This window comes from Oceanitalea stevensii (genome assembly GCF_014837105.1).
GTDB lineage: Bacteria > Actinomycetota > Actinomycetes > Actinomycetales > Actinomycetaceae > Oceanitalea > Oceanitalea stevensii.
Genome location: NZ_JACSPO010000007.1, coordinates 83,356 through 134,908, shown reverse-complemented (window position 1 = coordinate 134,908; position 51,553 = coordinate 83,356). Strand labels below are relative to the sequence as shown.

38 protein-coding genes are annotated in these 51,553 nt (G+C 73.9%); 29 read left to right on the top strand and 9 right to left on the bottom strand.

The window, feature by feature from the left end; translation table 11 throughout:
• The first annotated feature begins 115 nt into the window (after positions 1-115).
• Positions 116-775 carry a 3-keto-disaccharide hydrolase gene (locus H9624_RS12520; RefSeq protein WP_251840225.1) on the top strand — a complete coding sequence of 220 codons (660 nt, stop codon included), beginning with the start codon at positions 116-118 and terminating at the stop codon, positions 773-775.
• Positions 776-779: 4 nt separating this feature from the next.
• Here H9624_RS12520 and H9624_RS12515 read toward each other — a convergent pair whose 3' ends face one another.
• Positions 780-1,994 carry an ROK family transcriptional regulator gene (locus tag H9624_RS12515; RefSeq protein WP_251840224.1) on the bottom strand — a complete coding sequence of 405 codons (1,215 nt, stop codon included), beginning with the start codon at positions 1,992-1,994 and terminating at the stop codon, positions 780-782.
• A 107-nt stretch (positions 1,995-2,101) separates the two neighbouring features.
• Here H9624_RS12515 and H9624_RS12510 point away from each other — a divergent pair, with 107 nt between their 5' ends.
• The 9 genes from H9624_RS12510 (at position 2,102) to H9624_RS12470 (ending at position 13,864) form a co-directional block, all read left to right on the top strand.
• Positions 2,102-3,622, top strand: coding sequence for a sugar ABC transporter ATP-binding protein (locus tag H9624_RS12510; RefSeq protein WP_251840223.1), 1,521 nt, complete (start codon positions 2,102-2,104; stop codon positions 3,620-3,622).
• On the top strand, positions 3,619-4,689 hold the full coding sequence (locus tag H9624_RS12505; protein ID WP_251840222.1) for an ABC transporter permease: 1,071 nt from the start codon (positions 3,619-3,621) through the stop codon (positions 4,687-4,689). Before H9624_RS12510 ends, H9624_RS12505 begins: the two co-directional genes overlap by 4 nt.
• Before the next feature lie 54 nt (positions 4,690-4,743).
• Complete coding sequence (locus tag H9624_RS12500) at positions 4,744-5,805, top strand: substrate-binding domain-containing protein (protein ID WP_251840221.1); 1,062 nt, start codon at positions 4,744-4,746, stop codon at positions 5,803-5,805.
• A 65-nt stretch (positions 5,806-5,870) separates the two neighbouring features.
• The gene (locus H9624_RS12495) at positions 5,871-7,049 is read left to right on the top strand and encodes a Gfo/Idh/MocA family protein (RefSeq protein ID WP_372435140.1); all 1,179 of its coding nucleotides are present in this window, start codon (positions 5,871-5,873) and stop codon (positions 7,047-7,049) included.
• A 1-nt stretch (position 7,050) separates the two neighbouring features.
• On the top strand, positions 7,051-8,052 hold the full coding sequence (locus tag H9624_RS12490; protein ID WP_251840219.1) for a sugar phosphate isomerase/epimerase family protein: 1,002 nt from the start codon (positions 7,051-7,053) through the stop codon (positions 8,050-8,052).
• A gap of 138 nt (positions 8,053-8,190) precedes the next feature.
• On the top strand, positions 8,191-9,396 hold the full coding sequence (locus H9624_RS12485) for a CAP domain-containing protein (RefSeq protein WP_251840218.1): 1,206 nt from the start codon (positions 8,191-8,193) through the stop codon (positions 9,394-9,396).
• Positions 9,397-9,437: 41 nt separating this feature from the next.
• Positions 9,438-10,625 carry a glycosyltransferase family 4 protein gene (locus H9624_RS12480; RefSeq protein ID WP_251840217.1) on the top strand — a complete coding sequence of 396 codons (1,188 nt, stop codon included), beginning with the start codon at positions 9,438-9,440 and terminating at the stop codon, positions 10,623-10,625.
• The gene (locus H9624_RS12475) at positions 10,622-12,043 is read left to right on the top strand and encodes a glycosyltransferase (protein WP_251840216.1); all 1,422 of its coding nucleotides are present in this window, start codon (positions 10,622-10,624) and stop codon (positions 12,041-12,043) included. The genes H9624_RS12480 and H9624_RS12475 overlap by 4 nt, the downstream gene beginning before the upstream one ends.
• A gap of 33 nt (positions 12,044-12,076) precedes the next feature.
• Complete coding sequence (locus H9624_RS12470) at positions 12,077-13,864, top strand: ABC transporter ATP-binding protein (protein WP_251840215.1); 1,788 nt, start codon at positions 12,077-12,079, stop codon at positions 13,862-13,864.
• A gap of 95 nt (positions 13,865-13,959) precedes the next feature.
• Here H9624_RS12470 and H9624_RS12465 read toward each other — a convergent pair whose 3' ends face one another.
• Entirely contained in the window at positions 13,960-14,499 is a 540-nt protein-coding gene (locus H9624_RS12465; RefSeq protein WP_251840214.1) for a hypothetical protein, read from the bottom strand.
• A gap of 69 nt (positions 14,500-14,568) precedes the next feature.
• Positions 14,569-15,711, bottom strand: a complete 1,143-nt coding sequence (locus H9624_RS12460) for a glycosyltransferase family protein (protein WP_251840213.1) — start codon at positions 15,709-15,711, stop codon at positions 14,569-14,571.
• Between the two features lie 55 nt (positions 15,712-15,766).
• On the opposite strand from H9624_RS12460, the gene H9624_RS12455 reads away from it, so the two are divergent.
• Positions 15,767-16,183 (top strand): VOC family protein, encoded by a 417-nt coding sequence (locus tag H9624_RS12455; protein ID WP_251840212.1) that lies wholly within the window; start codon positions 15,767-15,769, stop codon positions 16,181-16,183.
• Between the two features lie 13 nt (positions 16,184-16,196).
• On the opposite strand, the gene H9624_RS12450 is transcribed toward H9624_RS12455, so the two are convergent.
• Complete coding sequence (locus H9624_RS12450; RefSeq protein ID WP_251840211.1) at positions 16,197-18,296, bottom strand: acyltransferase family protein; 2,100 nt, start codon at positions 18,294-18,296, stop codon at positions 16,197-16,199.
• Between the two features lie 178 nt (positions 18,297-18,474).
• Here H9624_RS12450 and H9624_RS12445 point away from each other — a divergent pair, with 178 nt between their 5' ends.
• The 5 genes from H9624_RS12445 (at position 18,475) to H9624_RS12425 (ending at position 26,159) form a co-directional block, all read left to right on the top strand.
• Positions 18,475-19,770, top strand: a complete 1,296-nt coding sequence (locus tag H9624_RS12445; protein ID WP_251840210.1) for a nucleotide sugar dehydrogenase — start codon at positions 18,475-18,477, stop codon at positions 19,768-19,770.
• 7 nt (positions 19,771-19,777) lie between these two features.
• A complete protein-coding gene (locus tag H9624_RS12440; RefSeq protein WP_251840209.1) occupies positions 19,778-21,751 on the top strand; it encodes a DUF6541 family protein in 1,974 nt (657 codons plus the stop codon).
• 117 nt (positions 21,752-21,868) lie between these two features.
• Positions 21,869-24,085, top strand: coding sequence for a glycosyltransferase (locus tag H9624_RS12435; RefSeq protein WP_251840208.1), 2,217 nt, complete (start codon positions 21,869-21,871; stop codon positions 24,083-24,085).
• A complete protein-coding gene (locus H9624_RS12430) occupies positions 24,082-24,645 on the top strand; it encodes a hypothetical protein (protein WP_251840207.1) in 564 nt (187 codons plus the stop codon). The genes H9624_RS12435 and H9624_RS12430 overlap by 4 nt, the downstream gene beginning before the upstream one ends.
• A complete protein-coding gene (locus tag H9624_RS12425; RefSeq protein ID WP_251840206.1) occupies positions 24,642-26,159 on the top strand; it encodes a hypothetical protein in 1,518 nt (505 codons plus the stop codon). Before H9624_RS12430 ends, H9624_RS12425 begins: the two co-directional genes overlap by 4 nt.
• A 10-nt stretch (positions 26,160-26,169) precedes the next feature.
• Here H9624_RS12425 and H9624_RS12420 read toward each other — a convergent pair whose 3' ends face one another.
• Positions 26,170-28,056: a glycosyltransferase gene (locus H9624_RS12420; protein ID WP_251840205.1), complete on the bottom strand. Its 1,887-nt coding sequence runs from the start codon at positions 28,054-28,056 to the stop codon at positions 26,170-26,172.
• A 110-nt stretch (positions 28,057-28,166) separates the two neighbouring features.
• On the opposite strand from H9624_RS12420, the gene H9624_RS12415 reads away from it, so the two are divergent.
• Both H9624_RS12415 and H9624_RS12410 read left to right on the top strand, forming a co-directional pair.
• Complete coding sequence (locus tag H9624_RS12415) at positions 28,167-28,565, top strand: hypothetical protein (protein WP_251840204.1); 399 nt, start codon at positions 28,167-28,169, stop codon at positions 28,563-28,565.
• A complete protein-coding gene (locus H9624_RS12410) occupies positions 28,558-31,461 on the top strand; it encodes a glycosyltransferase (protein WP_251840203.1) in 2,904 nt (967 codons plus the stop codon). Before H9624_RS12415 ends, H9624_RS12410 begins: the two co-directional genes overlap by 8 nt.
• Before the next feature lie 21 nt (positions 31,462-31,482).
• Here the strand turns inward: H9624_RS12410 and H9624_RS12405 are convergent, their stop codons facing one another.
• Together H9624_RS12405 and H9624_RS12400 are read right to left on the bottom strand one after the other, a co-directional pair.
• On the bottom strand, positions 31,483-32,544 hold the full coding sequence (locus tag H9624_RS12405) for an ATP-grasp fold amidoligase family protein (RefSeq protein ID WP_251840202.1): 1,062 nt from the start codon (positions 32,542-32,544) through the stop codon (positions 31,483-31,485).
• 12 nt (positions 32,545-32,556) lie between these two features.
• Entirely contained in the window at positions 32,557-33,558 is a 1,002-nt protein-coding gene (locus H9624_RS12400; protein WP_251840201.1) for a class I SAM-dependent methyltransferase, read from the bottom strand.
• Between the two features lie 106 nt (positions 33,559-33,664).
• Between H9624_RS12400 and H9624_RS16955 the strand changes: the two genes are divergently transcribed.
• The 3 genes from H9624_RS16955 to H9624_RS12385 are packed head-to-tail and all read left to right on the top strand — an operon-like array spanning position 33,665 to position 37,795.
• Positions 33,665-34,060 (top strand): hypothetical protein, encoded by a 396-nt coding sequence (locus tag H9624_RS16955; protein ID WP_251840200.1) that lies wholly within the window; start codon positions 33,665-33,667, stop codon positions 34,058-34,060.
• A 4-nt stretch (positions 34,061-34,064) separates the two neighbouring features.
• Positions 34,065-36,275, top strand: a complete 2,211-nt coding sequence (locus H9624_RS12390; protein WP_251840199.1) for a glycosyltransferase family 2 protein — start codon at positions 34,065-34,067, stop codon at positions 36,273-36,275.
• Entirely contained in the window at positions 36,275-37,795 is a 1,521-nt protein-coding gene (locus tag H9624_RS12385) for a DUF4832 domain-containing protein (RefSeq protein WP_251840198.1), read from the top strand. The genes H9624_RS12390 and H9624_RS12385 overlap by 1 nt, the downstream gene beginning before the upstream one ends.
• Here the strand turns inward: H9624_RS12385 and H9624_RS12380 are convergent.
• Both H9624_RS12380 and H9624_RS12375 read right to left on the bottom strand, forming a co-directional pair.
• A complete protein-coding gene (locus H9624_RS12380) occupies positions 37,767-39,239 on the bottom strand; it encodes a glycosyltransferase family A protein (protein ID WP_251840197.1) in 1,473 nt (490 codons plus the stop codon). The two genes, H9624_RS12385 and H9624_RS12380, sit on opposite strands and share 29 nt — an antisense overlap.
• A complete protein-coding gene (locus H9624_RS12375) occupies positions 39,236-42,385 on the bottom strand; it encodes a glycosyltransferase (RefSeq protein WP_251840196.1) in 3,150 nt (1,049 codons plus the stop codon). The genes H9624_RS12380 and H9624_RS12375 overlap by 4 nt, the downstream gene beginning before the upstream one ends.
• Positions 42,386-42,667: 282 nt before the next feature.
• Here H9624_RS12375 and H9624_RS12370 point away from each other — a divergent pair, with 282 nt between their 5' ends.
• The 8 genes from H9624_RS12370 (at position 42,668) to H9624_RS12335 (ending at position 51,523) form a co-directional block, all read left to right on the top strand.
• A complete protein-coding gene (locus H9624_RS12370; RefSeq protein ID WP_251840195.1) occupies positions 42,668-43,474 on the top strand; it encodes an ABC transporter permease in 807 nt (268 codons plus the stop codon).
• A gap of 1 nt (position 43,475) precedes the next feature.
• Positions 43,476-44,549: a taurine ABC transporter substrate-binding protein gene (locus tag H9624_RS12365; protein ID WP_251840194.1), complete on the top strand. Its 1,074-nt coding sequence runs from the start codon at positions 43,476-43,478 to the stop codon at positions 44,547-44,549.
• Positions 44,546-45,313, top strand: a complete 768-nt coding sequence (locus H9624_RS12360; protein ID WP_251840193.1) for an ABC transporter ATP-binding protein — start codon at positions 44,546-44,548, stop codon at positions 45,311-45,313. The genes H9624_RS12365 and H9624_RS12360 overlap by 4 nt, the downstream gene beginning before the upstream one ends.
• 174 nt (positions 45,314-45,487) lie before the next feature.
• Positions 45,488-46,750 carry a nucleotide sugar dehydrogenase gene (locus H9624_RS12355; RefSeq protein WP_251840192.1) on the top strand — a complete coding sequence of 421 codons (1,263 nt, stop codon included), beginning with the start codon at positions 45,488-45,490 and terminating at the stop codon, positions 46,748-46,750.
• Positions 46,747-47,640 carry an ABC transporter permease gene (locus H9624_RS12350; protein ID WP_251840191.1) on the top strand — a complete coding sequence of 298 codons (894 nt, stop codon included), beginning with the start codon at positions 46,747-46,749 and terminating at the stop codon, positions 47,638-47,640. Before H9624_RS12355 ends, H9624_RS12350 begins: the two co-directional genes overlap by 4 nt.
• Positions 47,627-48,658, top strand: a complete 1,032-nt coding sequence (locus tag H9624_RS12345) for an ABC transporter ATP-binding protein (protein WP_251840190.1) — start codon at positions 47,627-47,629, stop codon at positions 48,656-48,658. The genes H9624_RS12350 and H9624_RS12345 overlap by 14 nt, the downstream gene beginning before the upstream one ends.
• Positions 48,655-49,779: a glycosyltransferase gene (locus H9624_RS12340; RefSeq protein WP_251840189.1), complete on the top strand. Its 1,125-nt coding sequence runs from the start codon at positions 48,655-48,657 to the stop codon at positions 49,777-49,779. Before H9624_RS12345 ends, H9624_RS12340 begins: the two co-directional genes overlap by 4 nt.
• A gap of 145 nt (positions 49,780-49,924) precedes the next feature.
• Positions 49,925-51,523 (top strand): ThuA domain-containing protein, encoded by a 1,599-nt coding sequence (locus H9624_RS12335; protein WP_251840188.1) that lies wholly within the window; start codon positions 49,925-49,927, stop codon positions 51,521-51,523.
• Positions 51,524-51,553 lie beyond the last annotated feature (30 nt).

Genomic DNA, 51,553 nt, shown 5'->3' with positions numbered 1-51,553 from the left:
GCGATGACCAGCGCCTGACCCTCACCCCTCTCGGGCTGAGGACAGCAGCGAGGGCCCCGGCGGCCCCCCCCGGCGCCCCGGCCACCGGTACCGGACGGGGAGGTGTGGACCGCAGATGTCGTCTCGCACGTGCACGGCCGCCGTCGTCGGCGCTCTCGCACTGGCGGCGGGCTGCACCTCCCCGGACCCGCCTGACCGGCCGTGCCCGCCGTCCCAGGACGGCGACCGGGTCCTGTTCGACGGCACCCGGGAGAGCCTGGACAGGTGGCGCATGGCAGGCCCCGGCAGCTTCGAGCTGCAGGAGGACTGCTCCCTCCGCACCGTCGGTGGGATGGGCCTGCTGTGGTTCCCCGAGGAGCTCGAGGACTACCGGCTCAGGCTCGACTGGAAGATGGCCGGGGACGACAACTCCGGGGTCTTCATCGGCTTCCCCGAGCCGGGCGACGACCCCTGGGTGGCGGTGGACGAGGGGTACGAGATCCAGATCGACGCCACGGACGCCCCCGACCGCACGACCGGCGCGGTCTACCTCCACCAGGGCGCTGACGGCGCGGCCGTCGCACGGGCGCTCGAACCACCGGGGGAGTGGAACACCTACGAGATCACCGTCGAGGGACGGACCGTCACGGTCCACCTCAACGGCGTGCTCGTCAACAGCTTTGACTCAGACCGCTCCGACGGCGACCTGTCCGGTCACGTCGGCCTCCAGAACCACGGTGAGGACGATGATGTGTACTTCCGCGACATCTACGTCGCCGAGCTCGTGGACGGCTGAGGCTTCAGGACTTCATGAGCAGCTGGTCGATCGCCGGTGCCGAGAGCACCTGCTGCGACACCATCTGCGAGGCCCCCAGGACGCCGGCGCGCCCCTCGGTCTGCGAGGCGACGATGCGCAGGTGCTGGGTGGCCAGCGGCAGCGACCGGCTGTAGACGACCTCGCGGATGCCGGCGAGCAGGTGCTCGCCCACCTCCGACACGATGCCGCCGATGACGATGACCGACGGGTTGAGGAGGTTGACGCAGCCGGCGACGACGTCACCGATGTCCCGTCCCGCCTGGCGCACCGTCTGGCTCGCGGTGATGTTCCCCGAGCGCACGAGGTCGACGATCTGCGCGGTGCGCTGGATGTCCACGCCCTGTGCGCGCAGGGACTCCACCACGGCAAGCCCGCTCGCCAGCGCCTCGAGGCACCCCACGTTGCCGCAGCGGCAGGGGATCTGGCGGCCGCGCGGCACGGCGATGTGGCCGAGGTCGCCGGCGGCGCCCAGGGCACCACGCCGCAGCTCGCCGTCGGAGATGATCCCCGCGCCGATGCCCGTGGCGATCTTGATGAAGACGAGGTCCTTGACGTCCTGCCACCGCGCCGCGTGCTCGCCGAGCGCCATGATGTTGACGTCGTTGTCGACGAGCACCGGCGTGGGCAGTGTCTTCGCCACGTGGCCGGGGACGTCGAAGCCGTCCCAGCCCGGCATGATCGGCGGGCTGATGGCGCGACCGAGACGGTGCTCGACCGGCCCCGGAAGGCCGATGCCCACGCCGGCGACGTCGGACACCGGACGCCCGAGGTCCTCGACCATCTCGCACAGCGCCGTCGTCACGGCGTCCAGGACCACCTGCGGTCCGTCGGCGATGGCGATCTCCAGCGACCGCTCGCTCAGGACTGCCGACGCGAGGTCGGTGATCGCCAGACGGCCGTGGCTCACGCCGAGGTCGGCGGCCAGGATGATGCGCGCGCCCGGGTTGAACGCGAAGGTGGCGGGCGGGCGACCGCCCGTCGAGGACGCCTCGCCCGCGGGGACGATGAGGCCGGAGCTGAGCAGCTCGTCGATGCGCGCGGCCACCGTTGGGCGCGCGAAGCCGGTGACGGCCGCGAGGTCCGCTCGGGTCCTGGGCCGCCCGTCGCGGATCAGCTGGAACAGCGTCCCGGCCGACCTGGGGTCGGCCTCTCGCCGGACGTCACCTCGCTCCTCGAGGCCTGTCGGAAGTGTGACCATGCACCGAGTAAACCACCGATGCTTCGACAGGTCACGCTCACGTAACTATCTTCCCTCTGCCCGACTTTTGATTGACGGACATCAGAATGCCCCCATACAGTGTCGCCATGGTCACAGCAGACCCCACACCTCCGCTCCTGCACATCACGGACATCGTCAAGCACTTCCCGGGCGCCAAGGCTCTCGACGGCGTGGACCTCGAGGTCCGCGCCGGTGAGGTCCACTGCCTCCTGGGCCAGAACGGTGCCGGCAAGTCGACCCTCATCAAGGTTCTCGCCGGTGCCCACCAGCCGAACTCCGGAGAGATCCGGTGGAACGGCGAGGTCGTCACGATCGGCTCGCCGACCGCGGCGATCGAGCTCGGCATCGCCACGATGTACCAGGAGCTCGACGTCGTCGACGGCCTGAGCGTGGCCGAGAACATCTTCCTCGGGCACGAGCTGTCCCGAGGCGGCCTGCTCAAGCAGTCCGAGGCGCACCGGCGCACGCGGGAGCTGCTCACGCGTCTCGGGCACGGGGACATCTCCCCGAGTCGCGAGGTCGGGCGCCTGTCCGCCGCGGGCAAGCAGGTCGTGTCCATGGCCAGGGCGCTGTCGCACAACGCGCGCGTCATCGTCATGGACGAGCCCTCCGCCGTCCTGGACCCCGAGGAGGTGGAGAACCTCTTCCGCGTCGTTCGCGCGCTCCAGGCCGACGGCGTCGCGGTCATCTACATCTCCCACCGCCTCGAGGAGATCCGCCAGATCGGGGACCGCATCACCGTCCTCAAGGACGGGCGCACCGTCGCCGAGAACCTCGCTGTCGCCGACACCCCCACCGCGGACCTCATCAGGCTCATGACGGGGCGCACCGTCACCGGGGACTTCGGTGGCGGACCGGGCACCCACGAGCGCGGCGACGCCCTGCTCGAGGTGGAGAACCTGGCCCTCGCCGGAGTCTTCGAGGACGTGAGCTTCACGGTCAAGGCCGGCCAGATCGTCGGGCTCGCCGGGCTCGTCGGCGCCGGTCGCTCGGAGATCATCGAGACCGTGTACGGCGCGCGCAAGGCCACGGGCGGCACCGTCCGGGTCAAGGGCAAGAAGCTCAAGCCAGGGTCCGTGACCGCTGCAGTCGACGCCGGCATCGGGCTCGCGCCCGAGGAGCGCAAGAGCCAGGGCCTCCTGCTCGACGAGCCGGTCTACCGCAACATCACCCTGTCCACCTTCGCGCGCTTCGCCCGCACGGGCTTCCTCAACGAGCGCGCCGAGCGTCGCGCGGCCGAGGAGCAGATCAAGGACCTCCAGGTCGCGCCCGCGGACGGGGAGCGCCGGATCCGCACGCTGTCCGGCGGCAACCAGCAGAAGGCCATGCTCGCGCGCTGGCTCGTCCACGGCTGCGACGTCCTCGTCCTCGACGAGCCCACCCGCGGCGTCGACGTCGGGGCACGCGCAGAGATCTACTCCCTCATCCGACGCCTCGCCGCCCAGGGGGCTGCGGTGCTCATGGTCTCCAGTGAGATCGAGGAGGTCCTCGGCCTGGCCGACGACGTCCTCGTGGTCGCCGAAGGCCGCGTGGTCCACCAGGGCCCCGCTGACCAGATCGACGAGCACGGCGTGCTCGACCTCGTCATGGAAGGAACTCACGCATGAGTGAGAACACTGCGGCAGGCACCTCCGCCGCTGCGGGCAGCTCCGCAGCCCTGCCGCCCACCAACCGCGACCTCGTCCCGGACGACGGCGCCGCAAAGCCCACCGCCCGGCGAGGGCGCGGCTCCGGGGTGGCTCGGAACCTCGGCCTGGTCGTCGCGCTCGCACTCCTGTGCGTCGCCGGTTTCGCCACCGCGGGGGAGCGCTTCCTCAGCACGTCCAACATCGCGACGATCCTCGCGCTGGCCGCCACGATCGGCGTGCTGAGCATCGGCATGACCTTCGTCATCACCGGTGGCGGCATCGACCTGTCCGTCGGCTCCGTGCTGGGCCTGGCCACGGTGTGGGCGACCACGCTCGCCACGCAGACGATGGCGGAGGACACGCACTGGCTGATCATCGCCCTCACGGCCATGCTCGTCGGTACTGCCGCCGGACTGATCAACGGCATCGTCGTCGCCTACGGCAAGGTCGTGTCCTTCATCGCGACCCTCGCCATGCTCGTCGCCGCCCGCGGTCTCGCCGAGATCATCTCCGACCGGAAGACCCAGATCCTCGACGTCCAGTCGTTCAAGGACTTCTTCGGCGGCAGCTTCCTCGGCCTGCGCGTCACGGTGTGGATGTTCGTCCTCGTCGCGGTCCTCGGCTGGATCGTCCTCAACCGGACGACCTTCGGCCGGCGCACCATCGCCGTCGGCGGCAACCCCGAGGCGGCCCGCCTGGCCGGCATCAACGTCCAGCGTCACACGATGTACCTCTTCGCCATCGCCGGTCTCACCGCCGGTATCGCGGCGATCACCATGCTCGGACGGACCGGCGCCGGCACGTCGACGCACGGCGTGCTCATGGAGCTCGACGTCATCGCCGCGGTGGTCGTCGGTGGCACGCTCCTCATCGGTGGTCGCGGCACGATCGTCGGCACCGTCCTCGGCGTGCTCATCTTCTCCACCCTCACCAACGTCTTCATCCTCAACAACCTGTCCACGTCGGTCCAGCAGGTCGCCAAGGGCGCCATCATCGTCGGTGCCGTCCTGCTCCAGCAGCGTCTCGCCACCCGCGGGACCAAATAACCCCCGAACCCCATCCATCCCTGTCAGCAGTACCCGTTCAAGGAGGAACCACCCATGTCCGCACGTACCACGCGCCGCCGCTTCGCGGTCGCCGCAGGCGTCTCCGCCGCCCTGCTCCTCGCCGGCTGCACCGGCAACACCGAGGAGCCGGAGGAGACCGACAACGGTGGCTCGACCACCGACGCCGGCTCCAACGCCAGCTCGAGCAACGACGACCCCGGTGAGACCGTCACCATCGGCTTCTCCGCTCCCGCCGCCGACCACGGCTGGATGGGCGCCATCACGTCCCAGGCCGTCGAGGAGGCCGAGAAGTACGAGGACGTCGAGCTGCGCCTCGCCGAGGGCACCAACGACGTCTCGCTCCAGATCAGCCAGATGGAGACCTTCATCAACGACGGCGTCGACGCCATCGTGCTCCTGCCGTTCGACGGTGCCGCCCTCACCGACATCGCCCTCGAGGCGATGGCCGCGGGGATCCCGGTCATCAACGTCGACCGTGAGTTCTCCGACCCCAACGCCGCGCGCGTCACCGTTCTCGGTGACAACTACGGCATGGGCGTGAGCGCCGGCGAGTACGTCTGCGAGCAGCTCGGCGACCAGCCGGACGCCGTTGTCGCCGAGATCGCCGGTATCGACAACCTGCCGCTCACCCAGGAGCGCAGCCAGGGCTTCGCGGACTCGCTCGCCGAGTGCGGCCTCGAGGTCTCCAACCGCGTCGCCGCCGACTTCACGGTCCAGGGTGGAGAGTCCGCCACGGCGAACCTCCTCCAGGCCGCGCCGCAGATCGACGCCATCTGGAACCACGACGACGACCAGGGTGTCGGCGTCATGGCCGCCATCGAGAACGCCGGTCGCGACGAGTTCTTCGTCGTCGGTGGCGCCGGCTCGGCGAACATGATGCGCGAGATCGAGGCCGGCGACTCCGTCGTCCAGGCCACGGTCATCTACCCGGCCAGCCAGGCCGCGGACGGCATCCGCCTCGCCCGTCTGCTCGCCCAGCAGAAGGGCATGAGCGACCTCGTGCAGATCGAGGTCCCGCGTCTCGTCCAGCTCTTCGCGCCCGTCGTGACCTCGGAGAACGTCGACCAGTACATCGACTCGGCCTTCGAGTCCTGAGTCACCCGCGGATCCGGGGGCGCCGGCTGGTCCGGCGCCCCCGGTCCCACATCTGAAGGAGCATGATGAGCGAGGACAAGCCACGGATCGGTGTGGCGATGATCGGGTACGCCTTCATGGGGCGCGCCCACTCCCAGGCGTGGCGCAACGCGCACCGCTTCTTCGACCTGCCGCTCGAGCCGCACATGGCGGTCCTCGTGGGGCGGGACGAGCAGCGCGCGACGAGCGCCGCCCGCCAGCTCGGGTGGGACGCCGTGGAGACCGACTGGCGCCGGGCGATCGAACGTGACGACGTCGACATCGTCGACATCTGCACGCCGGGAGACACACACGCCGAGATCGCGGTGGCCGCGCTCGAGGCCGGCAAGCACGTGCTGGTCGAGAAGCCCATGGCCAACACCGTCGCCGAGGCCGAGACCATGGCCGCCGCGGCGAGTGCCGCCCGTGGCCGCGGTGTCCGCTCGATGGTGGGCTTCACCTACCGGCGCGTGCCGGCCGTCCGGCTCGCGCAGCAGATGGTCGCCGAGGGGCGCATCGGTGAGGTGCGCCAGGTCCGCGCCCAGTACCTCCAGGACTGGCTCGCCGACGCCGACGCGCCGCTGTCCTGGCGCCTCGACAAGGAGAAGGCCGGTTCCGGGGCGCTCGGCGACATCGGCGCCCACATCATCGACCTCACCCAGTTCGTCACCGGGCAGCGGATCGCCGGGGTGGCGGGCATGCTCGACACCTTCGTCACCGAGCGTCCGGTCGCCGAGAGCTTCAGCGGGCTGCACGGCACCGGTGGCACCGAGCGTGGCCCGGTCACCGTCGACGACGCCGCGATGTTCCTCGGACGGCTCTCGAGCGGTGCGCCCGCGGTCTTCGAGGCGACCCGCTTCGCCTGGGGCCGCAAGAACGCCATCCGCATCGAGGTCAACGGCTCGACCGGCTCCCTCGCCTTCGACTTCGAGGACATGAACGTCCTCCACTACTACGACGCCACCGAGCCGGCCGGGACCGCCGGCTTCCGGCGGATCATCGTCACCGAGCCGGAGCACCCCTACATCGAGGCCTGGTGGCCCGCCGGCCACGGCCTCGGTTACGAGCACGGCTTCGTCCACCAGGCCGTGGACCTCGTCCGGGCCCTCGGGGCCGGCGAGGACCCGACGCCCTCGTTCGAGGACGGTCTGCACGTCCAGCGTGTGCTCGACGCGATCGAGCGGTCCAGCGCGGAGCACAGCACCTACACGGAGATTGGAGACTGACATGGCACGACCGATCACTCTCTTCACCGGCCAGTGGGCCGACCTGCCCTTCGAGGAGGTGGCCCGGCTCGCCGGCGAGTGGGGCTACGACGGCCTGGAGATCGCCTCGTGGGGCGACCACCTCGACCCGTGGAAGGCCGCCGAGGACGACGCCTACGTCCAGAACCGGCTCGACATCCTGGAGAAGAACGGCCTCAAGGTCTACGCGATCTCCAACCACCTCAAGGGCCAGGCGGTCTGCGACGACCCGATCGACCAGCGCCACCGCGACATCCTCCCGGACCGGATCTGGGGCGACGGCGAGCCCGAGGGTGTGCGCCAGCGCGCCGCCGAGGAGCTCAAGGTGACGGCCCGCGCGGCCGCCCGCCTGGGCGTCAAGACGGTCACCGGCTTCACCGGCTCGTCCATCTGGAAGTACGTCGCGATGTTCCCGCCCGCCTCGGAGGAGATGGTCGAGGCCGGCTACCGCGACTTCGCCGACCGCTGGAACCCGATCCTCGACGTCTTCGACGAGGTCGGCGTGCGCTTCGCGCTCGAGCCGCACCCCTCGGAGATCGCCTACGACTACTGGACCACCCAGCGCACCCTCGAGGCCATCGGCCACCGGGACGCCTTCGGGCTCAACTGGGACCCCAGCCACTTCACGTGGCAGGACCTGGACCCGGTCGCCTTCCTCCTCGACTTCCGGGACAAGATCTTCCACGTCCACTGCAAGGACTCCAAGCGCCGGCTCAACGGCCGCAACGGCCGCCTGGGCTCCCACCTGCCGTGGGCCGACCCGCGCCGTGGCTGGGACTTCATCAGCACCGGCCGTGGTGACGTGCCGTGGGAGGACGCCTTCCGGATGCTCAACCACATCGGCTACGAGGGCCCGCTCTCGGTCGAGTGGGAGGACGCCGGGATGGACCGCCTCCTCGGTGCGCCCGAGGCGCTGGAGTTCGTGCGCAAGCTCTCCTTCAAGCCGTCCGAGGCCGCCTTCGACGCCGCCTTCTCCACGCGCTGACCGTCGGGACAGCCCGCGCCGAGCCGATCGGCGCGGGCTGTCCTGTGCCCACGTCCCGCTGTGGTCTACGTCTAATTGTCACGCTCCGGTCACGGCCGTACCGTAGACAGCCGACGACGAACCTCCAGGGGGAACGACATGGCGACACGACGCCGCACCGCAGTCGCTGCCGGCCTCGCGCTGGCCCTGCTCACGACGGCCGCACCCGCCGCCGGCAAGGGCGCCGAGATCGAGGGCGAGGGCGACCGCTACCACGTGACCAACGGCTGGGCGGGGGTCACCCACCTGTCCTTCGTCTACGGCCGCGACGACGACCGCGTCTACGTCGGCAACTGGAACGGACGCGGCACCGACACCCTCGCGGTGCGCCGCGGGGCGACCTACCACTTCCGCAACAGCCTCTCCGGCGGCCAGGCCGACGCCGTCGTCACCTACGGCCGGACGGGCGACGACGTCCTCATGGGCGACTGGGACGGCGACGGCGTCGACACCCCCGTCGTGCGCCGCGGCAACGTCTACCACGTGAAGAACAGCCTCCGCGGCGGGGACGCCGACGAGGTCATCACCTACGGCCGCCGCGACGACGACGTCCTCATCGGTGACTGGGACGGTGACGGTGTCGACACCCTCGGGGTGCGCCGCGGCAACGTCTACCACCTGAAGAACACGATCAGCGGCGGGGACGCGGACTCCGTCGTCACCTACGGCCGCGCCGAGGACGAGGTCCTCGTCGGTGACTGGGACGGCAGGCGGGGCGACACGCTGGGCATCCGCCGCGGCGACGTCTTCCACATCAAGAACGCCATCCGCGGGGGCGACGCGGACACCGTCATGGCCTTCGGCCGCGAGACCGACGCCGTCCTCGTCGGGGACTGGGACGGCAACGGCACCGACACGATCGGCCTGCGCAGCACCGAGGCCTACCCGAGCGCGCCGCCGGTGGGGAGCATGCAGGAGTACGACGAGCGGATGATCGAGATGATCAACGCCGAGCGCCTCTCCCGCGGCATCGGCCCCGTCCGCGCCTGGCCGCAGCTGCGGGCGGCCGCCGTGCGCCAGTCGCAGGCGATGGTGAGGCTGGGCCGCATCCAGCACGCCTCGTGGGACACCATCAGCTCCGAGGCGCGGGCGGCCGGTTGCACCCCGGCGTCGGAGCACATCGTGCGGACCTGGCAGCAGCCCGGTGAGAGCCCCGACCCGCGCGCCGCGATGGACTGGTACATGGGCTCGGAGGTCCACCGCAGCGGCATCCTCAACCCCGAGTACCGCTACGTCGCCACCGGCTCGGTGGAGTCGGGCCGCTACGCCTACAACACCCAGCGCTTCTCCCGCGCCTGCTCCTGACGCCGCGGGGGGCGCGGCCGCGCGCGGCTAGGGTGGGCACCGTGGACGGAGCGCGCGTGGACAGGTCGCTGCACGTCGTCGTCGCCACCCGGATCTTCGCCCCCGAGCCGGCCGCCGCCTCGCTGCGGCTCGGCGCCCTCGTCCGGGAGCTGGCCGCCGCCGGCCACCGGGTCACCGTCCTCACGACGACGACCCCCGACGACGCCACCTACGTGCCGCCCGCGGGCGTCCGGGTGCTGCGGCGCCCGGTGCTCCGGGACCGTGACGGGTACGTCCGCGGCTACGTCCAGTACCTCAGCTTCGACCTGCCCCTCGCGCTGCGGCTGCTGACGACCAGGCGGCCCGACGTCGTCGTCGTCGAGCCGCCGCCGACGACGGGACTCGTCTGCGCCGTCGTCTCCCGGCTGCGACGGGTGCCGGTCGTCTACTACGCGGCCGACGTGTGGTCCGACGCGGTGGTCACCGCCGGCATGCCCGGGTTCGTCGCCACCGTGCTGCGCGGGCTCGAGCGCGTCGTCCTGCGTTCCGCGCGTGCCGTCCTCGCGACGTCCACCGGCGTCGTCGAGCGGGTGCAGGCCCTCGGGGCGCAGGCAGAGGTCGTCGGCAACGGGGTGGACACCACCGTCTTCCACCCCGACGGCCCGGCCGAGGAGCGTGAGCGCCCCTACCTCGTCTACACCGGCACCGCCTCGGAGGTGCACGGCGCCGACGTCTTCACCCGCGCCATGGGGCGGGTGGTCGCCCAGCGGCCCGACGCCTCGCTCGTCTTCATCGGGCAGGGCAGCGACGTCGCGGCCATGCGCCGCCAGGCCGAGGAGCTGGCGCCCGGCGCGGTGACCTTCCTGCCGCGGATGCCGCCGGAGGAGGTCGCGCGCTGGATCCGCGGCGCACGCGCGTCCCTCGCCTCCGTGCTGGCCGGGGCCTACGCCTTCGCCTTCCCCTCCAAGCTCTACGCCGCGGCCGCCTGCGGGACGCCGGTGCTCTTCGCCGGGGTCGGGCCCGCGCGCGAGCTCGTCGCCGAGGGACGGCTCGGGCAGGTCGTCGAGCACGACGTCGAGGCCGTCGCGGCTGCCATGGTCGCCGCCCTCGACGACGCCGACGGCGACTCCGCGCCGGCGTCCCCGGAGCGCCTGCGGCGGGCCGCCTGGGCCGCCGCCCACGTCTCCGCCGCGGCCGCTGCCCGCCGCGCGGTCGACGTCGTCGAGAAGGCAGCGAGGAGACCGCGGTGACCGAGCTTCCCCGGCCCGACGGACGCGCCACCCGCGTGGCGATGCTCGTCTACAACGACGCCCACGCCGACTCGCGCGTCCTCAAGACCGCGCACTCCCTGCGGGAGGCGGGCGCGGAGGTGACGATCCTCGCCGTCGCCCGCGCCCACCTGGGCTACCCGCCCACCACCGAGCGCCTGCCCGACGGCGTCGAGCTCGTCCGCGTCCGCGAGCCCGGCTTCATCACCTGGGTCCCGCGCCTCAAGAAGGCGCTGGCCCGGGTAAGAACTCAGCTCTCGGCGCGGAGGGGCACGGCCACGACGCCCCCTCCCGGGGCGAGCGCCCCCACCCCTCCCGCCGAGAGCCGGATCTCGCCCGCCGCGTCGCCGCGGCCGGCGCTGCGGGGCGCCGTGCTCGCCAAGGCGCTCGACCCGGTGGACCGGCTCGCCCGCACCGCGATCCTCGTCCACTACTGGGCGATGGCCGTGCGCGAGGGACGGCGCCGGCGGCCCGACGTCGTCCACGCCAACGACGGCAACACCCTCGTGCCGGGCCGTCTCATCGCCCGGCGCACCGGGGCCGCCCTCGTCTACGACGCCCACGAGCTGTGGCGCCACCGCAACGTCCGAGACCGGCCGGTCGGAAAGCACGTCGAGGCCCTGACCGAGCGCGTCGTCATCCGCCGGGCCGACGGCGTCGTCACCGTCTCCCCGTCGATCGCGCGCTGGCTGCAGCGCACCTACGGGCTGCGTGAGCTGCCCACCCTGGTGCGCAACATCCCGGCCGCCGGGGAGCCGACCGACCCGGCCCGCGGCCGGCTGCGGCAGCTCGCCGGTCTCGCCCCGACCGACCAGGTCATCGCCTACGGCGGTCGCATCACGACGAGCCGCGGGCTGGAGGAGACGATCGCGGCGCTCGCGCTGCTGCCCGGCCACGTCCACCTCGTCGTCCTCGGCTACGGGGACCCCGGCTACCTCGCGCAGCTCGACCGCCGGATCGAGCAGGCCGGGGTGCGCGACCGGGTGCACCTGGTCGGCAAGGTCGCCCCGCACGAGGTCGCCGGCGCGCTCGCCGACGCCGACCTCTCCGTCGTCTTCGTCCGCCCCACCTGCCTGTCCTACGAGTACTCCCTGCCGAACAAGCTCTTCGAGGCGATCCACGCGGGCCTGCCCATCGCCGCGGCCGACCTGCCCGACACCCGCGAGGTCGTCGAGCGCTACGGCGTCGGGGAGATCTTCGGCCTCGTGCGCCCCGACGACGACGGCGAGGTCCCGCCGTCGTCCACCGACGCCGAGGCCGTCGCCATGGCCGCGACGATCACCCGGATCCTCGCCGACCCGGACGCCTACCGGCGCGCCGCCCGCGCCGCGGCGAGCGAGCTGACGTGGCAGCACGAGGAGGAGGCGCTCCTCGCCCTCTACCGGCGGGTGCTCCGGTGAGACGCCGCGACACCCGCCCGTAGACTCCCCAGGGTGAAGAACGTCCTGAGCATCGTCCGCCCGCTGCTCAGGGTGCTCCCGCCCGGGAGCCGGCGCTTCCTCCTCACCTACGGCGTCCTCACCGCGGCGCTCGCGCTGCTCGACCTCGTCGCGCTCGGCCTCGTGGCCACGATGCTCCAGACCGTCCTCGGCGACGGCGAGGTCTCCCTGCCGCTCATCGGCGACCTCACGACGACGGCCGGCAAGGTGACGGCGCTCGTCACCGTGTGCGGTGTCATCGTCCTCAAGGGCGTCTTCGCCGTCGCCCTCCTGCGCGTGGCCACGCGCCGCTTCGCCAGCCACGAGGTGGCGATCGGGGACCGGCTCTTCGCCGCCTACCTCGCCTCCCCGTGGGCCGACCGGCTCTCCAAGAACACCTCCGAGCTCGTCCGCACCGTCGACGTGGGCGTCGGCGTCACGGTGGCCGGTGTCCTCATCCCGACGATGACGCTCTTCGGCGAGGTCGGCACGATGCTCGCCGTCGTCGTGGCCATCGTCGTCTTCGACCCGCTCATCGCCGCCGTGACGATCGTCTACCTCGCGCTCGTCGCCCTGCTTCTCGCCGGGATCGTCTCCCCGCGCGCCGTCGCGGCCGGCCGGGAGAACCGGAACTGGTCCCAGCGCACCGTCCGGGTGCTGTCCGAGGCCCTCGGGGCGCTCAAGGAGGTCACCCTCGCCGGGCGCACGCCGGACGTCCAGGCCCGGGTCCACGAGACGCGCGGCCACTCCTCCCGGGCGCGGGCGGAGGCCAACTTCCTCGGTCAGGTGCCGCGCTACGTGCTGGAGACTGCGCTCATCATCGGCTTCGCCCTCATCGCCGGCGTCGGGTACCTCACGGGCGGGCCGGAGGGGGCCGTCGCGGCCATCGGCATGTTCGGGATCGCCGGCTTCCGGCTCGTCCCCTCCCTCACCCGGATGCAGACGGTCCAGTCCACGGTGAACTCCAACGCCGCCTACGCGCGCCAGGTGGTCGCCGACATCGACGGCTCCGAGGCGCTGCTCGAGCGGCGGGCCGCCGAGCGGCCGCAGCACGAGCTCACCGTCGAGCACCCCGACATCGTGCTCGACGGCGTCACCTTCACCTACCCGGGCGCCGAGACGCCCGCGCTGGACCGGGTGAGCCTGCGCATCCCCGCCGGCGCGCACGTCGCCTTCGTCGGGTCCTCCGGCGCCGGGAAGTCGACGATGGTCGACATCCTCCTCGGGCTCCTCGAGCCCACCGGCGGCCACCTCGAGGTGGGCGGGGAGCGGCTCGAGCTCGTCCTGGACTCCTGGCGGCGCCGCATCGGCTACGTCCCCCAGGACGTCTCGCTCTTCGACGCGACCGTGGCCGAGAACGTCGCCCTCACCTGGGAGCGGGAGAAGGTCGACGACGACAAGGTCCGCCGCGCCCTGCGGCGCGCCCAGCTCCTCGACACCGTCGAGGTCCGCGAGGGCGGCATCGACGCCCGCATCGGTGAGCGCGGCCTCGCCTTCTCCGGCGGGCAGCGCCAGCGCCTGGGCATCGCCCGCGGCCTGTACAACGACCCGCGCGTGCTCGTCATGGACGAGGCGACCAGCGCCCTGGACACGACGACCGAGGCCGCGGTCACCCGCGCGATCCGTGACCTCCACGGGGAGGTCACGGTCATCACCGTGGCGCACCGGCTCGCGACGATCCGCGACTCCGACATCGTCTTCTTCCTGCGCGACGGCCGGCTCGTGGCGCAGGGCAGCTTCGCCGAGGTCGTCGCCCAGGTGCCCGACTTCGCCGAGCAGGCGGCACTGGCGGGGCTCAGCTGACCCCACCTCCTCCCGCCGGGTACGCACATACGGTCAGGCTGGGGGCGGCGGCAAGCGCTTGCCCCTGACTGTCGGTGCGTACTCGGCGGAAAGGGTCAGCGCAGGCCGCGGAGCACGCCGGCGACGGGGCGCTGCTGCTCACCCTGCTGAGCCGACAGGACGACGATCGTCCCGGTCAGCGCGGGGGTCACCCACTGGACCAGCCGGAGCCGGCGCTGGGCGCGCTTGAGCTTGCGCGAGGCCCCGGGACGCGGCTCGGTGGCCCCCACCCCGCCCTCGTCGGCGTGCTTGGCGACCTTCGCGCCGAGCACGCCGCTGTAGGCGGTGCTGAGCATGGCGGCGAGCGTCACCGCGGTCTTCACGGCCGTGTTCGCCTGCACCTCGGGCTGCTTGGCGAGCCGGGCCTTGTTGCCCTCGAGCAGGATGATGCCGCCCACGGCGTGCGCGCCGATGGCGAGCGCGTTGACCGGCGCCCACCGCCCCCAGCCCGCCGAGGACAGCTCGAGCCGTTCGCGCGGGTCGCGGGCCTCGGCCGCGGCACCGTTGAGGCCGATCGCGCCCATGAGGGAGCCACCGAACCAGGCCGCGAGGCCGACGTCGTGAAGGCTGCGAGCGAGGGTGTTCCGCTGAGACATGGGTGCTCCTGAGGTCGTGTCGGGACATCAAGTGTGCGCCGCGTCACACCCTCGCGCGCGGGCAGGGACTCACCCGAGCAGACGGTCGAGGATGCCGTCGGCGACGGCGGCCTCGGTCGCGAAGCTCAGTTCCCGGCTCGCCGCGTGCGCCGCCGCCTTGAACCCGGCGACCTGCTCGCGGGAGAGCCGGGCGAGGGACGCGGCAGCCGCCTGCGCCGAGAAGTCCTCGGCCACGACACCCAGGCCGTGCTCGGTGACGACGCGTGCCATCTCCGGGCTGGGGCCCACCGCCACCGCCAGGCGCCCCTGGACGAAGTCGAAGAGCTTGTTGGGCAGCGTGCGGGCGGCGTTGGCGTTGAACGGCGGGATCCAGAAGACGCCCACGTCGTAGCGGTTGAGGGTGGCCGGCAGCGCCTCGGGGGCGACCGGGTCGTGGAAGGTCACGGCCGGCAGCCCGGCCGCCCGCTCCTGCAGGCTGCGCAGGTAGCGGCCGCCGTCGCCCCCCGGCATGAGGTACAGGTCCAGGGACCAGCCCTCACCGAGCTCGCCGACGACGTCGAGCATCGTCTCGAGGCTGCGCCCGGGGATGGCGCCCCCGGAGTGGACGAGGCGCACGGTCCCGCCGTCGACGGCGGTGGGGGACAGGTCGGCCCACGGGGCCGCGTTGCGCATCACCTGAGGACGTACGCCGTAGCGCTCGGCGTAGAGGTCGGCGATGGAGGCGGCGACCGTCGTCGTCGCCGCGCAGCGCGGCAGGTAGGTGCGGCACAGGTGGTCCATGAGCGGGGCGACGAGCAGCCGCCAGGAGGTGACGTGGCTGCGCTCCTCGGGGGCCCACTCGTGCAGGTCGGCCCACACGGGGGCGCCGGCGGCGAGGCGGTGCGCCACCGGCAGGGCGCGCGCGTCGTTGGCGACGACGGCGTCCCACCGGCCGCCCGCCGCGAGCCGCAGCGCGTGCTGGGAGGCCGGGGCGGCGAGCTCGGCGGCGCGCAGGCGCCGCGCGGCGAGCAGCGCGACGCCACGGGGCGTCTGGGGCAGGGAGGGGGCGCCGTCGGGAAGCCGGAGGTGCTCGTCCGAACCCGCCGGGCGCGGCCCGTAGCCGATCGTCGTCACGTGGGCCCGGCGGGCGACGACGGACAGCTGGCGCAGCACGCGGGCGTCGGAGTGGATCGGGGAGAAGGAGACCACGAGGACGCGGGGACGATCGGGCACCGCCTGAGGCTATCGGCTGCCACGATGGTCACGTCGTCCGGACAGGAGGGCTGTGATGGACCCACGGATCAGCGTCGTCACCCTGGCGGTGCGCGACCTCGCCGCGAGCCGCCGCTTCTACCTCGACGGCCTCGGGTGGACCGCCGTCGTCGAGGTGCCGGGCGAGGTCGTCATGGTGCAGGTCGGCGAGCACGTCGTGCTCTCGCTGTGGGACGAGGCCGCCTTCGAGGCGGAGGTGGGCCCCGTCGCCCGCGGTGACGGCGTCCCGCCGCTGACCCTGGCCCACAACGTCGCGACCGTCGCGGAGGTCGACGCCGTGCTCGCGGCCGCCCGGGCCGCCGGCGCGTCCCCGGTGGGCGAGGGCGCGCCCCGCGAGTGGGGCGGGTACTCCGGCTACTTCGCCGACCCGGACGGCTTCCGGTGGGAGGTCGCCCACAACCCCGGGCCCGTCGGGCGGCTGCTCCTGCCCTGACGTGCCGGCGGGGTCAGGCCCCGGCCAGCTCCTCGACGAGGGGCACGAGCTCGCGGGCGAGCACCGGCGTCAGCGAGCGGACGTAGGTGTCGGTGAGGTGTGAGCCCTGCCGGTAGACGAGGACGTCGCCGATGACGGGTACGCACACCTCGGCCGGGCACACGTGCTCGGTGAGGTCGACGACGCGTGCCGTGTCCACCCGCTCGGCGGCTGCACGCTGGGTGAGGGCGGCACTCTCCGCGATGCCCGTCTCCCGGTCGAACGCGCACTCCTCGAGGGACTGGAGGTTCTCGGCCACGCACTCGTAGACGTCGATGTCGGGGGAGGGGTTGTCGAGGAGGACGGCGACGGGGATGCCGAGCCCGGCCAGCTGCTCCCAGCGCTCGACGAGCCCGTCCTCCATCGCCTCGCGGGTCCGGTCCTGCAGGTCCTCGGTGCTCGCGGGTGCGGTGGGGGTGCGCTGGGAGGTGAGGAGGAGGTCGGGCTGGAGGTCCGCCACCGTCTCGAGCGCCTCCTCGTTCCACGCCACGCAGGAGTCGTTGAGGTCCTCCCCGGCCATCGGCAGCGCGGTGCTGAAGGGGCACGCGGACTTGATGACGTACACGAGCCGCCAGCCCTGCTCCTCGGCGACGGCGTCGAGCGCGGACTGCCACTGGTAGACCTTCGAGTCCCCGACGACGGCGACGGTCACCTCACCGTCGAGGTCGCCGTACTCGCACACGACGAGCTCGTCCTCCGTGACGTCGACGTCGCAGCCGTCCGCGTAGCCGGCGGGCAGGTCCTCGGGGGCGTCGACCGGGGCGGGCACGATGGCCTCGACCTCGGCGAGCGAGGCGAGCGTGCCGGGCCCCGCCGTCGTCGTCCCGGGGTCCTCGATGGCCGCCGCGCCGCTGGCCGACCCGCCCGCCGCAGGTGCACTCGGCACGGCGAGGACGAGGGCGAGCCCGGCGGCCACGCCGACGAGGGAGAAGTTCGCACCGATCGACAGGGCGAGGCCCTCGGAGCGTGCGACGCCGCCGGAGAAGCGGATCGGGTTCTCGACGAACCGGTGGCTGAGGTAGGCGGGCACGACGGCCACCGCCATGACGAGGAGCCCACGCTTGCCGCCGAGCTCGCCCCACAGGGCGGTGGCCGCGACGATGAGCGGCCAGTGCCACAGGTAGAGGGAGTAGGACAGGGCGCCGACCCACACGGCGGGCCTCCACGCGAGCAGCCGCGCCGGCCCGCGGTTGCCGTGGACGAAGCCCGCGACGATGACGGCGGCCGTGCCGAGCGTGGGCAGGAGGGCGGCCGATCCGGGCCAGGTGACCTCGGAGGTGAGGAGGAAGCCGCTGAGGACGACCGCCGCCAGTCCGGCCCAGCCGAGCACGGTGGCCAGGGCGCGGGGCAGCCGGCCCCACTGCGTGGCACCGATGGCGACGAAGGCCCCGATGCCCAGCTCCCACAGGCGCGTGGTCGTGACGAAGAAGGCGGCGTCGGGGCTCGCCGCGGAGTAGTGGACCGACCAGAAGAAGGACGGCACGGCGATGAGGAGGATCCCGGCCACCATGACGGGGCGGACCCGCAGCCGCCGGCTGCGCCGCACCAGCCAGCCGACGAGCACGAGCAACAGCGGCCAGACGATGTAGAACTGCTCCTCGACCGCGAGGGACCAGAAGTGCTGGACCGGGGAGGCGCCGACGTCCTCGGCGAGGTAGTCGACCGAGCGGCCGGCCAGCACCCAGTTGACGACGTACAGCGCGGCTCCGACGACGTCCCAGCCGAAGGCGCGCCAGTCCACGACCGGCAGGGTCCAGAAGGTGAGCGCGGACGTGACGACGAGGACGAGCCCAGCCGCGGGCAGCAGCCGCTTGGCGCGGCGGGCGTAGAAGCGGCGCAGCGACACCCGCCCGTCCCGCTCGAGCTCGCGGATGAGCAGGCCGGTGATGAGGAAGCCGGAGATGACGAAGAAGACGTCCACCCCGACGAAGCCTCCGGGCAGCTGACGCACCCCGGCGTGGTAGACGAGCACAAGCCCGATGGCGACGGCGCGCAGGCCCTCGATGTCGGGGCGGAAGGCGGCGGAGCGGCCCGTCGGTGCCGGCCGTGCCATCTGCGTGTCGGTGCTCGTCACCCGGGCTCCTTCTCGCACCCGCGCGGGGCTGAGGGGGTGGGAGAGCGCGCGACGTGCCGGGTGAGCGTAGCCGCGCGGCCGGCGCCGGCTCAACAGCCACCCTGACCCTGCAGGTCGCGCTCCGCCGATATCGTGACACCCGGGTCCGGACCGGCCGGGCCGGGAGGTGAGGGACGCCATGCGGATCGCCGTGGTCGCACTGGGCAAGATCGGGCTGCCGCTGGCGGTGCAGTTCGCCGACGCGGGTCACGAGGTCGTGGGCGTGGACGTCCAGCAGTCGGTGGTGGACCTCGTCAACGCCGGCACCGAGCCCTTCCCGGGTGAGGCGCACCTGCAGGAGAAGCTCGCCGAGCTGGTGCCGGCGGGACGCTTGCGGGCGACGACGGACTACGGGCAGGCGGTGCCGGGCGCGGACGCGGTCGTGCTCGTGGTGCCGCTGTTCGTGGACGAGGGGAGCGGGCAGCCGGACTTCGGGTGGATGGACGCGGCGACGCGGTCGCTGGCCGAGCACCTGACGCCCGGGACGCTGGTGTCGTACGAGACGACGCTGCCGGTGGGCACGACCCGGGGCCGGTGGAAGCCGATGCTCGAGGAGGTCTCGGGCCTGAGGGAGGGGGAGGACTTCCACCTCGTGTTCTCCCCGGAGCGGGTGCTGACCGGCCGGGTGTTCGCCGACCTGCGCCGCTACCCCAAGCTCGTGGGCGGGCTGAGCGAGGCCGGTGCCGCCCGCGCCACGGAGTTCTACGAGGCGGTCCTGTCCTTCGACGAGCGCCCCGACCTGCGGCGCCCCAACGGGGTGTGGGACATGGGCAGCGCGGAGGCGGCGGAGATGGCCAAGCTGGCCGAGACGACCTACCGGGACGTCAACATCGGGCTGGCCAACCAGTTCGCGGTCTTCGCCGACAAGGCCGGCATCGACGTGTACGCGGTCATCGAGGCGTGCAACTCCCAGCCCTACTCCCACATCCACCGCCCGGGGATCGCGGTGGGTGGGCACTGCATCCCGGTCTACCCGCGCCTGTACCTGTCCACCGACCCGGACGCGACGATCGTGCGGACGGCGCGGGAGCACAACGCCGGCATGCCGGCGTACGCGGTGGAGCGGGCGGCGGAGCTGCTGGGGGACCTGTCGGGCCTGCGGGCGGTGGTGCTGGGCGCCGCCTACCGCGGCGGGGTCAAGGAGACGGCGTTCTCCGGGGTCTTCGCCACGGTCGCGGCGCTGCGTGAGCGTGGGGCGGCGGTGTCGGTGCACGACCCGATGTACACCGACGCCGAGCTCACCGCGCTGGGCTGGGAGCCCCACCACCTGGGTGAGCCGGCCGACGTCGCGATCCTCCAGGCCGACCATGCCGAGTACCGCGGCCTCACCCCGGCCGACCTGCCCGGGGTGCGGCTGCTCGTGGACGGGCGCCAGCTCACCGACCCCGCCGCCTGGGCCGGTACCCCCCGTATCGCCATCGGCGCCGGCCGCTGAGCACCGCATGAGCTGGTGGGCCCTGGTGCCGGACGCGCTCGCCCTGGCACTGCTCGCCGTCGTGCCGGGCGCGCTCGCGCTCCGGGTCCTCGGCGTCCGCGGCCTGGCCGGGCTGGCCGCTGCGCCGCCGGTGACGGTCGCGGCGCTGGGCGTGCTCAGCGTGCTGCTCGCCCGCTTCGGCGTCGCGTGGCGGCTGCCGGCGGTGCTCGCCTGCCTCGCCCTCGTGCTCGCCGTCGTCGGCGGCCTCGCGTGGCTCGTCACCCGCCGTCGTGCCACCACCGACGACGGCGCGTGGCGCCCCGGTCCGCTCGGCACCCGGCGCGCGCTCGCGGTGGCGGCCGGGACGGTGGCCGGCGTGGTGCTGCTGGCCGGCCCCTTCGTCGCCACCCTGCCCACCCCCGACGCGCCGCTCCAGCAGTGGGACGCGGTCTTCCACCTCAACGCTGTCGTCGCGGCCCGCGAGACGGGGGTCGTCACCCCGCTCGGGGGCCTGGCCCCGCTCTACGGCGACGGCACCCTCGCCCCGTACTACCCGACCGGGTGGCACGCCCTCGTCGCCCTCGCGCCGGGCGCCTCGGTCCCGGCGGCCACCAACGCCGGGGTGCTCGTCCTCGGCACCGGGGCCTGGGTGCTCGGGCTCGCCGGCCTGGCCCGCGAGGTCTTCCGTCGCCGCACCCTGCCCGCCGTCCTGGCCCCGCTGCTCGCCGCCGGCTTCGTCGCCTACCCGGTCGTCCAGCTCACCGTGCTCGCCCAGCTCGCCAACGGCCTGTCCACCGCCCTGCTGCCCGGCGCCGTGCTCCTCGTCCTCCGCGCGGTCCGCGCCGTCCAGGCCCGGGCCGGGGGGCCGGCCGTCGCCGGGACGGTGGTCGCCGCGGCGGCCGGGGTGGGCGGCGTCGTCGTCGCGCACGCGAGCGGCCTGTTCTCCCTCGCGCTCGTGGCGGGCCCGCTCGTCGTCGGGGCGCTCGGCGGACAGGCCGTGCGGCTCGTCCGTGCCGGGCGGCGGGCCGCCGGTGGTGCGCTGCTCGCCGCGGTGACCGCCGCCGTCGTCGCGGTCCCCGTGGTCCTGGCGAACCTCGACGCCCTGTCCTCCGTCGTGGGCTTCGAGCGCGCCAGCGGGCGCAGCCACACCGCCGCGCTGCGCGAGGTCCTCCTCGACCAGACCCTCGCCCACGGCTACCCGGGTGACGGCCGCGCGCACCTCGCCGTCACGGCGGCCACGCTCGTCGGCGCCCTGCTCGTCGTCCTGCACCGGCGTCACCGGTGGCTCGCCGCGGCCCTCGTGCTGACCGTCGCGCTCGCGGTGCTGGCCGCCGGGCCCGCCGACCACCCGCTGCGCTGGCTCGCGTCCTTCTGGTACACCCAGGCCGGCCGCATCGCCCCGGTCGCGGTCGTCCCCGCCGTCCTCCTCGCCGCCTACGCCCTCACGACGGCGGTCGACGCCGTCCGCCGCCGCGTCCCTGCCCGCGCGGCCGGGCACGCCGCCCTCGCCGTCGTGCTCGCCCTCGCCGTGGGGACGGCGGTGGCGCGCCTGCCGCTGCAGGCCCGGGTGGTTGCCAGCGCCTACGTCCCCGGTGAGCTGGCTTGGGGCACGATGGCGACGGCGGAGGAGCTGACGATGATGCGCGAGCTCGACCTGCCGGCCGGCGCGGTCGTCGTCGGGGACCCCTTCAACGGCTCCGCCCTGCTGCCCGCGGTCGCGGGGGTCGGCGTCGTCTTCCCCCAGCTGGGCGCGAGCGGGATGTCCCCGGCCCAGCGCGTGCTCCAGGAGGGGCTCGCCGACATCCACGACGACCCGGCCGTGTGCGCGGCGCTCGCGGACGCCGGGGCCACCCACCTGTACCAGGACACCGCGACGGCCGAGGCCGGCGCCAAGCTCGACGACCGCACCGCCGCGATGCGTGGCGTCGACGTGAGCGAGGGCTTCACCGAGGTCGCGAGGGCCGGCACCGCGGCGGTGCACCGCATCGACACCTGCCCCTGACGGTCTTCCCCCCTCCTTCGCGCATATGCGGGAAAGCTGCGGCCTGTGCGCCCGCCGCACCGTCACGATCGCGCATATGCGGAGGTGGGGGAGGGGTGGTGGCAGGATGTGGGGACCATGAGCACCACCAGCCGAGCGGTCGACGTCCTCATCATCTCCGACCTCCGTTTCCCCGGTGGGACCTCCCACAGCATCGCCACGGAGATCGAGGCCCAGCACGCCGCCGGGTACACCACCGGGCTGCTCCAGCTCAACGGCCCGCTCGTGCGCAAGGTCCGCGGGGTCAACCCCGCCATCGCCGCGCTCGTGCGCCAGGGGAAGGCGAGGCTCCTCGTCGGGCCGCGCCCCGTCACCGCGCGACTCGTCGTCGTCCGCCACCCCGGAGTGCTCCAGGCGGGGGCCGCCCAGCTCCCGCCCGTCACCGCCGAGCACGTCGTCATGCTCGCCAACGCCGGCCCCCGGGACACCGACGGCACGGTCGTCTACGACGTCGCCGCCGCGGACCGGGCGGCGCGGGAGCGGCTGGGCCGCGAGCCGCTGTGGGCACCCATCGGCCCGCTCGTAGGCGAGGAGATCCGGGCGGAGGTGCCCGCGGACCGGCTCATGGAGCAGGACTGGGTCAACGTCATCGACGTCGACTCCTGGGCCCGGCCCCGCACCGGCTGGGCCGCGGACCGCCCGGTCGTAGGACGCCACAGTCGGCCGTCGGCGCAGAAGTGGCCGCGCGACGCCGAGACCCTCAAGGCCGTCTACCCGGTCGACGGCTCGTGGACCGTGCGGGTGCTCGGCGGGGCCGACCCGGTCGAGCGGGTCCTCGGGCGGGTCCCGCGCTCGTGGGAGGTGCTGCCCTTCGGGGCGATGAGCCCCCAGGACTTCCTCGCCGGCCTCGACTTCTTCGTCTACTACCACGACCCCCGGTGGGTGGAGGCCTTCGGCCGCACCATCCTCGAGGCGCTCGCCAGCGGCGTGCCGGCCGTCCTGCCCCCGCACTTCCGCGCCCTGTTCGGGGACGCGGCGATCTACGCCGAGCCCGGCGAGGTCCGCGGCGTCGTCGAGCGGCTGCGCGCGGACCGGCCCGCCTACGAGGAGCACGCCCGCCGCGCCGGGGAGGCGGCCCGCGAGCGCTTCAGCTACCAGACCCACGTCCGGCGCGTGGCAGCCCTCGTCGGCCCCCCTGCGGCTCCGGAGGAGCACCCGGTGCCCGCCCCCGCGGCGCCCGCCCCGGCGGCGGGGACTCCGCTCGTCCACACCGACGCCGCCGACGACGCCCCCCGGGTCCTGCTCATGTCGAGCAACGGCGCCGGGATGGGGCACCTCACGCGCCTCTTCTCCTACGCCCGCCGCCTCGACGGCGACGCCCGCACCTACCTCCTGTCGATGTCCCAGGCCGTGCCCGTCGCCGCACGGCTCGGCCACCCCTTCGAGTACCTGCCCTCGGCCAAGGCGCTGGGCATGCCGCCGGGCCGGTGGCGCGGGATGTTCGTCGACCGGGTGAGCGAGACGATCCGGCGGGTGCGTCCCGACGTCGTCGTCTTCGACGGCACGTGGCCCTACCAGGGTGTCGACGAGATCCGTGAGAAGAACCCCGACGCGCGCTGGGTGTGGTCCCGGCGCGGGATGTGGCGCGCGGGCCTCAACACCGAGCAGCTCGCCAAGGCGGAGTGGTTCGACCGGGTGCTCGAGCCGGGCGACCTCGCCGCGGAGTACGACGCCGGAGCGACCGTCGGTGAGCCCGCCCACCGGGTCGGGCCGGTCACCCTCCTCGACGTCGCCGACCTCGAGAGCCGCGAGGAGGCCCGCGCCGCCCTCGGCCTGCCGCAGGACGGGCCGCTCGCGCTCGTCTCGCTCGGGGCCGGGAACATCAACGACACCTCCGGAGACCTCGGGGCGGCCGCCGCCGCCCTGGCGGCGCTCGGCGTCGGGGTGTGCGTGACGGTGCCGGAGATCGCGGCGACCGGCGGCCCCGCGGGCGGGGACGTCCACCTCGTGCGCGACTACCCGCTCTCCCGGCGCTACCGGGCCTTCGACCTCGTCATCAGCGCGTCGGGGTACAACTCCTTCCACGAGCTGCTCCGGCTGGGCGTGCCCACCCTCTTCGTCCCCAACACGGCCACGTCCCTGGACGACCAGGAGGGCCGCGCGCGGTACGCCGCCGACCACGGCTGGGCGCACACGCTCCCGGCGCTCAGCGTCGGTGAGGCGCAGCCGCTCCTGGCGGACCTGCTGGCCGACGGCGCGGCGATGGCGGCCCGCGCCCAGGCCGCCGACCCCGGGAACGGGGCGCCCGAGGCGGCCCGGCTCCTGCTCGACCTCGCGACGGGAGAGACCCGATGAGCGCGTCCCCCGCGAGCCGTGCGGCTCGCCTCGCCCAGAACGTCGTCCGCCGGGTGCGGGCCAACCCCACAGCGGAGCGGGTGGGGGGCCGCGTCGCCGGGCGGGTGCGCGACAGCCGAACCGCCCGCGAGGTCGTCTCCCGCGTCTTCGACCTCGACCTCACCGTGGGCGGCTCGGTCTTCCTCTCCGCCGGCCGCCTCCTCGGGGGACAGGGCCTGGACAACCTGCCCGTCGTCCTCGTCCTCCTCGTCGGGGCCGCCGACGACGACGTCCCCGAGCTGCTCGAGAAGGTCGCCCAGGAGCAGGTGCTCACCGGCGGCTTCCGCCCCGTCGTCGTCCTCGACTCCGACCACTTCGGCGCCGTCCGCCAGTACGGGTGGCCGGTGGACTTCGTCGTGCCGCAGAGCGCCTGGACGGACCCCGAGGTGGCGTGGCGCGACTACCTGCGCGAGCGCCTGCGCGCCATGCGCCGCGGGTACGGGGCCGTGGCGCTCGTCGAGCTCGGCGCCCCGGACGGCCTGGGGCTGGACGTCCTGGCGAGCATGGGAGCCGGTGGGTGACCGCCACGTCCGAGGACCTCGAGCCGCTCGTCCGGGACGCCGCCTTCGCGCACGGCTACGCCGTCGTCGCGGGGGCGTCGCTGCCGCCGGAGGTGGCGCACTGGCCTCGTGTGGACGTCGGGCGGTTCACCTACGCCACGCACCCTCGCGCCGTCGTCACGAGGACCGCCGCCGAGCCCGGGCGTCCGTGGCGCCGCCGGGCGCGCGCCGAGGTCGTGCTTCTCGGCCACCCCGTCGACGTCGCCACCGCCACCCACGACCCGGCCGTCATCGCCCGGTCCGTCCTTGCGGCGCTCGGCGAGAGCGTCGAGAGCGCCGTTCGTGAGGTCGCGTACCTCGGAGGCCGCTTCACCGCCTTCCTCCACCACGAGGACGGCATGACGGTCGTCCCCGACACGCACGCGACGCAGCCGGTGTTCTGGTCGGTCGAGGGCGACGGCGTCGCCGTGGCCTCGCACTCGGTCCTCGTGGCGCGTGCCCTCGGGCGCGGGCCCGACGCCCGCGCCCTCGGGCTGTACGACGGGATCAGGGCGGTCCGTCCCAAGGGCACGATCTTCATGCCCGGCATGACGACGCCGTGGGACGGCGTCCGGCCGCTCATCCCCAACTGCCGGCTCGACGTCCGCCTCGGGCGGGCCGCACCGTCCGCGCGGCTCCAGCGCTTCTGGCCCTTCGAGGACCGCGTGGAGGACGCCGACGTCGACCGCGTCTACGACCGCTTCCGCGAGCAGCTCCTCGGGCACCTGCGGCTGCTCGGGAGCTTCGGCACGGTGGGGCTCAGCCTCACGGCCGGGCTCGACAGCCGGGTGACCCTCGCCGGTCTGCTGCTCGACGGGCAGCGGGACGCCTTCGCCTTCACCTACGCCAGCCCCCGGGCGGTCGGCCGGGACGCCGCCGTCACGCGCGACGTCTTCGGCGCCAGCGAGCTCGCCTTCCGGGCGGGCCTGCCGCACCGGCTGGTGCACTGGAGGACGCCGGAGGACTGCTGGCTGCCGCAGCGGGCGCAGGCCTTCCGGGAGGCCTACGACCGTTCCTGGCCCGAGAAGCAGGGGTCGGTGGGGGCCGCGTACTCGATGTACGCCGACCTGCCGCACGACTTCGTCGAGCTCCAGTCGAACCTCGCGGAGACGGGCACGACGCACACCCGCACCCGGACCGACGAGCCGATCTCCCCGCGGCGCCTGGCGGAGCTGTGGCTGGGCAAGGTCTTCGCGGACCACCCGCAGTACCACGACGACTTCGCCGTGCTCATCGACGCTGTCGACTTCTCCGCACCGGCCCTGCGCGGCCACGACCACCACGACGTCTTCTACTGGGAGCACCGGATGTCGCGCTGGGCGGCGCGGAAGTTCCAGGAGGGCGACATGTCGCACCGCGTGCTGCTGCCCTTCAACGACCGCGGCCTCATCGAGACGATGCTCAGCCTGCCGCAGCCGATGCGTGCGGCGAAGGTGCTCTACGGGCGCCTCCTCGACGAGGTCCCCCAGGTGAGGGACGTCGCGGCGGGCACCTGAGCCGGACCGGTCAGCGGACCTGCGGCAGGAGCTCCGCGAGGAGCGGGAGCGTCCAGCCGTCCTGCTCCCAGGCGTCCCGGGCCGCGTCGTCGGCCGCGCACCAGCGGGGCGCGCGGCCGAGGAGCGCGACCGCGCCGGCACGCGCCGTCGAGAGGTCGGCGACCCCCGAGACCAGGCTCGGTGGGCGCGCGACGACGACGAGCTCGTCCGTGCGCACCCGAGGCGCGGGGTCCGGGGGGAGCTCGAGCACGCCCGAGCTCAGGACGACGGTGAGGGGCGCCGCCACCTCGTCGGAGGCGCTGACCATCGCGACGGTCCCTGCGCGCGCGGCACGCAGCAGCGGGTCGACGGGGTCGGTCTGGTGGAGCCGGCCGCGGGTGGCGTCCTCCAGGTGGAGGACACCGAGCCTGAGGTCGGGCCGGGCCAGCGCCGTCGCCAGCACGGTCCCGGCGGCGGCGGCGGCGGGGTCGGAGCCGTCGAGCACGACGAGGACGTCGACGTCGGCCCGCGGGCCGGCGCCGAGCCCGCGGAGGAAGGTGGTCGGCGCCGGGAACGGACGCTGCGTGACGTCCCCGACCGCGGGAGGGAGGGGTGTGGAGTCACGGTTGAGGCTGCGGTGCCACGACCGGTAGGACGCGCGGTACAGCTGCCGGTCCGGGGTCGTCCACCGGTAGCTGAAGTCGCTGCGGGACAGGGTGCCGCTGCGCAGCCGGGTGACCGCGAGCGGGGTCCGGGTGTCGGCGACCGGCCCGACGAGGCGGCCCAGGCGCTCGTGAAACTCGGAGTCGGCGCCCTTACGGACGGCGTCGAAGGGACCGGTCCGCTCGAGGGCGGAGCGCCGGAACATGAGCGAGGAGGCGTTGCGCCGGCGGGGTGAGTAGCCGACCCACTGGTGAAGGAGGTCGTCGGTCGCGCGCATCGCGTCGCTGCGGCTGCCACCGGCGTTCGGCCGTTCGGCCAGGAGGCGGGCCTGGTCCGCGAGCCGGCTGGGGTGGGACCAGTCGTCGGCGTCCTGCACGGTGACGAGCTCGCCGCGTGCCTCGCGGAGCGCGGCGTTGCGGGCGAGGTAGGTGCCGCCGTTGCGGTCCTGCCGGATGACCCGGACCCTGCTGTCCAGCGCCGCGCACCTGTCGAAGAGCTCGGCGTGGTCCGGTCCCGACGCGTCGTCGACGAGGAGGACCTCGAGGTTGGCGTGGGACTGGGCGAGGATCGACCCGACGGAGGTGAGGAGGCCGGCGTCCGGCTGGTAGCACGGCATGATGACGCTGACGAGGGGCCCGTCGGTCTGCGCCGGTGCCGCGGCGCGCAGACCGTCGAAGGCCGTCGCCTCTCCCGGGACGGCGGAGACCGGGGCCAGTCCGGCCGTCGTGAACGGCTCCGAGAGCCCGGCGTGCCACCGGGCGACGTCCGCCCCCGGCGTGCGCTGCGGGTTGAGGAGGTCGGTGCGCAGTGCCTGTGCGACGGCGTGCGGCAGGTCGTGGAAGTCCCGCAGGGCCTCGTCGACGACGGCGTCCTCACCGAGGAGGAAGGCGACCTGCGCGTAGACCTGCCGCTGGACGGGCAGAAGCCGCAGGTGGCCGTGCTCCTGGACGACCTGCCGGAGCAGCCGGTAGCCCGCGACCGTGCCTGCGAGCCCGTCGGCCGATGCGGCCCACACCGTCGCGAGGGCCGCGGCCGCCGCCGCCGCCTCGGGGCGCACGAGAACCGTCCCGCCCTCGACGAGCGCGTCCATCAGCGCCGTCGCCGAGGTCCCGGGGACGACGTCGGCGGCAAGGACGTCACGCAGCGCCTCGCTGCGGGTGCGCAGGGCCGTGTTGACCCAGGCCTCGCTCCGTCCGCTGCGGACGTCACGGACGACGCTGGTGGCGACGAGGGGCGAGATGTCGCTCCACGCCACCACTGCCTCCCGCTGTCGCCGTATGTCCGCCGGACACCTCCCGTTAGAGTAACGGCAGAGACGTTCGCCGCCGACCTGAGGTCGGCGACCCGGTGACACGAGAGGCAGGCATGAAGTCGCGGAAAGTCATCCTCGGGCTCACGGGGATCGTGGTGCTCTCCGCGCTCTCGGTCATCGGGTCTGTCATCGGCAACGACGTCCTCGCGGAGGTCGCCCGGACCCTCCTCCTCGCGGCCGTGGGGCTGCTCGTGCTGGACGGCACAGTTGCCGTTCGTCACACCGAGCGTCAGCTGCGCCGGGTGAGGACCGCCGTGCGCAAGGCCGCGGCCGCACCGGCCGCGCGCGAGGTGGCGCCGGCACCGGAGACCGCCCCGGCGACGAGCCCGGAGGACCTGCTCGGTGCCATTCGCCTGCTCCAGGCGCAGTACGTGGGCCGGCTCGACCGCGCGCAGGCGACGCTCGAGGCCGCGGCCGAGGAGCTGTCGACCTCGACCCGTCCCGGTGACTGACCGCGTGGCGGCGGGCGACGCGCCATCGACCGGCCCTCCGCGCCCTCTCACGACGCAGACCGTCGTCGCGGACCACGCCCGGTACAACCGGACGGCCTACCGGCTGGCGCCGACCCTCCTGCGCTCCCGCTCCGTGTCGGGCAGGGCGATCCTCGCTCACGTCGCCTCGGAGGGGACGGTGAGCGTCGAGGAGCTGGAGACGCTCGCTCACCGCGAGGACCGTGAGCGCATCGTCCAGGCGCTCGAGCCACGCAGCGCGGGCGCCTACGCCCGGGTGCTCGCCCACCAGCCGGGCACCGGCGGGGAGCACGCCGCGGCGGCCGACCTGCTCGGCGCCCTCGTGACGGCGTACGGTCCCGACGCCCTCGTCCGGCGCGACCTCAACCTCTACGGGCAGCTCCTGGCCGTGCTCCGGCGGCACGACGAGCTCGACCGGCTCCTCCAGGCCGGGCGCGACCGCGCCGACGGGACCGGGATGACGCGGGACGTCGAGGCGGCGCTCGTGGCGGACCTGGCGAACCCCTTCCTCGGGCACGGCGCCGGCGGTCCGGACTTCCTCGAGCGGTTCAACGCGGCGATCGACCCCAGCGCCACGACCGGCCCCGTGGTCCTGCGACCCGACGGGCAGACCCCCTTCGACCGGCTCGCGGCCGCCACCGTCGACGACGTCACGGGACCGCTCATCACCGTCGTCACCAGCGCCTACAACCCCGACCACGCCCTCCTGGGCGCGGCCCGGTCGCTCATCTCCCAGACCTGGACGAACTGGGAGATGCTCGTCGTCGACGACGCCTCGACCGATCCCGCCGCACGCGCGCTGCTCCGCGACGTCGAGCGGATCGACCCTCGTGTCCGCGTCATCCGCAAGGCCGTCAACGGCGGCACCTACCGGGCGCGCAACACGGCGCTCATGCAGGCGCGGGGCGCCTTCATGACCTTCCTCGACTCCGACGACTGGGCCCACCCCCGTCGTCTGGAGGAGGGCGTCCGCCCCATGCTCGAGCACCCGCGGATCATGGCCACCCGGTCCCACGGCGTCCGCGTGACGGAGTCGCTGGAGCTCACCCGCCCGGGCTACCGCACCTTCTTCTCGACGGCGGCCGCGCTGATGTTCCGGCTGCCCGAGGTACCCAGCAGGGTCGGCTTCTTCGACCCGATCCGCAAGGCCGCCGACACCGAGTACAGCATGCGGATCGAGGTCGCCTTCGGGCAGCCGATCCACGAGATCACGAACCGGGCACTGACCGTCGTGCGGCGTGCCGAGGGCACCCTGTCCGCCGCGGACTTCTCCTTCGGCTGGCAGCACCAGTCGCGCTGGGCCTACAAGCAGTCCTACCGGTACACCCACCGCCAGGTCCTGGAGGAGGGGCGCGACCCCTTCACCGACCCGCACGAGCCGACCCAGCACTACGGCGCCCACCGGTGGGCGCGGCCGGGAGACCCCGAGCACCGGACGGACCGCCGCGTCGACGTCGTGCTCGCCGGGGACTGGCGCCGGCTGGGCGGGCCGCAGCTGTCCATGCTCGAGGAGATCGCGGCCCTGCGGTCGGCCGGCCTGCGCGTGGGCGTCATGCACCTGGAGGCGATGCGGTTCCGGACCGAGAAGGACGACCCGCTGTGCCCGCCGCTGCGCGCGCTGCTGCGCGCCGGTGAGGTGGAGCTCGTGTTCCACGACGACGACGTCGAGATCGACCTGCTCATCGTCCGCTACCCGCCGGTGCTCCAGTTCCCGCCGGTCGTCCACGGCGCGGTGCGCCCCCGCAAGCTCTTCGTCATGGCCAACCAGGCGCCCTGCGAGCTCGACGGCTCCGACCAGCGCTACGTCCCCGCGGACGTCCACCGGAACGCCGAGGAGCTCTTCGGGGTCGAGCCCCGCTGGATCCCGCAGAGCGTGACCATCCGGCGGCTGCTCGAGCCGCTGCTGCCGGCCGGTGCGCTCGCGGGGTGGGACAACCCGGCGGTCATCGACCCCGCCACGTGGGTCACCGACCGCCCCCGGCCTCACGCGGAGCGGCCCGTCATCGGGCGGTTCTCCCGGGACGCGTCCATCAAGTTCCCCCGCAGCGGGGAGGAGCTCCTCGCGGCCTACGGCTTCCCGGCGCCGGCCGAGGTACGCCTCCTCGGCGCCACGGACCAGGTGGCACAGCTGCTCGGTGACCACCCGGTGCCGGAGAACTGGACGGTCCTCCCGCACGGGTCGCAGGACCCCCGCGAGTTCGTGAGCGGGCTCGACGTCGTCGTCTACATGGACGACCCCCACGCCCACGAGGCCTTCGGCCGGGTCCTCCTCGAGGCAGCGGCGAGCGGTGCGCTCGTCGTCGCCTCGCCCAAGCACGAGCCGGTCTTCGGCGACGCGCTGGTCTACGCGGAGCCCGACGAGGTGCAGGACGTCGTCGCGGCGTACCTCGGTGACCCGGCGCGCTTCCGGCAGCAGGTGGCCACGAGCCTGCGCCGCGTGCGGGAACGGTGGAGCCACGAGGCGTTCCTCGGCCACGTCCGTGCCGAGCTGCACGTCCCGGCCACCGGTGACGTCGCGGCCGCGGTCCCGGCCCCCGTCGGCGAGGCGACGCTCACGCGCGTGGGACGGGCGGTCACCGTCGGGACGAGCACCGAGGAGATCGCCGTCGTCGTCCTGCACGTGCGGCGACCGGCGGACGCCGAGACCGCGGACCACCTCGTCGTGCTCCACCACCCCGACCATGCCGAGGCGGCCCTCCGCCTCGGCAACCAGGTGCGCTCGCGCCACGTGCCGGGCGAGGGCCTGCCCGCCGTCGAGCTCGTCGACGGCGTGCACGCGCTGGCGCTGTCGAGCGGCCCCGACTGGCACACCCGCGTGGCCCCGGGAGGCAGGGCCGACACCGCGGGCCGGGTGTGCCGCCTCGCCTTCGGCGGCTGACTCGTCCCGCGGTGCCGGCTCCTACCAGGAGGGGAGGTCGGCGACCGTCGTCGTCGGTGGCATGGGGGTGGTCAGCCGGCGGTCGTGCGGCCCGTGGAGGACGCGGTAGGGCCGCCCGGCCGTGAGGTCGAGCTGGAGGCGCGCCTCGGCACGGTCGTACCGGTCGCCGAGGTCGTGGTCCCAGTCCCGGGTGAAGGTCTGCGAGTCGCCGGGCAGCGGGGTGAACTCGCCCAGGGCGATCCCCTCGGGGAAGTCGTAGAGGTCCACCCGCACGAAGGGGAGCGGGACGGCCCGGGAGAGGACCGAGGCGACCTCGACCATGTGCGCGAGGTGCCGGGGCACGTCGACGGACAGGTCGTAGGTCCGGCCCTGCTGCACCTCCCCGAGGTCGCCGCCGTCCGGGCCGATCATCCGCACCCGCGCCTGGGAGGTGTCGGCGTGGACGGGCATCCGGCGCACCAGCGCGAAGGCGACGTCGCCGTAGTAGCTGTAGATCTTGATGTCGTCGGGAAGACGCTCGTGGGCGCCGGGGAGGAGCGTCTCGGCGAAGAACGGTGCCCGGGCCCCACGCGCGGTGGCGTAGTGCTCGAGGATGCTCTCCCGCGTGTACTGGCGGCTGCCGTCGATGAGCTCGAAGCCGGAGGGCGTGCGCTGGAGGGGCAGCACGCCGCGGCTGGTGGAGCCACCGTTGCTCTTGAGGACGAACTCGTCCGGCAACGCGTCGAAGTCGATCTCCGCGACGGTGGGCCACACGCCGAGCACCTGGGGGGTGCTCACGCCGTAGCTGCGGGCGATCTCGTAGTTCTGCAGCTTGAGCAGGAGGTTGCGACGAGGGTGGTCCGTGGAGCCCGGCAGCGCTCCGACGGCCTGCTGGACGCGCTGCTGCTCCATGACCCGCACGTGCCACGACGCGACCTTGGGCCGGTAGCGCGGCGGCGCGGGCGGCGGCGGGGGCGGCGGCGGCTTGGCCTTCTCGTCCGCGAGCGCGAGCTGGAGCTTGTCCACCCGCCGCTTGAGGCGGCGGATCTCCGCGTCGCGCCGGGCGAGCGGCGGCAGACGGAGGATCTGACGACGAAGGGGCATGACGCGATTGTGTCAGGCGCTGGGCGAGGTCCGGCGCAGGACCACGGCGTCCCGGCTCAGCGGGCGCTCGAGCTCGAGACCGTCGCTCAGCGACCACCGCCGCAGGGCCTCGCGCTCGTCCGGGCGGTGCGCGTCGTCCATGACGACCACCGCTCCCGGGCGCAGCCTCTCCCGGAGGAGCGGGACGGCGGGGAGCCGCGCGAGCGGTCCCGTGCTCTTCGGCGGGCCGTCGACGACGAGGAGGTCGATCGACGACACGTCCTCCAGCCGGCCGGCGTCGTACCAGCGCATGGTGGCCCCGTCGACCTCGACGTCCACGAGCGGGGCGTGGCGGACCTCGGCGACGTCGAGCAGGCCGTGCTCGCCGAGCAGGGCGTGCGTCCGCTCCGCGTAGGCGGCGTTGTGCTCGAGCGCGACGACGCGGACGCCCCCGACCGCACGGGCGGCGTAGCCCAGCCACACCGTCGAGGTGCCGCTCCCGCACTCGACGACCGTCCGCGGCCGCTCGCGCTCGACGACGTCCCAGAGGCCCAGCAGCGAGCCGGCGCTCAGCGCCCACCCACCGACGGGCGGCAGTGGGACGGCTCCCTGCACCTTGGGCAGCAGCTGGAGGAGCGCCTGGACCTCGTTGACGGGCTCGTAGTCGAGGCGGGAGAGGCGGTGGGTCGTCTCCCGGTGACGGCCGGCGGCGGCCTCGGCCTCCTCGCGGACCAGCGCCCGCAGACCGTCGTCCAGCGCCGTGAGGCCCGCGCCGTGCTGCTCCAGCAGGTGGTGGAGGCCGGCCACCGACGACACGGCCTGCTCGACGGTGCCCTCGAGGCGACGCTGGGAGCGCGCCGCCACCTGCTGGCGGTGCCGGAGGTCGAGGAGCAGGCCGGCGACGTAGCCGAGGAGCACCGCGAGCCCCGCCAGCGCCCAGCCCGTGCGACCGGTCAGGGCGGCGAGGCCCGTGAGGACGACGAGCAGCGCCACGAGCGCGGCGAGGGCCCGCTGACGCGGGGTGGCGAGGGCCATGTGGGGGTTCCCGTCTACGGTGAGGGGCAGGCACGGCGATGCTAGCGGAGCGCCGGGCGCCGGGGTGGCCTGTGTACCCTGAGGCGGTCGTCCAGAAGGGGTCATCGTGAAGAAGCTTGCTGTCGCGGGAGCGGTCGTCCTGCTCCTCGTGGCCGGCGCGGCGGTCGCGTACGACCGCGACGCCGGCGTGGTCACCGTCCTCCTCCTCGGTGCGCTCGTCGGGATGGCGGCACTCGCCGCCGTGGACACCAACCAGAAGGTCCGGTGGCAGCAGCGCCACTTCACCCGCTGGCAGAAGACCTCCGAGCAGCGGCTCACCGCGCTCGAGGACGAGCTGCTGCGCCGCGGGGCGCACGTCGAGGCCGCGACGCGCGACGACGTGCTCGGCACCGTGCAGCTCATGCAGGAGCAGTACGTCGCGCGGCTGGACCGCGCCCAGGCCGAGCTCGAGCAGGCGGCGGCAGCGCTGCGTGCCACGACCGGTCGCTCGCGCACGGAGTGAGCCGGTGAGCCCGCAGGCCGACGTCGTCGGCGCGTACGCGTCCGCGGCCGCCCAGACGCCGCAGAACCTCGCGCGCGCGCTCGTGCGGACCAAGTCCCGCGCGGGCCGGGACGTGCTCGCCGCACTCGTCGGTCCCGTCACGGCCGCCCAGCTCGAGGACATCGGCCGCGGGTACCGGCAGGGCAGGGCCCCCGGTGCCGCGCTCGCCGCCCCGCTCGTCCCCACCTACGCGCGTGTCGTCGCGGTCCAGACCGGGGACCCGGCGGACCGGGAGGCGGCGCTCGGGCTGCTCCAGTGGGCGCTCGACGTGCACCCCGGCTCGCTGAACGAGCGCGACCGGGTCCTCCTGGCCCAGCTGGCGCTCAAGGAGCGTGACGTCGCGCTCGCCCAGGCGGCCCTCGACGCAGGGCCGGCCACGACGGGGGCGGTCGGGCTCCTCCGTGCCGACCTCGCCAACCCGTGGCTCCGGGACGGTCGTGACGAGGCCGCCTGGCTCGAGGCACTCAACGCGGGACTCTTCGGCCCCGACGTCGTCCAGGCCGGGCTCCTGCCCGACGGCGACACCCCCTTCGACCGCCTGACGACGACCAGCGGGCACCGGATCGCGCACGACAAGAAGATCACGGTCGTCATCAGCTGCTTCAACCCCGACCGGCACCTCCTCACCGCCGTGCGCTCTGTCCTCGAGCAGACGTGGCAGAACCTCGAGCTCTTCGTCGTCGACGACGCCTCGCCGTCACCCACCCCCGGCGTCCTCGAGGAGGTCGAGCGGATGGACGCGCGGGTCACGGTCATCCGCAAGGCCGTCAACGGGGGCACCTACCGGGCGCGCAACACCGCCCTGCGCCGGGCCACGGGGGACTTCTTCACCTGCCTCGACTCCGACGACTGGGCCCACCCCCAGCGGCTGGAGCTCGGCGTCCGCCCGATGCTCGAGGACGAGACGCTGGTCGCGACCCGCAGCCTGGGCGTGCGCGCCACCGAGGAGATGGAGCTCAGCCGGGTCGGCTACGGCGGGCGCTTCAAGGCCGCCTCCTCCCTCATGGTCCGGGTCTTCCCGGTCGTCAACCGGGTGGGCTTCTTCGACCCGGTGCGCAAGGCCGCCGACAACGAGTACGCGCTGCGCGTCGAGGCCGCCTTCGACGGCAAGGTCGTCGACGTGCCGTCCCACGCGCTCACCGTCCTCCTCGCCGACGCCGGCTCGCTCTCGGCGTCCGACTACTCCTCCGGCTGGCGCCACCCCGCACGCTCGGAGTACCTCGAGGCCTACTCCGAGTGGCACCGGCAGGTGGGCTGGGGCGACGCCGCGAGGTTCCTCCTCCCGCACGGTCCGCGCCCCTTCCCGGCGCCGCGCCGCTGGGAGCGTCACCCGCAGGACGGGGAGGCGGGACGGGCGCTGGACGTCGTCGTCCTCGCCGACTGGCGCGAGGACTGGCTCCTGCCCGCCACCCTGGACCGGCTGCGCGGCTACGCGGCCGACGGCCGGCGGGTGGGCATCGTCCACCACGAGTCCCTCGTCGACCTCGTGGCCGACGAGCGTCCGCTGGCGCGCCCGGTCCGCGAGCTCGTGCAGCGGGGCGCGGTCGAGCGCGTCTACCTCGACGACGCCCGGCACAGCGCCCTCACCGTCGTCGCCGACCCCCGTGTCCTCCAGTTCCCGCCGCTGCTCAGCCCGCGGCTCACGAGCGGGCGCGTCGTGGCCGTCGAGCAGCACAGCGGGGGGTACAGCACCGCGGACGTCACGCGGCACGCGCGCGAGCTCCTCGGTGCGGACCCCGAGTGGGGTGGGTGGCCGGACAGCCCCCTCCCCGCGCCGGTGCCCGAGGCTCCCCTCGCGTCCGGGACGGTCGACCTCGGTGACGCGCCGGAGGCCACCGGGGACCTCACCGTCGACTCCTGGCTGCTGCGCGAGGCCGCCGACGCCGAGCGAGGCGCCCGGCTCAGTGTCGTCCGCCGGGCGGGTGCGCCGGTCAGCGGCCCGGAGGCGCGCGAGCTGAGCGACGCGTGGGTGGCCGGCGCCGCGCCCTGGGAGGGGACGGCCGCGGACTGGCTCGACCGCTCACCCGGCGCCCTCGCCGTCGCCGTGCGGACGAGCGGCGCGCTGCGCGTCGTCGTGGCCGCCGGCGTCCACGCCGAGGCCACGGGGGACCGTACCGTCACGCTCGTGCCCGACGCCGCCGGCACCGGACCGCGCCTCCTCGCGCTGCGCGGCTGATGGACGGGCCGGCGCGGCGCGCCGGCGCCGTCCTCCTGGGTGCCGGCCTCATGCTCACCACGGCCGCCGCCGCCACGCCGACCGACGGCTGGGTGGAGCTCGCGACCACCCCGGCCCGCACCGACGCCCCGCTCAGCGGCTTCCTGCCCTTCGCCCCGGAACCGGGGGACGAGCCCGGCGGCGCCGACCCGGGCTTCCCGCACACGATGGAGTGGTTCTACCTCCCGGTCGCCGACGTCGTCACCGGCGAGGACGAGTACGACTGGTCGGTGCTGGAGGCTCGGCTCGGCTCGGTCGCCGGCCGGGGCCACCAGTCGGTGCTGCGCTTCTACCTCGACTACCCCGGCCTGCCGAGCGGCGTCCCCGCCCACCTCCTCGGGGAGGGCGGGATCGACCGGTCCCGGCGCTACGACGTCCACGACAACGACGGCGTGAGCTTCTCCCCGGACTACGACGACCCGCGCGTGCGCGAGCTGCTCACCGGCTTCGTCGCGGCCTTCGGCGAGCGCTACGACGGCGACCCGCGGATCGGCTTCGTCACCACCGGGCTCGTCGGCTTCTGGGGGGAGCAGCACACCTGGCCCCTCGACGGGGAGACCGGCCCCGAGAACCCCTCCGGCGAGGACTGGATGCCGAGCGAGGACACCCAGGAGCGGCTGCTCGCTGCCTGGGACTCGGCCTTCGACACGACCCGGCTGCTCGTCCGCTACCCCTCGGAGGCGGCGGGCGCCCACGCCGTCGGCTTCCACGACGACTCCTTCGCCCTCGAGACCCTTCCGACGGCTCCCTGGCACTTCCTGTCCCTCCTGGAGGCCGCCGGCCTCACCGAGCGCTGGCAGGGTGAGCCCGTCGCCGGGGAGCTCTACCCGGCCCTGCAGACCTGTGTCTTCTCCGTGCCGCTCAGCTGCCCCGACGAGGGCGGCGCCGAGGACGTCGCCGCCGCGATCGCCGCGACCCACGCCTCGTGGCTCGTCAACGACCGCGCCTACAGCGACGGCTACGAGGGCGCGGACCGGCAGCGGGCCCTGGACGCGCACGCCGCGCTCGGGCACGACGTCGCGGCCCTCGCCGTGCGCACCCGGCCCGACGACGCCGGCGGCACGGAGGTCACCGTGCGGCTCGCCAACCGCGGGGTCGCGCCCTTCTACGCCGACTGGCCCGGCGAGCTCGCCGTCCTCGACGAGGACGGCACGGTGCTGGCGACGACCGAGATCCCGCTCGACCTGCCCGCGCTCCTGCCCGGCGACGTCCGCGAGGTCACGGCGTCGGTCGACGGGGACGGCGCCCGGCTCGCGCTCGCGATCCCCAACCCCATGCCGGGCGGCGCCCCGCTGCGGCTGGCCAACGCCACGCAGGACGCGGACGCGAGCGGCTACCTCACCCTGGGTGACCTGCCGGCGCCCGAGCCGGACGGGCCGCGTGCCGGCGTCGCGGCCGCCGTGCTCGCCGGAGTCCTCGTCGTCGGTGCGGCGGTGCTCGGCCGCCGGCGGCTCAGCGGCCCGCGGCCAGCTTCCGCCTGACCCTGCCGAGCAGCCGGCGGACGCGGGCGCTCGCCGGCACCGGCCTGGCCGCGGGTGCGGCCTTCGGGGCTGGTGCTGCCGGCTTCTCCCCGAGCGCGATCATCCCCTGCGCGGTCACGTGGAAGACGGCGGGGACCACGCCGAGCGACTCGGGGCTCACCGCCACGGGCGCGGGCACGGTGCCCTCTGCGGTGGCGTGGGCGCGGCGCAGCACCGCGCGGGTCGTCTCGACCGTGAGGTGACGGCCGGGAGCGACCTCGGCGCGCACGCCGCCGCCCTCGCGGACGGCCTCCAGCGCCCGGCCCACCGCCGCGCGGTCGAGCTCGAGGCCCGCGCTCACGCGCGCGGTCACGGGGGAGGGGTACCCGGAGGCCGGGACGTCCTCGGTGAAGGCGACGCGGGCGTCGGCGGCGAGGTAGTCGTGGAGCCAGCGGGGCAGCGCAGCGGCACCGGGCAGCGTGACCACGAGGTCGGTGTGCTCGGAGGCGAGGAGGCTGTCGGTGGTGACCTGGACGTCCTCGGGCGCCGCGCCGTCGGTCTCGACGACGACGTGCACGCCGGGCACCGTCCACTGCCGGCCGGTGTTCTGGGGCCGGAACATCGGGATGGGGAGCAGGTTGGCGGCCAGGCCGGTGCGCTCGCGCTTGATCTCGTCGCCGCGGGTCGTGAAGTTGCGCGCGCCCTGGTGGTACGCGTCGGTCTCCCAGTCGGGGATGACGACGCCGCCGGAGGTGAAGGCCCGGTAGCCGAACTCGGTGTCGACGATGCCGCGCAGCCCGAGGGACGCGAAGCCCCCGGCACGCAGGTACAGCTCGCGGCTCACCGACACGTCCGCGCCGACGACGGCGACGAAGGTGTCCGCGACGTCGGTGCTCAGCTGGCCGCGCTCCTTGACGAAGACCTCCTGCCAGCCGTGGCGCTTGCTCGGACGGCCCTCGAGCAGGGCCGGCAGGCCGCCGCCCGCGACGGCCGTGGCGACGTCCTGCGGCGTGATCCCGTCGAAGTCGACGAAGCGCTTGCGGCCGAGGACGACGGCGTGCGGCGTGAGGTGGTGCCAGCGGGCGTGCGCCTCGAGGTGCGTCGCGCTGACGACCATGTCGGCGTCGAGGAACAGCAGGACGTCCGCCTCGGTGCTGCGCGCCCCGCGGTCACGGGCCCGCCCGGAGCCGTGCTCCTGGGCCTCGTCGACCCGCAGCACGCGGGTACCGGCCGGGGCGAGCTCGGGGACGGTCAGCGGGACGGGGGAGGCGTCGTCGACGACGACGACCTCGGTGAGCGCAGCCGGGTAGCTCTGCCGCGCGAGCGCGGCGAGCGTCCGGTCGAGGTCCTCCTGGCAGTCGCGCGCCGGGATGACGACGCACAGCCGCAGCGTCGGCTCGAGCTCACCGAGGGCGGGGACGGGAAGGTCCCGCCACTGCTGCCCGGTCACCGTGTACCGCGTCATGACACGTGCTCCTTCCGCAGCTCGGCCACCCGCTCGGCGATCTGCCGGGCACGGGCGTCGAAGGTGTGCTCCCGCCGGACGAGCTCACCGAGCTCGCGGCGTGCCTGCTGCCGCTCGGGGCTGTCGGCGAGGACGTCGCGCACGAGGGCGGGCAGCTCCGCGGGGTCCCGGTAGGTGGGGACGGCGTTACCGAGCACCTCGGGGATCTCGGGCAGGTGGTCGCTGACGAAGCGCGCCTCGCAGGCGGCGAGGTCGAAGAGGCGGTTGGACAGCAGCCCGTCGCGGCGCATGTCCTCCCAGTGGTCGTTGAGGACGACGCCGGCGGCCCGGTAGACACCCGGCAGCTCGTCGTTGGGCACGTTCTCGCCCTTCCACGCCCCGGGAGGGAGCAGCCCCTTCCAGCGGTAGCCGTAGACGGCGGGGACGATCCCGCCGTCGAGCGCGGCCGCCACGGCGGGGCGCGGGCCGCGGGCGTTGGCGACGGCGAGCACCTCGTGGACGCGCTCGGTGTCGGGCGGCCCGGGGGCGAAGCGGCGGTGGTCGGTGCACTGGAGGAGCGGCACGGCGGGCTCGTCGAGCTTGCGGCTCACCCGCTCGCACCAGCGCGGGGAGGCGCCGAAGACGGCGTCGAACTCGCGCAGCTCGGAGACGGTGACCTCGTCGGGGTGGCTGATGACCCAGATGAGGTTCACGTGGGCGGGGTTGACCCGGTAGGGGCCGCGGCCCCGCAGGACGAGGGTGACGTCGTCGAGGTGGGCGGTGTCGCGGTACCAGGCGTCCCGGCAGTCGATCGTCACCTCGTGGCCCAGGCGCTCGAGGGAGGCGCGCAGGGCGACGGCGAAGTGCCAGTCGCCCCAGCGGGCGCGCCGCGGCACGTCGGGCGCACCGATCTTGATCGCCCAGCGCAGGGGGCGCTCGGGACGGTCGTGGACGAGCAGGGCGCGCAGCCGCTCGTCGGGGTCGCGGGTGAAGCCGGCGACGGCGTAGCCGGCCAGGTCCGCCGGCTCGGCGCCGTCCCAGCGCTGCGCGAGACGGTGCTCGTTGTCGGCCGCCGAGACCCACCTGGTGGCGCGGGTCCGCGGCAGCTCGTCGGACGTGAGGGCGACGACGCTGGTGCCGGCGAGGGCGCTGGGCCGCCCGGTCTCGCGCGCGAGCCGGACCGACAGGTCCGGGCCGACGTGGTCCTGGACGAAGAGCGGGTCGAAGCCCTCGACGGCGAGGAAGTCGGTGGTCCGCACCGCGACGGCCAGCGGCGTGACGGCCGGGACCGTGCGGGTGCGGCGCAGCTCGGGGGCGTCCCCGGCGAGGCCGGCGAGGAGCGGGGCGGCGTTGCCGTCACGCGTGCGCAGCGCGCCGGCGGACCACACGGTGCCCTCGCGGGCGAGGACGAGCGGCTGGACGGCGCTGTGCGCCTCGAGGGCGTCGACGAGCGGGGTGTCCCAGCCGGGCTCCGGCCACAGCGCCTCGGGGAGGAAGACGAGGACGCCGCCGCGGGCGGCGCAGGCACCGACGTTGCGGGCCACCTCCACCGGCAGCTCCTGGCTGAGCCGCACGACGCGGACCCGCGGCTCGGACCACAGCGTGAGCTGGAGCTGGGTGGCGTCCCCGGCGTCGAGGCGGCTGTCGACGACGACGACCTCCACCTCCCGCTCCGCGGTCCGCAGCAGGCGGCGGACCGTCGTCACGACCGTGGCCAGCTCCTCGTTGGCGACGAGGACGACGGAGGTCAGGCCGGGGTCGCGCTCGGCGGCACGGGCGGCGTCCCAGTCGACGAGGCTGCGCTGGCGGATGAGGTAGCGGTAGCTGGCGAGCTCGTCGGTGGTGATCCGGTCGGTCCCCGTCTCCCACAGGTCGTAGCGCGTGGCGATGAAGGGGGCGAAGCCGAAGTCGGTGACCCGGGCGAGGCGGATGAGGTAGTCCCAGTCGACGTTGCGGCGCAGGGACTCGTCGAAGGCGCCGACCTCCTCGAGCAGGCTGCGCTCGTGGAGGATGACGATGCAGTCGATGTAGTTGCGCTCGAGCAGGGCCTCGCGGGAGTAGGGCATGCCGCGGAAGCGGCGTCGCTCCTTGCCGCCCTGCTCCTCGAGCCCCGACATCGCGTAGGCGGCACGCAGGCCCTCGCGCTGCACGAAGCGCACCATGAGCTCGAGGAAGTCCGGCTCCCACGTGTTGTCGGAGTCGAGGAAGGCGACGTAGTCGCCGGTCGCCGCGGCCAGGCCGGTGTTGCGTGCGGCCGCGACGCCCCGGTTCGTCTCGTGGGTGACGAGGCGGACCCGCGGGTCGCGCAGGAAGGGCACGAGCGCCTCGGGGGTGCCGTCCCTGCTGCCGTCGTCGACGACGACGAGCTCCCAGCGCGCGTAGGTCTGGTCGAGGACCGACTGGATCGACGTCGGCAGGACGGTGGCGCGGTCCTTGCTCGGCAGGATGACGCTGACCAGCGGCTCCTCGGCGAGCGGCGCGGCGCGCAGCCCCGCCTTGAACGCCGCCTCGGCCTCGGTGTCGAAGGAGGCCGCCTCCCGCGGCAGGTGCTCGTAGCCGCGGGTGGCCAGGATGCTGCGGGAGGCCGCGCGCGCCGCCTCGAGGAAGGCGGAGGGGGAGGTGAGCCCCGGGAGGTCGCGCACCGCCACGGGCGGCGCCTCGTGCCCGGCGAGGAAGTGGCCGAGCGGCCCGCCGGGGTGCCGGACGGACTCGCCGTGGGCCTTGGCGTAGTGGTCGGCCCGGAAGCCGGGGTGCGGCGAGACGCGCGCGCGGGCGCCCACCCGGAGGTAGTGGACGAGGGCCGGACCGCGGAGGGTGTCCGGGGTCTGCGGCTGCTCGACGTACCAGTCGGCGTCGAAGCACGGGTGGGGGGACCGGCCCTCGCGGTACCCCTCGGTGAGGTAGTGCTCGAGCGCGTCGGCCGCGCCGGGCACCTGCTCGCGGTACCAGGCCTCGTCGAAGAGGCCGCTGGCGCGCACGAGCTCCGCCTGGGCGGCCGTGCTGCCGTAGTCGAGCTCGTCCGGCTCCGGGTTGCTCGCCCTGGGGACCCGGCCCCCGAGCTTGGCGACCTCCTGCTGGAGCGTGCGGTTGCGGCGCTTGAGCTCCTTGAGCTGGGCGTCGCGCCGGGCGATCGGTGGGATCCGGCGAACCAGGCTCGTGAGCCGCACGTGGGGACCTCCGTAGACGACGGGTGATGACGGGCGGGACGCCTGCCACGACTGTACCGGGCGGCCGGATCGTGGCCCGGCGGTGCCGCGGGAAGGGGGCGGCGGCTATGCTTCCGACCCGTAACAGGACGCGCGGGCCGCCCCGGCGGCACGCTCCCGGGGAAGGACACCGCGATCAGCGCCACAGGCGAGTCACGGGCGGCAGAGCAGGCCACCACCGGCGCGCCCGAGCTCGCGGAGGACGCGCGCTCCGGGGAGGTCGTCGACCGGCACCGCCGGGCGGTGCGCACGCGCACGCGCCGTCGTCTCGCCCTCCAGGTGGGCTCCCTCGTCGTCGTCCTGGCTGCCTGGTGGGCGGTGACGGCCGCGGGCATCGTCCGCCCCCTGTACCTGCCGGGGCCCGGTTCCGTGTGGGAGGCCTTCGTCCGGGCCAACTCCTGCTACGAGGCCGGCTCCCGCGTGCTGTGCGGCGAGCAGGGCTACTTCATGTGGGAGCACCTCCTCGCGTCCTTCCGCCGGATCGGCGTCGGTGTCGGCGCGGCCGTCGTCCTCGGTCCGCTGCTCGGCTTCCTCATGGGGGCGAGCCGCTGGTTCAACGCGGTGACCGAGCCCTACCTCAACTTCCTCCGTGCGCTGCCCCCGCTCGGCTACATCGGCCTGCTCATCGTGTGGTTCGGCATCGGCGACATCTCGAAGTACTGGCTGCTGTTCCTCGCGGCGTTCCCGCCCATCGCCATCGCCACCATCAACGGCATGCGCGGGATCCAGAGCGACCGGGTCCACGCGGCGGAGTCGATGGGCGCCAGCCGGTGGCAGGTGGTCACCCAGGTCATGCTCCCCTCGACCATGCCCGAGATCCTCTCCGGCATCCGGATCGCCGTCGGCTTCGCCTGGACCACCGTCGTGGCCGCGGAGCTCAACAACGGCATCCCCGGCATCGGTGGCCTGGCCTACATCGCCGGCACCCAGCTCCAGACGGCGCTGACGATCGCCTGCATCATCGTCATCGGACTGTGCGCGGTGGCGCTCGACACCGCGTTGAAGTACCTGACCCGAGCGCTCGTCCCCTGGTACGGAAAGGCGGCCTGACATGGCGCCCCGACTCATCCGACGCTCCGCCGGCGTCCTCGCCGCCGTCCTCGCCCTCGGCGCCTGCGCGACCGCGCAGGAGGCGGCGCAGGACGCCGCCACCGACACCGCGTCCGGGCAGGGGGAGGCCTGCCCCGTCGAGGTCGACGAGAGCGTCACCGCCGAGGTGGAGATCGCCTTCCAGCCCATCCCCAACGGCGACCTCGTCGTGCGCGACGCCGGCTGGCTGGAGGCCTGCCTGCCCGAGGCGTCGATCAGCTGGAGCCAGTTCGCCTCCGGCGCCGAGGTCGTCCAGGCCTTCGGCTCGGGGAGCGTCGACATCGGGCTCGTCGGCTCCAGCCCGATGGCCAAGCTCGTGTCCCCCGAGGTGGGCATGGACGCCCAGGTCGTGTGGATCCAGGACGTCATCGGGGAGGCCGAGTCGCTCGTCTCCCGCACCGGCGCCCAGAGCCTCGAGGACCTCGCCGGGGCCACCGTCGCGGTGCCCTACGGCTCGACCGCGCACTTCTCCCTCCTCAACGCCCTGGGCGAGGCCGGGCTCGAGCCGGGTGGCGACCTCACCCTCATCAACCTCTCCCCGGACGCGATGATCGGTGCGTGGGAGCGGGAGGAGATCGACGCCGCCTGGGTGTGGAACCCCACGCTCGAGGTCCTCCTCGAGAGCGGTGAGATCGTCCAGTCGAGCGAGGACACGGCGGCCGCGGGCACGCCCACCTACGACCTCACCGCAGCGACCACCGAGTTCATCTCCGCCAACCCGGAGTTCATGGCCGTGTGGACGGCGCTCCAGGACGAGGCGGTGCGCGTGATCCAGGAGGAGCCCGAGAGTGCCGGGGAGGCGATCGGTGCCCAGCTCGGCGTCGCGCCCGAGGAGGCGACCGAGCTGCTCGAGGGCTACGTCTACCTGCGCGCGGCCGAGCAGGCCGGCGAGGAGTACTTCGGTGGCAAGCTCGGGGAGGACCTCGTCCGGACGGCCGACTTCCTCCTCGCCCAGCAGGAGGTCTCGCAGATCGCACCGCCGGAGGTGTACGAGCAGGCCGTCTACGCCGACGCCATCGACCAGGTGGCGCCGTGACCCTCACGCTCGACGAGGTGTCGCACCGCTACGTCACCGAGCGCGGCGAGGTGGTCCACGCCGTCTCCGACACCTCGGTCACCATCCCCGACGGCCAGTTCGTGTGCGTCGTGGGGCCCTCGGGCTGCGGCAAGACGACCCTGCTCAAGGTCCTCGCCGGCTTTCTCCAGCCCACCGGTGGCGGCGCCACCATGGACGGGGCGCCCATCACCGCGCCGTCCCCGGAACGCGGCGTCGTCTTCCAACACCCCAACCTCTACCCGTGGCTCAGCGTGCGCAAGAACGTCGAGCTCGGACTGAAGTTCCAGGGCGTCGCGGCGGGGGAGCGGGCCGCGCGCAGCAGCGAGCAGCTCGAGCGGGTGGGCCTGGCGCGGTTCAGCGACGCCCGGCCCTACGAGCTCTCCGGCGGCATGCAGCAGCGCGCCCAGATCGCCCGCGTCCTCACCAGCGACCCCGGCGTCATCCTCATGGACGAGCCCTTCGGTGCGCTCGACGCCCTCACCCGCGAGCAGCTCCAGGGGGACCTGCTCCGGATCTCTCGCGAGGGCGGCAAGACGATCTTCTTCATCACCCACAGCGTCGACGAGGCGATCGTCCTCGGTGACCGGGTGCTCGTCATGTCGCCGCGACCGGGCCGGGTGGTCCTCGACGTGCCCGTCGACATCTCCGGGACCCACGGCCGTGCCCTCGACGCGGAGGAGCTGCGGGCGAGCGAGGAGTTCCGGGAGATCCGCGAGCAGGTGGCCTCCGCGATCGTGCGCTGAGGGCGCTCGGGAGGGTGACGACCCCCACGCCCCTGGGTACTTGGGCCCGGTGGATGCCCCGGAGTGCCCGTGTACGATGCTTGTCGCAGATCGGCACACGCGGGTGACCCGCCGTGTGCCACGGTGCGGGCGGCAGGTTCGCTCCGGAACGTGCGAGACGACTTGGAGTTGCACATGACCGTGGACCTTGCCGTTGTGGGGCTGGGGTACGTGGGGTTGCCGCTGGTGTTCGAGGCGGTCCACGCCGGGATGTCGGTTCGCGGCTATGACGTGAACCAGGGTGTGGTCGACGGCCTCAACGGGGGTGTCTCGCACATCGACGACCTCTCCGACGAGCAGGTCGCGGACCTCGTCTCGCGTGGGTTCGCCGCGACGACGGACGCCGCGGTGCTCGCCGAGGCGACGCACATCGTCATCTGCGTGCCCACCCCGCTGGCCGAGGACGGTGGCCCGGACCTGGGCCCCGTGCGCGCCGCGGTGGGCGACATCGCCCGTCACCTCCAGCCCGGCCAGGTCGTCGTGCTCGAGTCCACGACCTACCCCGGCACCACCGAGGAGATCGTCCAGCCGATGCTCGAGGCCGGCGGCCTCAAGGCCGGCACCGACTTCCACCTCGCCTTCTCCCCGGAGCGCATCGACCCGGGCAACGAGAAGTTCGGCGCGAAGAACACCCCCAAGGTCGTCGGCGGCGTGAGCCCCGAGTCCACGGAGGCCGCGGCCGCGTTCTACGGCCGGGTCGTCGACACGGTGGTGCGGACCAAGGGCACCCGCGAGGCCGAGATGGCCAAGCTGCTCGAGAACACCTACCGCCACATCAACATCGCGCTCGTCAACGAGATGGCCCGGTTCTGCCACGAGCTGGACATCGACCTGTGGGACGTCATCGACGCGGCGAAGACCAAGCCCTTCGGCTTCCAGGCCTTCTACCCCGGGCCGGGCGTGGGCGGGCACTGCATCCCGATCGACCCGAACTACCTCTCCTACAACGTGCGCGCGCGCCTGGGCTACCCCTTCCGCTTCGTCGAGCTCGCCCAGGAGATCAACGCGACGATGCCCTCCTACGTGGTCAAGCGGGCCCAGGACATCCTCAACGAGGACGGCAAGGCGATGAAGGGGGCGACCGTGCTCCTGCTCGGCGTCACCTACAAGCCGAACATCGCCGACCAGCGTGAGTCGCCCGCCGTGCCGGTCGCCAAGCACCTGCGCGAGAAGGGCGCCGAGGTCGTCTTCCACGACCCGCACGTCGAGCAGTGGCGCACCAACGGCTCGGTGACCGAGCGTGTCGCGGACCTCGACGAGGCGATCGCGAACGCGGACCTCGTCATGCTCCTGCAGCACCACCGCGACTACGACATCGAGGCCCTGGCCGGCGCGTCCAAGCGCTTCTTCGACACGCGCGGCGTCGCCGCCGAGAGCCCGACGGTCCAGCGTCTGTGACCGCACCCGCACCGGCGGCAGGGGGGGACTCCCCCCTGTCGCCGGATGCCGCGGCGCAGCTCGCGGCCAAGTACGGACTCGAGCGAGGCGGGGTCCGGCCCCCGCTGGGGCGCTACATCAAGGAGACGTGGGCACAGCGCCGCTTCCTGTGGACGCTGTCCTCCGCGCAGTCCTACGTGCGCAACCAGGACAACTACCTCGGCCAGCTGTGGAGCGTGCTCAACCCGCTCCTCCTCGCGGCCGCGTACTTCCTCATCTTCGGCAAGCTGCTGGGCCTGGACAGGGGCGTCGACAACTACGTCGGCTTCCTCGTCATCGGCCTGCTCGTCTTCATGTACAGCGCCGGGACGATGACCTCGGCCTCCAAGGCCATCTCCGGCAACCTCAGCCTCGTCCGGTCGCTGCGCTTCCCGCGCGCCGTGCTGCCGCTGTCGGTGACGCTCACCGAGTTCATCGCCTTCCTGCCGTCGGTGGCCGTCATCCTCGTCCTCGTCCTCGTGACGGGGGAGCCGCTCACCGTCCACTGGCTGCTCTTCCCCGTCGCGATGGGGCTGATCGTGGCGATCAACGCCGGCATCGCCCTCATCGTCGCGCGGATCGTCCACAGCTCGCGGGACCTGCGCAACCTCATCACCCTCGTCGTGCGGCTGCTGCGCTACGTCTCCGGGGTCTTCTTCAGCATCACGACCTTCGCCGGCCACGGCCTGGTCGGGACGGTCATGCTCTACCAGCCCTTCGCTGTCATCCTCGACATCGTCCGGCAGTCCCTGCTGTCGGACACCCCCTTCAACCCGACGACGTGGTACGTGGCCCTCGGCTGGGCGATCGTGCTGCCGGTCATCGGGTTCATCTTCTTCTGGCGGGCAGAGGCGACCTATGGCCGTAACTGACGAGCGCATCCCCTCGCTCATCTCCTCCCACGTCGACGTCATCTACCGCGTCTACGGCGCGAAGAAGATGGGCACCGTGAGCGGGGCCCCCGGCAACGCGAGCCTCAAGCGGATGCTGCGCAGCCGCGGGTCCATCGGCGCCGTCCGCGAGGTGCACGCCGTCAAGGACGTGTCCTTCGTCGCCTACCACGGCGAGTCCATCGGCATCGTGGGCCGCAACGGCTCGGGCAAGAGCACGCTGCTCCGGGCACTGGCCGGTCTCATCCCGCCCACCAACGGCGAGATCTACACGGCCGGGACCCCCGCGCTGCTCGGCGTCAACGCCGTGCTCATGAGCGGGCTCAGCGGTGAGCGCAACGTGATGATCGGCGGCCAGGCGCTCGGGCTCACGCCCAAGGAGGTCCGCGCGAAGATGGACGAGATCGTCTCCTTCGCGGGGGTCGAGGACTACATCGACCTCCCGATGAAGGCCTACTCCTCCGGCATGGCGGCCCGTCTGCGCTTCGCCATCTCGACCGCGGCGGTGCCCGACATCCTCATGATCGACGAGGCCCTCGCCACCGGTGACGCCGAGTTCCAGGCACGCAGCAGGGAACGGGTGGCCGAGATCCGCGAGGCCGCGGGCACGGTGTTCCTCGTCAGCCACAGCGACTCGACGGTCCGTGCCATGTGCGACCGCGCCCTGTGGCTCGACAAGGGCCGCCTCGTCATGGACGGCCCCGCGAACGAGGTCTGCGACGCCTACCAGGCGGCGCGGTCCAAGACCGGCCCGAAGAAGGCGGCTGCCAAGAAGCCGGCCGCGAAGAAGCCTCCCGCCAAGAAGCCGGCAGCACCCGCGGCCGGCGAGCCCGCACCGGCCACGAAGGAGGCACCGGCCACCACGCCGGTCCCGGCGGACAAGCCTGCAGCGGCCGAGGAGCCGGCACAGGTGGACACGGCACCGCTCGCGAAGCCCGCACCGGCGCCCGAGGCCGCACCGGACGGCGGCACCACCGCGGCGGAGGACGCCTCGCGATGACGCCGCAGCGGCCGTCGGTCCTGGTGGTCACGGTCGTCCACCACCCGCAGGACGCGCGCATCCGCCACCGGCAGGTCCCCGCACTGCTCGCCGCGGGGTGGGACGTCACCTACGCGGCCCCGTTCACCGGCTACGGCCTGCCGCTGCCGGCGGACGAGGGGCTCGCCGCCGGCCGGCTGCACTGCGTCGACGTGCCCCGCGCGACCGGCCGCCGCCGCCTCGGCGCCCTCCGGCACGCCCGCCGCCTCGTCCGCGGGCTGGGCAGGCGGCACGACGTCGTCCTCGTCCACGACCCCGAGCTGCTCCTCGCCGTCCCGCGGTCCCAGCGGTCGCGCGCCGTGTGGGACGTCCACGAGGACACCGCCGCCGCGGTCGTGGCCAAGCCGTGGCTGCCCCGTCCCGCGCGCGCGCTGGCGGCCGCTGCGGTGCGTGGGGTGGAGCGCTGGGCGGAGCGGCACCTCACGCTCCTGCTGGCCGAGTACGGCTACCGCGGACGCTTCGCCCGCGACCACGTCGTCGTGCCCAACACGGTGCCGGTGCCACCGGACGCCTCCCCGCCCGGGACGGACCGGGTGGTCTACCTCGGCAGCATCACCCTCGAGCGCGGGGCGCGTGAGGTCGTCGAGACGGGACGCCTCCTGCGGGACCGCACCGGCGGTGCCGTCACCACCCACGTCATGGGTCCCGCCCACGGGCCGGCCGAGGCGCTCGTCCGCGAGGCGCACGAGCGTGGCGACGTCCACTGGCACGGCTTCGTCCCCAACGACCGTGCGGGAGAGCTGCTCGACGGCGCCCTCGCCGGTCTCTCGCTCCTCCAGGACCTGCCCAACTACCGCCACAGCATGCCGACCAAGGTGCTCGAGTACATGGCGCACGGCGTCCCCGTCGTCACCACCCCGCTGCCGCTGGCACGCGACGTCGTGACGACGGCGGGTTCCGGCGTCGTCGTCCCGTTCGAGGACCCGGCCGCGGCCGCCGACGCGGTTCTCGCGCTGCGGGCCGACCCGCGGCGTGCGGCCGGGCTGGGGGCGGCCGGCCACCGGGCCGCGCGCGAGCGCTACGACTGGGCCACGGTGAGCACGGACTTCGTGGATGCTCTCCGCGAGGCTCGCCGCCGCTGAGGACCATGATCTTCGGTCAACCCGTGGACACAACGTTGACGCCCCGGTCACCACATCAGTAGTGTGGCGAACGCAATAATGTCGTTGCGCGAAACTTAATGACGAGCCTCGGGCAGCGACAACCCGCCCACATGGAAGGCCTGCAATGAAGCAGCATGTCTCACGAGTACGAGCAGCGGCCCTCACCGCTGCGATCGCCCTGGGAGCAGGTGCCGTCGCTCCCTCCGCGATGGCCGACACCGAGGTCCCCGAGGACGACTACCAGGTGCTGGTGGTCGGCAAGACCCTCGGGTTCCGTCACTCCCACATCGTCCCGACCACCAACGCGCTCATCGCGCTCGGCGAGGAGGAGGGCTTCGACGTCGACGTCTGGGACCCCGCCCAGCCGGCGCTCAGCCTCGAGTCGACGCCCTTCACCTCGGCCGAGGACCTGTCGAAGTACTCCGCGATCATCTTCAACTCCCCGGTCGACGGCACGAACAACATGGATCCCGCCCGGCCGCGCCTGCTCGACGACAGCGAGGTCGCCGCCTTCCAGGGGTACATCCGCAGCGGCGGCGGCTACGTCGGCCTCCACGCCGCGACCGACACGCTCCACACGGTGCCCTGGTACAGCCAGCTCACCGGCGGCGGCGCGCGCTTCCGCAACCACCCGCAGCAGCAGCAGGCGACGATGCGCGTGGAGAACCCCGCGCACCCCTCGACCGCCGGGCTGCCCCTCGAGTGGTCCCGCTTCGACGAGTGGTACAACTACACCGCCAACCCCCGCGGGGACGTCCACGTCCTCATGACGCTCGACGAGTCCACCTACAACCCGGGCGGCGGGCGCATGGGTGAGGACCACCCGATCGCGTGGTGCAAGAACTTCGAGGGCGGCCGCTCCTGGTACAGCGGCGCCGGCCACACCGACCAGTCGTGGCAGGACCCGCTGTGGCTGGGCCACGTCCTGTCCGGCATCGAGTGGTCGGCCGGGCTCGTGTCCGGCGGTGGCGACTGCGTGACCTTCTCCGAGGTCGAGGGCATCCTCGCCGGTGCGACCGGCGGCGACGCCGGCGCCAAGGCGGACATCGCGGCGCTCCTCGCCTCCGCAGAGAGTGCCGCCGACGAGGGTGACCACGACGGCGCCCTCGCCTCGCTCCTCCAGGCCCGCACCCGCGCCGCCGGCGCCGGTGTCGCCGGCCTCGAGGACAAGGTCGCCGACCTCATCGTCTGGCAGCGTGCGCTGTCCGAGACCGGCGGCCCCAGCGACGCCGACGGCATCCCGGTCGACGTCTCCATCGTCGACAAGGAGGGCTCCCTCACGCTCACCGTCGGCGACTACGGCGACGGCGTCGAGCTCACCCCCGCGGGCGAGCGCCCCGACCGCTGGCGCTACACCGGCGACCTGCCGACGCTCACCGTGACCGACGGCCGCAACGCCGACCAGGCCGCGGGCGGCGGATGGGCCGCCTCCGGCCAGTCCACCGACTTCGTGTCCGACGCCGACGTCATCGGCGCCGAGAACCTCGGCTGGGTGCCGCGCGTCCTCAGCCCGCGCGACGGCGTCAGCGCCGGCCCGGCCCAGGCCACCGCGATCGACGGCGGCACCGGCCTGTCCACCCCCTCGCTCCTGGCCTCGGCCAGCAACGAGGGCCGTCGCGGCACCGCCGAGCTCGACGCACGGCTCGTGCTCGACGCCCCGGTCGGGACCGCCGAGGGTGACTACAGCGCGCGGGTGACCGTCTCGCTGTTCCCGGTCGACTGACCACCCCCCGGGGGGGGGGGGGGGGGGGGG

What these genes read in the sequence shown, in the direction of transcription:
- H9624_RS12520 (WP_251840225.1), top strand. Translation starts at nt 116, where the DNA reads ATGTCGTCTCGCACGTGCACGGCCGCCGTCGTCGGCGCTCTCGCACTG.
- H9624_RS12515 (WP_251840224.1), bottom strand. Translation starts at nt 1,994, where the DNA reads ATGGTCACACTTCCGACAGGCCTCGAGGAGCGAGGTGACGTCCGGCGA.
- H9624_RS12510 (WP_251840223.1), top strand. Translation starts at nt 2,102, where the DNA reads ATGGTCACAGCAGACCCCACACCTCCGCTCCTGCACATCACGGACATC.
- H9624_RS12505 (WP_251840222.1), top strand. Translation starts at nt 3,619, where the DNA reads ATGAGTGAGAACACTGCGGCAGGCACCTCCGCCGCTGCGGGCAGCTCC.
- H9624_RS12500 (WP_251840221.1), top strand. Translation starts at nt 4,744, where the DNA reads ATGTCCGCACGTACCACGCGCCGCCGCTTCGCGGTCGCCGCAGGCGTC.
- H9624_RS12495 (WP_372435140.1), top strand. Translation starts at nt 5,871, where the DNA reads ATGAGCGAGGACAAGCCACGGATCGGTGTGGCGATGATCGGGTACGCC.
- H9624_RS12490 (WP_251840219.1), top strand. Translation starts at nt 7,051, where the DNA reads ATGGCACGACCGATCACTCTCTTCACCGGCCAGTGGGCCGACCTGCCC.
- H9624_RS12485 (WP_251840218.1), top strand. Translation starts at nt 8,191, where the DNA reads ATGGCGACACGACGCCGCACCGCAGTCGCTGCCGGCCTCGCGCTGGCC.
- H9624_RS12465 (WP_251840214.1), bottom strand. Translation starts at nt 14,499, where the DNA reads ATGTCTCAGCGGAACACCCTCGCTCGCAGCCTTCACGACGTCGGCCTC.
- H9624_RS12455 (WP_251840212.1), top strand. Translation starts at nt 15,767, where the DNA reads ATGGACCCACGGATCAGCGTCGTCACCCTGGCGGTGCGCGACCTCGCC.
- H9624_RS12445 (WP_251840210.1), top strand. Translation starts at nt 18,475, where the DNA reads ATGCGGATCGCCGTGGTCGCACTGGGCAAGATCGGGCTGCCGCTGGCG.
- H9624_RS12440 (WP_251840209.1), top strand. Translation starts at nt 19,778, where the DNA reads ATGAGCTGGTGGGCCCTGGTGCCGGACGCGCTCGCCCTGGCACTGCTC.
- H9624_RS12435 (WP_251840208.1), top strand. Translation starts at nt 21,869, where the DNA reads ATGAGCACCACCAGCCGAGCGGTCGACGTCCTCATCATCTCCGACCTC.
- H9624_RS12430 (WP_251840207.1), top strand. Translation starts at nt 24,082, where the DNA reads ATGAGCGCGTCCCCCGCGAGCCGTGCGGCTCGCCTCGCCCAGAACGTC.
- H9624_RS12415 (WP_251840204.1), top strand. Translation starts at nt 28,167, where the DNA reads ATGAAGTCGCGGAAAGTCATCCTCGGGCTCACGGGGATCGTGGTGCTC.
- H9624_RS12405 (WP_251840202.1), bottom strand. Translation starts at nt 32,544, where the DNA reads ATGCCCCTTCGTCGTCAGATCCTCCGTCTGCCGCCGCTCGCCCGGCGC.
- H9624_RS12400 (WP_251840201.1), bottom strand. Translation starts at nt 33,558, where the DNA reads ATGGCCCTCGCCACCCCGCGTCAGCGGGCCCTCGCCGCGCTCGTGGCG.
- H9624_RS12385 (WP_251840198.1), top strand. Translation starts at nt 36,275, where the DNA reads ATGGACGGGCCGGCGCGGCGCGCCGGCGCCGTCCTCCTGGGTGCCGGC.
- H9624_RS12380 (WP_251840197.1), bottom strand. Translation starts at nt 39,239, where the DNA reads ATGACGCGGTACACGGTGACCGGGCAGCAGTGGCGGGACCTTCCCGTC.
- H9624_RS12365 (WP_251840194.1), top strand. Translation starts at nt 43,476, where the DNA reads ATGGCGCCCCGACTCATCCGACGCTCCGCCGGCGTCCTCGCCGCCGTC.
- H9624_RS12355 (WP_251840192.1), top strand. Translation starts at nt 45,488, where the DNA reads ATGACCGTGGACCTTGCCGTTGTGGGGCTGGGGTACGTGGGGTTGCCG.
- H9624_RS12345 (WP_251840190.1), top strand. Translation starts at nt 47,627, where the DNA reads ATGGCCGTAACTGACGAGCGCATCCCCTCGCTCATCTCCTCCCACGTC.
- H9624_RS12340 (WP_251840189.1), top strand. Translation starts at nt 48,655, where the DNA reads ATGACGCCGCAGCGGCCGTCGGTCCTGGTGGTCACGGTCGTCCACCAC.
- H9624_RS12335 (WP_251840188.1), top strand. Translation starts at nt 49,925, where the DNA reads ATGAAGCAGCATGTCTCACGAGTACGAGCAGCGGCCCTCACCGCTGCG.